The sequence below is a fragment of the Xanthomonas sp. LMG 12460 genome (assembly GCF_009192895.1).
Taxonomy (GTDB): domain Bacteria; phylum Pseudomonadota; class Gammaproteobacteria; order Xanthomonadales; family Xanthomonadaceae; genus Xanthomonas_A; species Xanthomonas_A sontii.
Genome location: NZ_NKUH01000024.1, coordinates 1 through 56982 on the forward strand (window position 1 = coordinate 1; position 56982 = coordinate 56982).

Here is a 56982-nt window from a genome sequence, read left to right on the forward strand (position 1 = left end):
CGGCAGTTGGGTAAAAAACGAAGGGGTGGGGGTGAGGGGAGGGAGCGCAAACCGCCCGACCCGATCTTGCGATAAGAGGCTTCGCCCGTACCCTCATCCGCCCCGGCGGGGCACCTTCCCCCGAAAAGGGGGCCATGGTCCCAACGGGAGAAGGGAGCAGTACACAGCCCCTCTCCCACCGGGAGAGGGGTTGGGGTGAGGGTACGGCGCGAAGCGACTCGCGATGCAGGGCAGCGCTGGCTTTCGTTGTACGCAGCGGCACCCGTACCCTCATCCGCCCCTTCGGGGCACCTTCTCCCGGTGGGAGAAGGGAGATGCGGTCTCGATGGCTGAAGCAGCGTCGCGCACGCTCAAGCCCCTCTCCCTCCGGGAGAGGGGTTGGGGTGAGGGTCCGGCACCAAGCGCGTGTTGTACAGACCAGCGCACAAACGGAAAAGGCAGCCTCGCGGCTGCCTTTTCCGTTTGTCATCCGATTCGGCTTATCCGGATCGAATTAGCCGCCAGACGCTCCTGGATCGGCACTCAGCCAGCGCACCGCTCTGCAGCGGCGCGCAGCACCAGGCTCATTCCTCCGCGAGCATCTGCGTGAGCTTCGCGCGCGCCGGCTTGGCCAGCTTCTTGTTCTCCAGCGCAAACCGGATGGTCGCCTCGACCAGGCCCAGGTGGGTCCCGCAGTCGAAACGAGTGCCCTCGAAACGGTAGGCGTCCACTTCCTCGCTCTTCAGCAGCGCGGCGATGGCGTCGGTCAGCTGGATCTCGCCGCCCGCACCGGTGCCGGTGCTTTCCAGCAGTTCGAAGATCTTCGAGCTGAGCACGTAGCGCCCGACCACCGCAAGATCGCTCGGCGCGTCTTCCGGCTTGGGCTTCTCGACGATCTGCGCGATGCGGCCCTTGCGGCCGTCGAAGGCCTCGGTGGCGACGATGCCGTAGCTGGCGGTGTTCTCGTGCGGCACGTCTTCCACCGCGATCACGCTGGCGCCGCTGCGTTCGTTGAGATCGGCCATCTGCTTCAGCGCACCGTCGCCGCGGTTCCAGATCAGGTCGTCCGGCAGCAGCACCGCGAACGGCTCGTCGCCGATGACCGACTTGGCGCACAGCACGGCGTGGCCCAGGCCCAGCGCTTCGGCCTGGGTCACGAAGACCGCGCGCACGCCGTCCGGCAGCACGTGACGGATCATTTCCAGCTGCTCGTGCTTGCCGGCACGCTCCAGCTTCTGCTCCAGTTCGTAGGCCTTGTCGAAATAATCCGCGACCGCGTGCTTGTAGCGGTTGGTGACGAAGATCAGGGTGTCGCACCCGGCTTCGATCGCCTCGTCCACGGCGTACTGGATCAGCGGCCGATCGATGATCGGCAGCATTTCCTTGGGAACGGTCTTGGTGGCGGGAAGGAAGCGGGTACCCAAACCTGCCACCGGGAATACTGCCTTGCGGATTCTCTTGCTCATCAGAGCCTTCTGGCCTCGCGTGCGGGGAATGGAACGATGGTAGCGGAGCCGTCGTGACCGTCTTGCTGACGCAAGGGCGCGAACTCCGGCATGGTCATGCGCAACACTTTCTCGATGGTGTCGCTGTCGTAATCGGCCACGGCGGCGCGCAACTGCTGCACGCCGCGCAGCACGTCCTCGCGCGAGAAGCTGCGCACGCCGGCCTCGAGGATCTTCGGATGCGAGGTGGGCCGGTAGTTCTCGTCGGCGTAGAACAGCGTCTCGTGCAGCTTCTCGCCCGGACGCAGGCCGGTATAGACGATGGCGATGTCGCGCCCGGGCTGCTTGCCCGCCAGGCGGATCATCTGCTCGGCAAGCAGGCGGATCGGCACCGGCTCGCCCATGTCCAGCGTATAGATGGCGCCATGCGACGCCGAGGCCGCCGCCTGCACGATCAGCTGGCTGGCTTCGGGAATGGTCATGAAGTAGCGCGTCACCTGCGGATCGGTGACCGTCACCGGGCCGCCCTGGCGGATCTGCTCCCGGAACAGCGGCACCACGCTGCCGGCCGAGTCCAGCACGTTGCCGAAGCGCACGGTGACGAAGCGCGTGCTCACCGCCTGGTCGTCCAGCGACTGGCACACCATTTCGGCGTAGCGCTTGGACGCGCCGAGCAGGTTGACCGGATTGACCGCCTTGTCGGTGGAAATAAACACGAAGGTCGAGACCTTGGCCGCGACACAGGCGCGCGCCACGTTCTCGGTGGCCAGCACGTTGTTGCGCACCGCCTCGCGGCACTGCCGCTCCAGCAGCGGCACCTGCTTGTAGGCGGCGGCATGGAACACCGCGTCCGGCTCGGCCACCTGCATGGCGTGGCGGATCACCGCCGGATCGCCGCAATCGCCGAGCACGCAGTCGATCTCCAGATCGGGGAAGGTCCGGTGCAGGTCGGCATGGATGGTGATCAGCGCCAGCTCGTTGATCTCCAGCAGCACGATCTTATGCGCACCGTGACGCGCGCACTGACGGCACAGTTCCGAGCCGATCGAGCCGCCGGCGCCGGTGACCAGCACGGTCCGCCCGGACAACCAACCCTTGATCAGCTTCCAGTCCGGGGTCACCGGCTTGCGCCCGAGCAGGTCCTCGATCGCGACCTCCTTGAGCTCGCCCGGCAGGTAATGGCCTTCGAGCACGTCGAGCAGGCGCGGCACGGTGCGGAACGGCAGGCCGGTGCTTTCGCAGATCGCCACCACCCGCTGCATGCCGGCCGCGTCCAACGACGGGATCGCGATCACCAGCAGCTTGGCCGCGGTTTCCTTGGCGATCGCGCCGGCTTCGTCGATGCGGCCGAGGATCGGCAGGCCCTGCAGCTTGGCGCCGTGCAGGTGACCGGCGTCGTCGACGAATCCCACGGGCTGGTAGGCACCGGAACGGCGCAGGTCGCGCACCAGGGCCTCGGCCGCACGGCCGGCACCGACGATCAGCACCCGCCGCGCGGTGTCGTCCGAGTGCGCGATTTGGTAGTCCTTCCAGGCGCGATACAGCAGCCGCGGCGCGCCCAGCAGCGCCGACAGCGCGAACGGATACACCATCAGCACCGACAGCGGGATCGCATCGAAGCGGCTGTAGGCCAGCCCCAGCACGATCGCCACCAGGCCATAGAAGCTGGCCTTGAAGATATTGAGCAGGTCGGGAACGCTGGCGAAGCGCCACAGGCCGCGGTACAGGCCCACCTTCCAGAACACCAGCCCCTGGGCCACCAGCACGATGGCGGTGTTGAGGTTCCACAGCGGCAACGGATGCTCGCCGGGGAGCATGGTGTAGCGCGCGGCATGCAGCAATTGCCAACAGACCCAGACGATGGCCAGATCGTGGACAACCACAGAGGCCTTGGGAAACAGCTCGGTAACTCGGTCGCGCGTGGAAAGCATCAGTGATCCGTGAGAGTTCGGCGCATCCGGTTGCGCAAGGCCAGCCAAAGCACACCTGCCGAACAGAACCAGGCGATCGTCAGACCGGCCTGCGTGCCCGCATCCAGGGGCCTGCCCAGCCGCGCAATTGTAATCGCGACAATGCTGAACAGACCGTAGGCGAGCGTGACGACAGTATGGCTACTGCCGGTGTGTACCCAACGCTGGTAAAAATGTTGCGCGTGCGGTTGCCACCAGCGTTCGCCGGCGAGCATGCGCGAGACGAGCGTGAAGCCTGCGTCGATGGCAAAGGCCGACAGCGGCAATGCCGGCAGCCAGGGCGCCTGTCCGCCGGCGACGAGGCACCAGGCGAACAGCGCGGCGATCAGGTAACCAAGCGCGCCGCTGCCGACATCGCCGAGGAAAATGCGCGCCCGGGGGTAGTTGAACGGCAAAAATCCCGCGCAGGCCACCAGCAGCACCCAGCATGGCCAGCGCAGCGGAGCCGGCAGCAGGCAGGCGAATCCCAGGGCGGCGAGCATCGCCTGGCTGCTGGCCAGACCATTGATGCCGTCCATGAAATTCCAGATATTGATTAGCGAAACCGTCGCCAACCACACCAGCGCGACCATCCACAGCGGCTGGCTCGCCTTGTAGACAAGTGCAGCCAGCAGGGTCGCGGCGACCGCATGCACCAGCAATCGCAGCGCCGCCGATAGCGACCGGTGGTCGTCCCACCAGCCGACGCCAGCGACCAGCACCAGGCCGGCGGCGACGGTGGCGATGCCCCCGCCGTGCTGCGGCCATTGCAGGGCCGCCCAGCCGCAGGCCAGCAGCACCGCCGCCACGATCGCCACGCCGCCGCCGCGCGGCGTGGCCACGGTGTGGCTGCGCCGCTCGCCGGGCGCGTCCATCAACTTGCGTTTGAGTGCGTACTGGCGCGACAGCCAGGTGCCGGCCGCGCTGAACACCCCGAGCGCCAAGAGCAGCGCGGCTCCTGCAATGGGCACTACACCACCGCGTAGTTGAGCAACGGCTTGACCGTGCCCCACTCCTTGCAGCTGGGGCATTGCCAGTGGTGGGTGCGCGCGCCGAAGCCGCAGCGGGTGCAGCGATAGCTGGGATTGCGCACCAGCAGCTGGTCGGTGATGTGCTTGAGATCCTGCAGGGTCGCGGTGGAATCGGCGCCCTCGGCCAGGGTCAGGTCGATCAGCGCGGACTCGCCGCGCACCGACGGCCGGTCCTTGAGCTGCCGGCCCAGGTAGGAACGCGCGGCGGAAATGCCTTCCTGCGACTCCATCAGGCGGGTCAGCGCCAGCACCGGAGCGATGCCGCGGTAGTGCTCGGTCATCTCCGACAGGAACGCGCGCGCGCCGCTGAGATCGTTGCCGCGGCGATAGCACTCCATCAGCGCCGGCATGATCTCCGGCAGGTAGTCCGGGTCGTGGCGCGCGGCGCGCTCGAAGGCGCGGATGGCGGCCTCGTCGTTGCCGTCGTCGACGTCGATGCGCCCTTCCAGGATGCCGGCACGCACCGACTTGGCATCGGCCTGGTAGGCGCGCGCGATCGCCTCCCGCGCCAGGTCGTTCTTGCCCGAGGCGCGGTAGCGGTCGGCCAGTTCGCATTCGAACTGGGCGATCAGCTTGCCCATCGGCTCGCCGGTCACCTCTTCGTAACGTGTGGCGTTGTCGATGGCCTTTTCCCAGTCGCGCTCGGCCTGGTAGATGCCGATCAGGTGCTTGAGCGCCTGCGGCGCACGCTGGTCGATCTGCGCCAGCTCGGTGAACACGGTTTCGGCGCGGTCCAGCAGCCCCGACTTCATGTAGTCCTCGCCCAGCGCCAGCAAGGCCTGCACGCGTTGCGCGTCGCTCAGGTCGCCGCGCTGGACCAGGCCCTGGTGCAGGCGGATGGCGCGGTCAACCTCACCGCGGCGGCGGAACAGGTGACCCAGCGCGACCTGAGTCTCGAAGGTTTCCTTGTCCAGTTCGGCGATGTGCAGGAACAGCTCGATCGCCTTGTCCGGCTGCTCGTTGAGCAGGTAGTTAAGGCCGCGGAAATAGGTGCTGGACAGCCGGCTGACCTGGGTATCGCCATGGCGCTGGCCGCCACGGCGGCCGATCACCCAGCCGCTCAATGCCGCCAGCGGCAGGAACAGGAAGAACCAGAACCACTCGGTCAGAAAGTCCATCGAAGATCAGCGTCCGTCCAAGGGCTGGTGGGCATGGGTAGAAACCGGCGCGACGGCCGGGGTCGCGGCGTTCGCGGCCTTGTTGGCGCGACGCAGCTTGGCATACAGGGGGATCACCAGGGCCGCCAGGACCAGCGAGGCGCCGATCAGCACGCCGGCGAACAGCGAGACGATGATGGCGATGCCGGAGGTGGTGGCGATGCTGGAGAACACGAAGTTGATCTGGATCGGCTGCGAATTGAGCGACCCGATGACCAGGCCGGCCAACAGCAACACCAGCAGGATCAGCAGTCGTGCGATCTTCATGAGCAACTCCAGCGTCGGGAGACACTAGATTAGCCGAACAGGCATGGATTCCGGCAAGCGCCGGACGCCGGGCTCAGGGCGTGTCGGATTCGACCGGGACGACGCCGCTCACGCGCTCGCGCAGCTCCTTGCCGGGCTTGAAATGCGGCACGTGCTTGCCGGGAAGCGCGACGGACTCGCCGGTCTTGGGATTGCGTCCCAGGCGCGGCGGCCGGTAATGCAGGGAAAAGCTGCCGAAGCCGCGGATCTCGATGCGATCGCCGCCGGACAGGGCGCCGCCCATCATTTCCAACAACGACTTCACCGCCAGATCGACGTCGTCCGACTTCAGATGCGCCTGCTTGCGCGCCAGGATTTCGATCAGCTCGGATTTGGTCATTTACGGATGCGTGCAGTGGGGTCGCAACCTGGCACGGCCCGGGAACACCGGGCCGTGCCAGTAACGCTGCGTGTGGCGGATTACTCGGACTTGTTGCCGTTCAGCTGCGCACGCAGCAGCGCGCCCAGCTGGGTGGTGCCGCCCGACGCGGACTGGTATTCCTCCAGCACTTCGCGCATTTCGGCATCGTCCTTGGCCTTGATCGACAGCTGCAGGGTGCGGCCCTTGCGGTCCATGCCCACGAACTTGGCTTCGATCTTGTCGCCGACCTTCAGGTGCTGGCTGGCGTCGTCGACGCGCTCGTTGGCGATGTCGCGCGCGGCGACGTAGCCTTCGATGCCGTCGGCCAGGTCGATGGTGGCGCCCTTGGCGTCCACTTCACGCACCACGCCCTCGACCTTCGAGCCCTTCGGGTTGGCGGCCATGTACTGGCCGAACGGATCCTGCTCCAGCTGCTTGACGCCCAGGCTGATGCGCTCGCGCTCCGGGTCCACCGCCAGCACCACGGCTTCCAGCGTGTCGCCCTTCTTGAAGTTGCGCACGATGTCTTCGCCGGTGGTGTTCCAGCTGATGTCGGACAGGTGCACCAGGCCGTCGATGCCGCCGTCCAGGCCGATGAAGATGCCGAAGTCGGTGATCGACTTGATCTGGCCGGACACCTTGTCGTTCTTCTTGTGGGTGGCGGCGAAGGTCTCCCACGGATTGGCGGCGACCTGCTTCATGCCCAGCGAGATGCGGCGACGCTCTTCGTCCACGTCCAGCACCATCACTTCGACTTCGTCGCCGACCTGCACGACCTTGGACGGGTTGACGTTCTTGTTGGTCCAGTCCATCTCGGACACGTGCACCAGGCCTTCCACGCCCGGCTCGATCTCGACGAACGCGCCGTAATCGGTGACGTTGGAGACCTTGCCGAACACGCGGCTGTTGGCCGGGTAACGGCGCGCGATGTTGTCCCACGGATCCTCGCCCAGCTGCTTCAGGCCGAGGCTGACGCGGTTACGCTCGCGATCGAACTTCAGCACGCGCACGTCCAGCTCGTCGCCGACGTTGACCACTTCGGACGGATGGCGCACGCGCTTCCAGGCCATGTCGGTGATGTGCAGCAGGCCGTCGATGCCGCCCAGGTCCACGAACGCGCCGTAGTCGGTCAGGTTCTTGACCACGCCCTTCAGGATCGCGCCTTCCTGCAGCTTGTCCATCAGCTGCTCGCGCTCTTCCGAGTGCTCGCTCTCGACCACCGCACGGCGCGAGACCACCACGTTGTTGCGCTTGCGGTCCAGCTTGATCAGCTTGAACTCCAGTTCCTTGCCTTCCAGGTAGGCCGGGTCGCGCACCGGGCGCACATCCACCAGCGAACCGGGCAGGAACGCGCGGACATCCTTGATGTCCACGGTGAAACCACCCTTGACCTTGCCGCTGATGCGGCCGGTGATGGTCTCGTTCTTCTCCAACGCTTCTTCCAGCTCGTCCCACACCATGGCGCGCTTGGCCTTCTCGCGCGACAGCACGGTCTCGCCGAAGCCGTTCTCGAGCGAGTCGAGCGCGACCTTGACCAGGTCGCCTTCGGCGACGTCGATTTCGCCAGCGTCGTTACGGAACTGCTCGATCGGCACGATGCCTTCGGACTTCAGGCCGGCGTTGATCACCACCACGTCGCCGCGGACTTCCACGACGGTACCGGTGACGATGGCGCCGGGCTTCAGCTTGGCCAGGTTGGCTTGGCTGGCTTCGAACAGTTCGGCAAAAGATTCGGTCATTTGAAATTACTCTAGTGGACACACGGACAGGGCGTTTTCTTCTGGAAAACAGCGACTGTCCACCTGTTAGTCGGCCCGAACAGCGGCCGGGTGTGGAATGGAAAAACCGCAGCGCGGAATTGCGCAGCGGAGCCTTTGACGCTATCGATGGAACATGGATGTTGCGGGTGTAACGAGGAACCGGTGGCGTGCACGACGCCACCAAACTGCTGCCCTGCCCTGCGTGCCGCTCAGACCGGCAGCAACTGCAGGACGCGGCCCACCACCTGATCGATGTCCATGCCGGTGGTATCGAGGAGGACGGCATCGTCTGCCGGCCTCAGCGGGGCCACCGCGCGTTGCGCATCGCGTGCGTCGCGGGCCATGATCTCGCGCAGCAGGTCGTCGAATATAACCGAAACCCCTTTTTCCTTCAACTGCTTATGCCGGCGCTGGGCGCGCTCCTCGGCGCTGGCGGTCAGGAACACCTTGTACGGGGCGTCCGGAAAAATCACCGTCCCCATGTCGCGACCGTCGGCGACCAGCCCCGGCGGGGTGCGGAAGGCGCGCTGGCGCTGTTTCAGCGCCGCGCGCACCTCGGGGATGGCAGCGATCGCCGAGGCCACCGCACCGGTGGTCTCCAGGCGCAGCTCGTCGGTGGCATCGGCGCCGTTGATCCGCACCCGCAGGCCGCCATCGGCGACCTCGTCGAAATCCACCCGGGTGTCGAACGTGCAGCGCACCAGGGCGGCGGCGTCGGAAATGTCCAGATTGGCCCAGCTGGCCGCCACCCCGACCGCCCGGTACAGCGCCCCCGAATCCAGGTAATGCCAGCCCAGGCGGGCGGCGACGATGCGGCTGACGGTGCCTTTGCCGGCCCCGGAAGGGCCATCGATGGTCAGGACGGGAGCGGGCTCGTTCATGCGGTTCCTCGGACGGGGGTCGGCGCATTGTAGCGCCGACGCCGGCCGGGCTGGCGCAAGCAGTTGAAACCATGAAGAAAACCAGGCTATAATCGCCGGCTTACTGATCCCGCGCCATGGTTTCGGCCGTGCCGCCCTCCTTCGAATCCACAAGTTTACGCCGAGGTGTGCCATGAAAGTCCTGTCCTCCCTGAAGTCGGCGAAGGCCCGTCACCGCGACTGCAAGGTGGTCCGCCGCCGCGGCAAGGTCTTCGTGATCTGCAAGTCCAACCCCCGTTTCAAGGCGCGTCAGCGCTGATCCGATCCGGCCTGCCCTGCCGCGCCGCGCGCAGCGGTGGCCGGTCGTCGACGAAAGCCGCCTTCGGGCGGTTTTTTGTTATCGAAGTTTGCTGTAATCGGCGCTCGTCCTCTGGGGAGTACACGTGATGAAGCATCGTCTGTCCGTCCTGCCGCTGCTGGCCGTGTTGGGTCTGGCCGGCGGCGCCCACGCCGAGACCCTGCTGGTCGACCGGGTCAGGGAAGAGCCCGCCGCGGCGCTGCCGACCCGCGGCCTGAGCATGGCCCAGGTGCAGGCGCGCTACGGCGCACCGCAGCAGAAGCTGGAGCCGCGTGGCGGCCAGAAGCGGCAATGGCCGACCATCAACCGCTGGGTCTATCCGGCCTTCACCGTGTACTTCGAGAAACAGAAGGTGGTGGACGTGGTCGCCAACAAGGCCGACGCCAACGAGATCGGCCCGAAACCCGCGATCCGCTGACGCCGACCCTGCGCCCGGTCGCGCGTGCGCCTGGCCGAGCACCCCAGCACTGCCGCGTCGCGGTCGCCTAGCCGCGGCGCGGCGCAAAGCTCCCGCGCCCCGCCGGTGCGGGATACGAACGACACACACCCTGGCGCGATGCCGGGCACAACCTGAGTAGTGGTCGCAATGTCTGATCGTCTTCGCCTTCCCGCCGAATGGGAGCCCCAGTCCGCCATCCTGATCGCCTGGCCGCATGCCGGCACCGACTGGGCCGAGCGCCTGGCCGAGGTCGAGGAAACCTACATCGCCCTGGTCGCGGCGATCGTGCGCTTCCAGCGGGTGCTGATCTGCGTGGCCGACGCCGACCTGCAGATCTACGCCGAGGCGCGGCTGCGCTCGGCGCGGGTGGACATGCAGCGGGTGCGCTTCGTCGAGGCCGAGTACGACGACACCTGGCTGCGCGATTCCGGCCCGATCACCCTGGCGCGCGCCGGCGGCGGCTTCCAGTTGCTGGACTTCCGCTTCACCGGCTGGGGCGGCAAGTTCCAGGCCAGCCGTGACGACCAGTTGGTGAGCGTGCTGGCCGAGCAGGGCCTGTTCGCCGACAGCGACGTGCGCCGCATCGACTTCGCCCTGGAAGGCGGCGCCATCGACTGCGACGGCGCCGGCACCCTGCTGACCACCTGGCAGTGCCTGCACGAGCGCCACCCGCAGCGCAGCCGCGAATCGCTCAGCCACGACCTGGCCGACTGGCTGGCGCAGCAGCGCGTGCTGTGGCTGGACCACGGCTACCTGGAAGGCGACGACACCGACGCGCACATCGACACCCTCGCCCGCTTCGCCGGGACCGACGCGATCGTCTACCAGGCCTGTGACGACGCCGGCGATTCGCACTACGCCGAGCTGCAGGCGATGGGCGCCGAACTGGCCGCATTGCGTACCGCCGAGGGCGCGCCCTATCGCCTGTTCCCGCTGCCGTGGGCGCAGCCGGTGATCGATCAGGGCCGGCGCCTGGCCGCGTCCTACGCCAATTTCCTGATCGTCAACGGCGCGGTGCTGATGCCGGCCTACGGCGACGCGGCCGATGCGCAGGCGCAGGCGGTGATGGCGCAGGCCTTCCCGCAGCACGAGATCGTGCCGATCCCCTGTCGCGCGCTGATCTGGCAGAACGGCAGCCTGCACTGCATCACCATGCAGCTGCCGGCCGGCCTGCTGGCGGACTGAACCGCCGCGCCTGCGCCGCACGCCGGCGCAGCACCGAGCACCCGCGCCGCCGCCACGCGTGGCGCGGGATTCATCTCCCCGGAACCTGCCGCGCGGCCATCCGCGCTACCATGCCGGTTTACCGCGAACCTTGATTCCGCAATGACCCGAACCACTCTTTCCGTCGCGCTGATCCAGGAGCGCAACCACGGCGACGCCGCGGCGAACCTGGCAGCGATCGAATCGCGTGTGGCCGAGGCCGCCGCGCAGGGCGCGCAGCTGGTGCTGCTGCAGGAACTGCACAACGGCGCGTACTTCTGCCAGCACGAATCGGTGGACGAATTCGACCTGGCCGAGCCGATTCCCGGCCCCAGCACCGAGCGCCTGGGCGCGCTGGCCAAGCGCCATGGCGTGGTCCTGGTCGGCTCGCTGTTCGAGCGCCGCGCCGCCGGGCTGTACCACAACACCGCGGTGGTGTTCGAAAAGGACGGCAGCCTGCTGGGCAAGTACCGCAAGATGCACATCCCCGACGATCCGGGCTTCTACGAGAAGTTCTACTTCACCCCGGGCGATCTGGGCTTCACCCCGATCCAGACCTCGGTCGGCCGCCTCGGCGTACTGGTGTGCTGGGACCAGTGGTATCCGGAAGCGGCGCGGCTGATGGCCCTGGCCGGCGCCGAACTGCTGCTGTACCCGACTGCGATCGGCTGGGACCCCAGCGACGAACAGGCCGAGCAGGAACGCCAGCGCGATGCCTGGATCCTCAGCCATCGCGGCCATGCCGTGGCCAATGGCGTGCCGGTGCTGAGCTGCAACCGGGTCGGCCACGAGCCGTCGCCGCTGGGCGCGTCGGGCATCCAGTTCTGGGGCAACAGCCACGTGCTCGGGCCGCAGGGCGAGTTCATCGCCGAGGCCGGTGGCGAGCCGACCGTGCTGGTCTGCGACGTGGACCTGCAGCGCAGCGAGCACGTGCGGCGGATCTGGCCGTTCCTGCGCGACCGCCGCATCGATGCCTACGGCGACCTGCTGAAGCGCTACATCGACTGACCCGCAGCGCCGTGCCGGGTCTTTGCTAGTGCAGCGCCGTTGAGTGCGGCGCGGCGCGACCCGGCCGCAGGCGCCCATGCCGATCGCGGCCGATGCCCTCACACCCCCATGCCCGCTGAGCCCCGGCGCAGCCGAGGCGCCCTCCGATGAGTGATGGAATGAACGAACTTTCCCAGGCCGACGGCGACGATGCGCTGTTCGACGGCCAGCCTTACCGCATCGTCGAACGCGATGGCATCCGCTACACCCTGCTCGGCACCGCGCACGTGTCCCTGGCCAGCGTCGCCGCGGTGGAACGGGCGATCGGCAGCGGCCGTTTCGACGCGGTGGCGGTGGAACTGGATCCGCAGCGCCTGCAGGCGCTGACCGATCCGGACGCGCTGACCAAGCTGGACCTGGTGCAGGTGATCCGCAAGGGCCGCGTGGCCCTGTTCGCCGCCAATCTGGCGCTGGCCGCCTACCAGCGGCGCCTGGCCGAGCAACTGGGCATCGAGCCCGGCGCCGAACTCAAGCGCGCAGTCCTGCTGGCGCGCGAACGGCAACTGCCGGTGTACCTGATCGATCGCGAAGTCGGCCTGACCTTCAAGCGCGCCTCCAGCCGGCTCGGCTTCTTCGGCAAGCTGAAGCTGGCCAGCGGCCTGCTCGGCGGCCTGTTCGCCTCCGACGAGGTCGGCGAGGCGGAGATCGAGAAGCTCAAGCAGGGCGACATGCTCGAAGCCAGCTTCGGCGATTTCGCCAGCGAGAGCCCGGCGCTGTACGACACCATCATCGCCGAGCGCGACCGCTACATGGCCACGCGCCTGCGCGAGGAACAGGCGCAACAGCGCGCGCTGCCGCTGGCCGGCAATGCCGAACCGCTGGATGGCGCCCCCGGTGCCGGCGTGCGCGACGTGCTGGCGGTGGTCGGCGCGGGCCACCTGGCCGGCCTGGCGCGGCACCTGCAGGGCGACCAGGACGACCCGGCGGCGCTGCGCAAGGCGCTGGAAGAGGTGCAGACCAAGAAGAAGGTGCCGTGGATCACCCTGACCCTGACCGCGCTGGTGCTGGGCGGCGTGGCCTGGGGCTACTGGCACGGCGGCTTCGCCCTGGGCACCGACCTGCTGCTGCAGTGGGTGCTGTTCACCGGCGGCCTGGCCGGCCTGGGCTGCATCCTGGCCGGCGGGCATCCGCTGAGCGTGATCGCCGGCGCCATCGCCGCGCCGCTGAAGCCGTTCCGCCCGGGCGTGCCGGCCGGGGCGTTCAGCGCCCTGGTCGAAGTGCACATGCGCAAGCCGGCCTATGGCGATTTCCTGGCGCTGCGCGACGATGCGCAGAACCTGCGCGGCTGGTACCGCAACCGCGTCTCGCGGGTGGTGCTGACCTTCCTGCTGACCAACCTGGGCAGCATGCTCGGCGTGTGGCTGGCCGGCTTCCGCATCTTCGGCAAGCTGGCGGGTTGAACACCCGCCGCGCGGCGGCGGCAACTGTCACCGCGCGGATTTCGCCTTCGTGGGAGGGACTTCAGTCCCGACGCCTCAGCAGTACGGCGTCGGGGCTGAAGCCCCTCCCACAGGTCGTCTGAAGCCTCCGGATCAGGACACCATCTGCGCAGCCATGCCGCGACGCCCACGCGCACGCCGCACCAGGTTGGCCACGCCGTTGCTCAGATCGTCCAGGATCGCGTAGATGGTCGGCAGGAACAGCAGGCTGACCACGGTCGAGAACGCCAGGCCGCCGGCGATGGCGCGCGCCATCGGGTAGTAGGCCGGGCCGTCGCCGAACATCTGCGTGGTGGTCAGCGAGATCGGCACCATCGCCAGGATCGCCGTGCCCATGGTCATCATGATCGGGCGAAGGCGCTCGCGCGAGCCTTCGATCAGCGCCTCGGTGCGGCCCAGGCCGCGCCGGCGCAGATTGTTGATGTGCTCGATCATCACGATGCCGTTGTTCACCACCACGCCCATCAGCACCAGGATGCCGATGAAGGCCATGATCCCGAAGCTGGTGCCGGTGATCCAGAACAGCCAGAACACGCCGAACACCGAGAACAGCACGCCGCTCATGATCGCCACGGGAAACAGCAGCGATTCGAACATCGCGGCCATGACCACGTAGATCATCACCAACGCGATCAGCAGGTTGAACAGCATCTGCTTGCTGGCCTGGTCGTCGTCCTGGCCGTCCGCGCCGTCGAAGCTGTAGCGGTAGCCGACCGGAAAGCTGACTGCGTTGAGGGTGTCCTCGATCGCCCGCTTGGCCTCCGGCGCGGTGACCTTGGCGCCGAGGTTGGCGGTGATGGTCAGCGTGGTCTGCCGGTTGGTGCGGGCGATCTGGGTCGCGGCGGCACGCGGCTGCGTCTCGACCAGGCTCAGCAAGGGCACGCTGCGCCCGTCCTGGGTGCGCACGTTGAAGCTGTCCAGGTCTTCCGGCGAGGTCTGCTCGGCACCGGCGAAGCGCACCCACACCGGCACCTCGTTGTCGCCGTGGCGGAACTCGCGCAGCGACGCGCCGCGCAGCGCCAAGCCAACGAAGCTGGCGACCTGCTCGGCGCTGAAGCCGAACGCGGCGGCGCGCTCGCGGTCCACCCGCACCGCCAGTTCGGCGCTGCGATCGCCGCTGTCCACGCGCACGTCGCGCAGCTCCTTGCGCCGCGCCAGCAGCGGCACCACGTCGTCGGCGAGCGCGCGCAGCGCCTCGGTGGAATCGCCGACCAATTGCACCTGCACGGTCTGCCCGCCGCCGTTGCCGCCATCGCCGCCGTTGCTGTTGCCGACGTGGAAATCCACCCGCGCCGAGCGCGGCAGTTCCTTGCGGATGCGTTCCATCAGTGCCGGCAGGTCGCGGACCTGCTTCAGATCGACGGTGAGCGTGGTGCTGCTGCCCTCCTCCTCGCTGAACCAGGAATACACCTGGGTCACGTGGTATTGCGCGCGGCGCGCGTCGATGAAGCGTTCCAGCCGGGTCACTTCCTCGGCCATCTGCTCGCGCGTGTAGGCGCCCTTCCACTGGTAGCCGATAAAGACCTGCTCGCCGCCGTCGCCGCCGAACATGTCCTTCTTGGTCTGCAGCATCGGGATCACGCTCAGCGCGCTGATCAGCACGATCGCGCACACGCTCCAGCCACGGTGCGCCAGCGACCAGGCCAGCACCCGCGCGTAGCGGCGCTGCAGGCGCGGGATCAGCCCGTGTGGGGAATGCAGCAGCGCCGGGGTGCGCATGCGCGCCGACAGCATCGGGATCAGGCTCACCGCCACCAGCCACGACGCCAGCAGCGACACCGAGATGGTGATGGCGATCTGCGACATGAAAATGCTGATGTTGTTGGTCTCGCCGAACAGGTTCGGCAGGAACACGATGCAGTGGCACAGGGTGCCGGCCGACAGCGCGATGGCGACGTTGCGGGTGCCGAGGATGGAGGCGCGCTGCGGCTGGTCGGGCATGCGCTCGCGCTCCTGGTAGATGCTCTCCACCACCACCACCGCGTTGTCCACCAGCATGCCCACCGCCAGCAGCAGGCCCATCATGGTCAGGATGTTGAGGGTGACCCCGGCGAAATACATGAAGCCCAGGGTGATGGCGAAGCAGATCGGGATCGCCAGGGTCACCATCAGGGTCGACGGCCAGTGCCGCAGGAAGAAGAACAACACCGTCACCGACAGCAGCAGGCCGACCGCGCCGGCTTCGGCCAGCTCCGCCAGCGACGAGGTCACCGCCTTGCCCTGGTTGTCGATGACCTTGATCTGCACGTCGCTCAGCGCCGGCTGCTTGCGGATCTGCTCGACCTCGGCCAGCACCGCGCGCGAGACCTCGACCAGATTCGCGCTGCGCTCCTTGAACACGTCCAGACCCACCGCCGGGCGCCCGTCCAGGCGCCGGCCGTAGCTCATCCGGGTCGGCTTCAGCCGCACCTCGGCGATGTCGCCCAGGCGCAGGCCCTTGGCGTCGATGACCAGGTCGCGCAGCTCCTGCAGGTCGCGCAGTTCGCCGACCGGCTGCACCCGCAGGCGCTGGCCGTTGTCGTCGATCTGCCCGGCCGACAGCGAGAAGTTGAGCTTGCCCAGACGCTCGCTGAGCTGGTTGAGGCTGAGGTTGTGCGCGCTGAGCCGGTCCGGGGCGATGGCGATCTCGACCTCGTTCGGTGGCGCGCCGGACACCGACACCTTGGCCACCCCGGGAATGCGCTCCAGGCGACGCTTGAACTCGCGATCGAGCATGTCGTACGCGCCGGTCAGGTCGGCTGCGCCGGCCAGGCGCACCTTCAGTACCGGCTGGTCGCTGCTGGACCACTTGAACACGTTGTAGCGCCGCAGGTCGGCCGGCAGGTCGGCGCGGATCGCGTCGATACGCTCGCGCGCATCGGAGGCGGCGATGGCGATGTCGCGGTCCCAGTCGGAGAACTCGATGAAGATGTTGGCGCCGTCGGCGGTGGCGGTCGAGCGCATGCGCTTGATCCCGGTCATCGTCGCCAGCGCTTCCTCGGTCGGCCGCACCAGGTTGCGCTCGACCTCGTCCGGGGTCGAGCCGGTGTACGGCAGCTGCACGAACAGGAACGGCGCGGAGATGTCCGGCAAGGCCTCCAGCGGCAGGCGGAAGGCGGCGATCAGCCCGACCACCACCAGCGAGACGAAGCACATGATGGTGGTGACCGGACGGCGGATGCTGAACTCGGCGACGCTCATGCCGGCGCGCCCTCGCCGTCCTGCAGGCGCTGCTCGCCGTTTTCACGTTGCCGCGCACGCCGCCCGCGTTCGGCGTAGTACGCGTCGGCGCGGCGGTCCAGGCGGTCGTAGACCACCGGGATCACCAGCAGGGTCAGCAACGTGGACACCAGCAGTCCGCCGATCACGGTGATCGCCATCGGCGCGCGCACCTCGGCGCCCTCGCCGCTGGCGATCGCCAGCGGCAGGAAACCGAACAGCGTGCACAGCGTGGTCATCACGATCGGCCGCAACCGCGAGCGTGCGCCTTCGATCAGCGCGGCGCGCTTGGCCACGCCCTCCTCGCGCAACTGGTTGACCTTGTCGATCAGGATGATCGCGTTCTTGGTCACCAGGCCCACCAGCAGGATCAGGCCGATGAACACCACCACCGACACCGGCTTGCCGGTCAGCAGCAGCGCCAGCACCGCGCCGACCAGTGCCAGCGGGATGGTGAACAGGATGACGAACGGATGCAGCAGCGACTCGAACTGCGAGGCCATCACCAGGTACACCAGGAACACCGCCAGGCCGAACGCGAACAGCAGCGAGCGCGCCGACTGCGCCAGTTCCTCGCCCTGCCCGCCGATGTGCATGCCGACGCCGGCGCCGAGCGGATCGCGCGCCACCATCTCACGCACCTCGCGCACCGCCGTGCCCAGGTCGATGTCGCGCAGATTGGCCGAGACGATCGCCACGCGGATCTGGTCGGCGCGGTGGATCTCGCTGGGACCGGTGGTGGCGACCACGTCGGCGACCGCGTCCAGCGTCACCGGCCGGCTGCTGCCCGGGTTGACGATCAGCCGGCGGATGCTGTCGACGCTGGCGCGGTCGCTCTGCTGCGCGCGCACCAGCACGTCGATCTTGCGGTCGCGGAAGCTGTAGCGGGTGGCGACGTCGCCGCGCACCTTCTTCACCACCACGTCGGCGATCTGCCGGGTGGTCAGTCCCAACGCACCGGCACGTTCCTGGTCGAAGCGGATCTGGATCTCCGGAAAGCCCTCCTCCACCGTGGATTTGACGTCGGCGAAGTGGCCGTTGCCGCGCAGCAGCGCCGCCAGCTTCTGCCCGGCGTGCTGGATGGTCTGCAGATCCTGGCCGCGCAGTTCGATCTCCAGCGGCGTGGAGAAACTGAACAGCTCCGGCCGGCTGAAACCGACCTGCACGCCCGGATGGTTGCGCATCGTCGCGCGCATGCGCTCGCTCTGCTGCGCCTCGAACTGCGCGCTGCCGCCGCCGGCCATGGCGATGGTCAGCTTGCCGATGTTCTCGCCGCTCTCGGTGGGGTTGGCGTCGAGCCGGGTGCCGCTGCCGCTGACCCCGTACAGCGCCTGCACGCCCGCGTCCTTGCCGTGCACCTCCTGCAGTTCGCGCACCAGCGCATCGGTCTGCCGCAGCGGCGTGCCGGCCGGCAGCTTCACCGTCATCTCGAAGCGGTCCTGCGCCAACTGCGGGATCAGGTCGGCGCCCAGCAGCGGCGCCACCGCCAGGGTCGCGGCGAAGGCCAGCGCCGCCAGCCCCAGCACCCAGCCCGGACGCGCCAACGCGCCCGGCAGCAGCCGCAGATAGCCGCGCTCGGCCAGCGCATACGGCGCCATCGCCACATCGCTGGCCTTGCGCATCACCGGCGCGACCACCGCCACCGCACCGCGCCACAGCCGCACGACCAACCAGGCCACGCCAAAGAACACCCCACGCACCGCCGCACCTGCGCCGCGCCGGCTCCAGGCCAGCGGCTTCAGCCAGCCGCGCCGCGGCTGCCAGTGCGGCGGCGCCGGTTCGACCGGGAACGCCAGCGGCGCACGGCCCTTCAGCGAGCTGAGCATCGGGATCAGGGTCATCGACACCACCAGCGAGATCGCGATGGCGATCGCCACGGTCAACGCCTGGTCGCGGAACAGTTGCCCGGCCACGCCCTCCACGAACACCAGCGGCAGGAACACCGCGATCGTGGTCAGGGTCGAGGCGACCACCGCCATGCCCACCTCGCGGGTGCCGACGATCGCCGCATCCAGCACGCTCAGACCGCGCTCGCGCGCCTTGGCGATGCTTTCCAGCACCACGATCGAGTCGTCCACCACCAGGCCAGTCGCCAACGCCAGGCCGCCCAGCGACATCACGTTGAGGCTCAGGCCGAGCCGGTCCATGAAGAAGAACGTGGTCACGATCGACACCGGCAGCGACAGCCCGATCACGAACGTGCTCCACCCATCGCGCAGGAACAGGAAGATGATCAGGATCGCCAGCAGGCCGCCGATCACCGCATCCTTCTTGACGTCGCCGATGGCGTGTTCGATGAAGCGCGACTGGTCCTCCAGCGTGGTCAGTTCGGCGTCGGCGGGAATCTGCGCCTGCAGTTGTTCCAGGCGCTTGCGCAGCGCCGCCGCGGTGGCCACGGTGTTGGCGTCGCCCTCCTTGTAGATGGCCAGTTCCACCGCCTCCTTGCCGCCCAGGCGGATGATCGCCTCGCGCTCCTTGTAGCCCTGCCGCACCTGCGCCACGTCCTTGAGCCGGATCGGCATGCCGCCAGCGACGGTGGTGGTGGTGCTGGAGGTCGCGCTCTGCGCCGCCGACGCCGCCGCAATCGCGGCTTCCGAGCCGGTGGAGGCGGCGATCGCATACATCTGCTGCAGGGCCGCGTCGGCCGCGTTGCCGCCGGCGCCCTGGGTGGTCAGCAACAGGTTGCGAATCTCGTCCAGGTCGGCGAACTGGTTGACCGTGCGCACCAGGTAGCGCTGCGTCCCCTGCTCCAGGCGTCCGCCGGAGAGATTGACGTTCTCGTCCTTGAGCCGCGCGATCACCGTGTCGATCGGCATGTTGAGCTGCGCCAGCCGCTGCTGGTCGATGTCGACCTGGATCTCGTCCTCCAGCCCACCGCCGACCTTGACCGCGGCCACGCCCGCCACCGGCTCCAGCTTCTTCTTCAGGTCCTCGTCGGCGTAGCGACGCAACTGGGTCAGCGCGCGCACCGCCTCGGCGTCGGTGTGCGCGGCGGTCTTGCTCGACAGCACCAGGCGCATGATCGGTTGGGTGGAGGGATTGAAGCGCAGCAGCACCGGCGCCTTGGCCTCCAGCGGCAGCGACAGCGCCTCCATCTTGTCGCGCACCTCCAGGCTGGCCTGGTCCATGTTGGTGCCCCAGGCGAACTCCAGCACCACGTCGCTCTGTCCGGTGCGCGAGACCGACTTGAGCTTGCGCAGGTTCTTGACCACGCCGACGGCTTCCTCCACCGGCTCGGTCACCAGCGTCTCGATCTCCGACGGCGCGGCGCCGGCGTACTCGGTGCGCACGGTCAGGGTCGGATAGCTCAGGTCCGGCAGCAGGTTGACCTTGAGCCCGTGCAGCGCGATCGCGCCGAACAGCAGCATGGTCAGCGTGATCATCGCGATGGTCACGCGGCGGCGGGTGGCGAATTCGACCAGGCCGCCACCGTGCGCGGCGGCGGGCGCAGGCGGTGCGTGCGCGTCGGAATCGGCGCCGTGCATCAGCGCGCTCCGGCGGTGGTGGCCGGGGCGGCTTCGGCCACCTCGCGCTGCGGCGCGATCACCTGCACGCGGCTGCCGTCGCGCAGCGCGACCTTGCCGGCGGTGACCACCTGGTCGCCGGCCTGCAGGCCCTGACGAATCTCCACCCACGGCCCTTCGGCATAGCCCAGGGTCACCGGCACCCGTGCGACCTTGCCGGCGACCACGCGGAACACCGCCGGCTCGCCGTCGTCGAGCAGCGCCAGCCGCGGCACCACCAGCGCATCGGCGCGCTGGTCGTAATCGATGCGGATGCGGCCGAACATGCCGGGCTGCAGCGCCTCCGCCCCTTCGTCGAAGGCGCAGACCACGCGGAAGGTACCGCTGCCGGCATCCACCACTGGCGCGATGCGGTCGACTCGGCCGCGGAACTGCTTGCCCGGCAGCGCGTCGGCCAGCAGGGTCACCGGCTGCCCGGTCTTGAGCGTGGCCAGTTCGCGCTCGGGCACGTTGAGCGTGGCCTCCAGCCGCGAATCGTCGACGATGCGGAAGATCGGCGTATTGATCTGCACGAAGTTGCCGGTCTTGATCGAGCGCGAGGCGATCACTCCGGAGATCGGCGCCACCACCGTGGCATAGGACAGTTCCAGCGCCGCCAACTGGTGTTGCGCGCGCACGTTGGCCAGGTCGTACTTGATCTGGTCGACGTCGGCGGCGCTGACCAGTTGCTGGCCCACCAGCTGCTGCGAGCGGCGGTAGTTGTTCTCCAGCTTGCGCAGTTGCGCCTCGCTCTGCGCCAGCGCCAGCCGCGCGCGGTCGGGGTCCAGCCGCACCAGCGGCTGCCCGGCGCGCACCTGCTGGCCTTCCTCGGCCAGCACCGCCAGGGCCACGCCGGAGGTCTTGGCCACCACCTGCGATTCGGCGCGCGCCTCCAGCGCCGCCGTGCCGCTGTAGCTGGCCGCCACCGCACGGCGGCTGGCCGCCGCCACCTCCACCGGCACCGCCTCCGGCGCCTTTTCGCTGTCGGCGGCCTTGGCCTTGGCCTCCGCCGCTGGCTTGCAGCCGCCGAGCAGCAGCGTGGTGGTGACCAACAGCGCGGCAGCGCAAGTGGCAGTGCGGCGCGTGAGCGGTCGCGTCATCGTCGTGTCCTTGGTGGATGGCGTGAATGGTGTTGTAGATAAGTAGATCACCAATCGACGTCGTGCCGAATGCCCCAAAGGTCACGGGTCGCCCACCGCCGCCAGTTTCGGAGCCGCGAAAGGTGAGGCTATACTCGGGCCGTTCCGTGTTCCCCCACGCCGGAACCCCAATCCGTCCTCCGGACCACGAAACCATGCGCACGCAGCCGCTAGCCGCTTGTTTTGCTCTGGCCGTACTCGTTTCTGTTGGGGCCGCCCCGGCGATGGCGCAGACCGCGCCGGCGCCCGCCGCTCCCGCCGCCGCAGCCGCGGCACCCGCGCCTGTTCAGGGCAACGCGGCCAACGGCCGGGTGCTCACCTACACCTGCCAGGGCTGCCACGGCGTCACCGGCTACAAGAACGCCTATCCCAGCTACCGCATCCCCAAGATCGGCGGGCAGTCGGCGCAGTACCTGACCCAGGCGCTGACCGAATACCGGCTCGGCAAGCGCAAGCATCCGACCATGCAGGCCCAGGCGGAAAGCTTCTCCGACCAGGAGATCGCCGACATCGCCGCTTTCCTGTCCACCCTCAAGTAGGCCTCCCATGCCGAACGCCGCGCACGCCTTGCGTCCCGCCCTCGTCCTGCTTGCCGCCCTGTGCCTGGGGGCCTGTTCGCAATCGCAGGTGGAATCCACCAGCAAATCCGCCGGCGACCCCGGCCACGCCAGCGGCGAGCACGGTTCCGGCTCCTCCGCCGGCCTGCCCGGCGGGCGCATCGACGCCGGCGACAAGCTGGCCCACGCCAAGGGCAAGGCCACCGGGCAGAGCTGCATCGACTGCCACGGCGCCAACGGCAACGCGCCGATCGACCCGACCTATCCCAAGCTCGGCGGCCAGTACGGCGACTACCTCGCGCACGCGCTGCAGGCCTACCGCGGCGGCACCCGCACGCATCCGCTGATGAGCCCGCAGGCAGCGCAGCTGAGCGACCAGGACATCGCCGACCTGGCCGCCTACTTCGGCTCGCGCAGCAGCCAGTTGCGCGATTTGCACGGCGTGAACTGAGCGCCTTACGCGCAGGGCACCACGCACGCCGTGTGACGCGCGTGGCCGCCTGCACCAGGCTACGCCGAGCAGCGGCGACGGGACTGCGCACAGCGCGCGCTCCGGATGCGACACCGTCGACGCGTGACCAGCTCGCCGCCACTTTCGCGTGGTGCGCGATCCGGTGTCGCTTCGACCCTATCCAACGACGTGAGGCACACACGCAAGAGCGGCTTCAGCCGCTCTTACGAAACAGCACGTCGTGCGCGACGGGTTGTTTGGTGCTGCCTTTCAGCCGCGATGAGCCCTCGCAGGCAACGCCGTGCTACCTGAAGCCATCCACTTGGACCAAACCGCACCCGGTCCGCGTGTGCCGCAGCTGGTGATGTGCGGCGCCCGCATGTGTGAGCGGGCGGGTACCCCGCCACTCAGCGACTGCCGTTGTCTTCCTGCAGCTCGCGTTTGAACGGCACGTTCGGCGGCGGCCGCGCGCCAGCCGGCTGCTCGTTGAGATTGGGGTCGGTGATGCTGCAGCCGCCGCCCACCTGCAGGATCGAGACCACACAGGAAATGCTGCTGGTGGTGCCCGGAATCGGGATCTTCACCGACTTGATGCCGCGCCGCACCCACTCTTCCAGCAGCGTCGCGTTCGGCAGCCAGTACTTGTCGAACGAAGTCGGCGTGTAGTCGTACGGCGGACGTTTGAGCCACTCGCCGGCCTTTTCGATGCGCTCGCGCGTCCAGGTGTCGGTCTCGGAGCCGGGTGCGCTGCGCGCCGGTGCCTGGTCCTTGCCGCGGCCATCGGCCAGGCGCACGCTGCCGTCGGCATTGAACAGGCCGCCGCCCTTGCTGGCGCCGGCACCGGCATCGCCGGGGCGGTTGCGTGCGGCCGCACCCCAGTCGTCGCCGCGCTGCGGCGTGGCCCAGCCGCCGTCACGTGCGACCGGCGCCGGACCGCTGCCCGGGCTCGCGGCCTGGCTGCCGGGCGGCGCGGTGCCGGCCGCGGGCGCAGTCGGCTTGGCAGTCGCACTGGCCGCAGCGCCGGCCGGCGCCGGCTGCGGGGTCTGCGCGCTCGCCGGCGTCGTGTCCGGGCTTGCGGCCGGGGCAGCCGCCGGTGCCGGCGTGGGTGCGCTCGCGGTGGCGGTGCTCGGCGTCGGCACTTCGATCTGCCGCACCTGCGGCACGTCCGCACTGCGCAACACCGGCGTGGGCGTCGGCGTGCGCAGCTGTGGTGCGGGAACCTGCACCTGCGGCAGCGGTGCCGGCACTTCCCGTTCGCGCACCTGTACCTGCGGTGCGACTGGGCGCGGCACCGCGATATCGCGCGGCCGCAGTTGCGCCACGCTCGGCACGTCGGTGACCACTTCGACCTCGCGCACCGGCACCTGTACGTCGGGCGGCACCACCGCGCGCGGTGTCGGCACCGGGACACGCACGCTCGGTGGCGGCAGCAGTACGAAGTCGCGCGTGGGCGTCGGCGTTTCGGTCACCTGCAGCGGCTGCTCCGCTGGCGGCGGCGGTGGCGCACTGGCCGTATTCGGCGCGGGCACCGGCGGAGCCGGCTCCGCGGCAGGTGCAGGCGCGGGCGCTACAGCGGCCGGCGGCGTCGGGCGCGCACGCGACACGGCGCGCTGTGCACGCGGCGGGGTCGGCGACGTCGCCTCCGTGGATGCGGCCGCCTCGGCCGGCGCCCCACCGCCGCTCTCGGCGGGCGTGCCGCGGCCGACGAATTCCACCTGCACGCGTCCAGCCTGGTCCGCATCGGTCAGCGGCGGTAGCCAGCGCACGAACGCCACCCACAGCAGGAAGATGGCGAACAGCAGATGCAGCAGCAGGCTGAGCAGCACGGCGATGCGCCGCCACCAGCGCTGGTCGTACGGCGCCGGATCCCAGTGCTGCCACCACAGCCGGCGGAACGCCTGCCACAGCGGCAAGGCCGGCAGGCGCAGGATCGCCGGCGGCTGCGCCGGCGGCATCGCAGCGATCAGTTCGGGGGCCGCGAACGGCCGCGGCAGCGCAGGCTGCGCCGCGATCCAGTGCGCCCATGCATACGGTAGGCCGGTGCGGCGATCGCGCAGCAGCTTGCGCGGCGTGCGCGCCAACAACACATCGAGGATGTCGGCGGCGCGCGTCACCGGCAGCGAAACGTCAGGCGGCCGAATCGCGCGGGATGTAGGGAGCGCTGCCGCTGTCGTGGTCGGTGGCGTCGCGCACCGCGGTCACCCCCGGCACGCGGCCCATCAGCGTCTTCTCGATGCCCTGCTTCAAGGTCACGTCGGCCATGCCGCAGCCGTGGCAGCCGCCGCCGAAGCGCAACAGCACCACGCCGTCGGCGGAGACTTCCTGCACCGCCACGCGGCCGCCGTGCTGGGCCAACTGCGGATTGACCTCGTTCTCCACCACCCAGCGCACCCGCTCCACCAGCGAGGCCGCCTCGCCCGGGGCTTCGCCCTTGATCTTCGGCGCCTTGATGGTGAGCTGCTGGCCGGTGCCCTGGGTGACGTAGTCGATTTCGGCGCCGTCGAGCCAGCCGACGCTGTCGGCCGCCACGTACAGGGTGAAACCGTCGCAATCGATCGCCCATTCGTCGCCGGCCAGGTCCGCCGGCTCGGCGAACTCCAGCCGCGCATCGGCGCGCGGGGTGCCGGCATCGACCGCGCTCAGGCGCACGCCCATGCCGGGCACGGCCTCGCGTTCGAGCAACTTGCGGAAATGGGCCTGTGCGTTGTCTGAGATCTGGATCATGCGGGTATTCTAGACCCTTCCACGCCCTGCGCTCATCGCGGGCGGTATCTTGACCGGCCCTGTCCGTTGCACCGCAGAGACCTTCCATGAACGACCTGATCCCGCTCGCCCAGGCCCATTGCTCGCCCTGCAAGGGCAGCGAATACAGACTGACCCAGGCGCGCCTGGCCGAACTGCTGCCGCAGGTGCCGGGCTGGGAAGTGGTCGAGAACGGCAATGCGATCAGCCGCACCTTCCGCTTCCCCGACTATTACCGCACCCTGGCCTTCGTCAACGCACTGGCCTGGATCGCGCACCGCGAAGACCACCACCCCGACCTGGGCGTGCACTACGACCGCGTGGTGGTGCGCTATTCCACCCACGACGTCGGTGGCCTCAGCGAGAACGACTTCATCTGCGCCGCCAAGGCGTCCGCCCTTCCGGAATGATCACGATGACCGCCACCGCCCGCCATCTGCTCCCCCTGGCCTGCCTGAGCGCCGTGCTGCTCAGCGCCTGCGGCCAATCCCAGCAATCCCAGCAACACACCGTGACCCAGCCGCCGACCGAGGTCGCCGCGGTGAAGACACCGCCGCCGGACTACCCGATCGACGTGGCCTGCGCCGGCATCGGCGGCACCGTGGTGCTGAAGGTGGTGGTCGGCGTGCAGGGCAAGCCCACCGAAGTCGACGTGGTCACCGGCAGCGGCCAGGCAAAGCTCGACGCCTCGGCGCAGGAAGCGGTGCGCGGCTGGACCTTCAATCCCGCTACCCGCAACGGCCAAGCGGTGCCGTGGACCATCCAGGTGCCGGTCAACTTCAATCCGCCGCAGCCGCGCCCGGACCGGTGCTTCGCGCTGGACGCGCAGGCGCACAAGGCCGGCTGAGCCACGGGCGCGCACCGCGCGCCTTCACGCGACGCCCGCACCACGCCGGGTCTGATCGACGCCTCTTCCTCGGAGCCGCCGGCGCATGCTGGAGATCCCGCTGCACAATGTCCTGGTCGCGCTCGCCGTGACCCTCGGCGCCGGCCTGGCCACCGGCCTGGGCAGCGTGCTGGTGTTGTTCAGCAAGGGGCCCAATCCGCGCCTGCTCGCCTTCGGCCTGGCGTTCTCCGCCGGCGCGATGGTGTACGTGTCGCTGACCGAAATCCTCGGCAAGTCGATCGCCGCCTTCAGCGATGCCTTCGATCCGCGCCTGGGCCAGGCCTATGCCACCCTGGCGTTCCTGGCCGGCATGGTGCTGATCGTGGCCATCGACCGGCTGGTGCCCAATCCGCACGAAAGCCTCAACAGCCGCGATCCGCTGTTCCGCGACGACAACCGCGCCTACGTCAAGCGCGTCGGCCTGCTCACCGCGGTGGCGATCACCGCGCACAACTTTCCGGAGGGTCTGGCCACCTTCTTCGCGACGCTGGAGAGTCCGGCGGTGGGCATGCCGCTGGCCTTCGCCATCGCCGTGCACAACATCCCCGAGGGCATCGCCATCGCGGTGCCGGTGCATTACGCCACCGGGCGCAAGTCCTATGCCTTCGCCGCCAGCCTGCTGTCCGGCCTGGCCGAGCCGATCGGCGCGCTGATCGGCTACGTCGCGCTGGCGCGCTTTTTGTCCGAGGCGGTGTTCGGCGCGGTGTTCGGGCTGATCGCCGGGGTGATGGTGTTCCTGGCCCTGGACGAATTGCTGCCGGCCGCCAAGCGCTACGCGCAGGGGCACGAGACGGTATACGGCCTGGTCGCAGGCATGGCCACGCTGGCGCTCAGCCTGGTGCTGTTCCGCCTGTCCGCACCGGTCTGATGGCAGCGGCCGACGCCGGCTGAACGCGCGCTCGCTGGCCTGCGCGAGCGCGCCGCGCAGAAAGGTCGCAGACACCCAAGGCGGCGCATGCTGCGGCCACCTTCGCCCCGCTCGATGAGGTGTCGCATGGATCTCCGTCCCCTGCCCCCGGCCAGGCTGGCCCTGTTCACCGCACTGAGCGTGGTGGCGCTGGGCGCCTGCCAGCGGCAGGACACGCCCACTCCTGCGGCCCAGGCCGATGCGCCCGCCCCGGCCGCGGCACCCGCACCTGCCCCCTATGTGGCCCCGACCGCCGACCAGCTCTATCAACTGGTCGCGCCGATCGCGCTGTTCCCGGACAAGCTGCTGGCGCAGACCCTGGCCGCCTCGGTGTACCCGGACCAGGTGGTGTCCGCGCAGGATTGGCTGCGCAACAACCGTACCCTGTCCGCCACCGACCGCCTGCAGGCGGCCGCGGCGCAACCCTGGGACCCCAGCGTCAAGGCGCTGACCGCCTTCCCCGACGTGGTCGACCAGTTGGCCGGCAACGGCGACTGGACCCGCGCGCTGGGCGACGCCTATGCCCACGATCCCAACCAGGTGCTGGACGCGGTGCAGGTGATGCGCCAGCGCGCGCAGGCGCAGGGCCACCTGCGCAGCACCCCGCAGCAACGCGTGCAGGTGGTGCAGCGCACCGTGGTGGAACCGGCCCCGGCCTACGCCGACGCGGTGCCGCCGCCGACCCGCACCATCGTCATCGAACCGGCGCAGCCGGACGTGGTCTACGTGCCGCGTTACGACCCCGACGTGGTCTACGGCGCACCGGTCAACGTCTACCGCGAGTACCGCTATCGCCCGCCGCGCCCCTACTACGACACCGGCGACCTGGTCACCGCCGGCATCATTTCCTTCGGCGTCGGCGTGCTGGTCGGCGACGCGCTCGAACACCACCACCACAGCGTGTTCGGCTGGCTGGAACCGGCGCCGCCGTGGCACAGCTGGGGCTGGAACAACTGGGGAGTGAACTGGAACGCGCCGCCGTCGGTGCCCAACTACGTGGTCTACCGCAACAGCGTGTACGCGCCGCGCACCACCATCATCAACAATCACTACGACAACCGCAGCTACGTGCACAACGACTACCGCGGTGCGCCGCCGCCGGTCGCGCCGATGGGCGGTCCGGGCGGGCAGCAGGCCTTCGCTGGCGCGCGTGCGCCGGCGGGCGCCGCGATGGCCGCCGCGGCGATGGCGGCGCGTGCGCCGGCAGCGGCGTTCGGACCCGCGCGGGCCCAACCCCCGGCGATGCCGCAGACCATGCCGCATTTCACCAGCCAGATGCTGCAGGCCGGCCGCCCGGTGGCAGCGATGCCACCGCCGGTGCAGCGCCTGCCGGCTCCGGGCACGCCAGCGGCCATGGCCGCCGCACGTGACCAGCGCCTGCTGCCCGGTTTCACCCAGCATGCCGCGGCTCCGCAACGCACCGTGGCGATGGCCCAGCCGAACGCGCCGCGCGCGGCTCCGGCGATGCCGGTCCCGCAGTTCCATGGCCGCACGGTACCGCAGGCGCTGACGCCCAGCCAGGCGCCGCGCGAGGCCATCGCCAATCGCGGCATGCCGGAAGCGCGCTTTGCGGAACCGCCGCGGCGCGGCGACCCGGGCATGCAGCCGTCCGGTTTCGCCCGCGAGATGGCACGCACGGAGCCGCCGCGCCAGGCACTGCCGAGCGAAGCCCCGCGCGCGCAGGCCTGGCATGCGCCGGCGCCCGAGCGCGAGGCGCGCGCGCCGCAGATGCCGCGCGAGGCGATGCGTGCGCCGATGCCGGAACCGCGCCAGGAGCAGCGTCAGGAACAACGCCAGGAGCAGCGCGTGGCCCGCTTCTCCCCGCCACCGCGCATGCCCGAGCCGCGGCCGGCCGAGTCGCATCCGGCACAACGCCCGGCACCCGCCCATCACGACGGACATCACGACCACGACCACCACGAAAGCTGAGCACGATCCGGGGGCGGCCACGATGCCGCTCCCGGGTTCAGGAGCCTCGCCTCAGCCGAGGCGGTTCAGCGCTTCGGCCAGTTCGTCGGCCAGCGGGGCATTCAATAGATAAGGCGTCTTGCCGTCGTCCAGGCTGAATTCCAGCGAGGCGGCATGCAGGAACAGGCGCTTGAGCCCGATCTGCTCGCGCAGGCGCTTGTTGACCGCCGGATCGCCGTACTTGTCGTCGCCGGCGACCGGATGCCCGAGGTGCTGGGCGTGCACGCGGATCTGATGGGTGCGACCGGTCTCGATCCGCACCTCGCAATAGGAATGCCCGCCACGCCGCTCCAGCACCCGGAAGTGGCTCAGCGACGGCTTGCCGGCCGCGTTCACCTGCACGTGGCGCTCGCCGCCCTGGCGCAGGCCGATGTGCAGCGGCGCGTCCACGCTCATGGTGCCGTCGGGCATGCGCCCGACCAGCAGGGTCAGGTAGCGCTTGCTGATGCCGCGGCCCTGGACCCGGTCGTCCTCGCGCATCAGCGCCTGCAATTCGGTCAGCGCCGAGCGCTTCTTGGCCACGATCAGCAGCCCGGAAGTGTCGCGGTCGAGCCGGTGCACCAGCTCCAGCGACTGATTGGGACGCAGCGCACGCAGCGTCTCGATGGCGCCGAAACTGATCCCGCTGCCACCGTGGCTGGCGACGCCGGATGGCTTGTTCAGCGCCAGCAGCCGCGCGTCCTCGTAGACGATCGCCGCCTCCAGCCGGGCCATGAACGCGTCCGGCGGCGCGCTCTTCTCGCCTTCCTCGGTCAGCCGCACCGGCGGGATGCGCACCTCGTCGCCGGCCTCGAGCTTGCGCTCGGCCTTGGTGCGGCCGCCGTTGACCCGCACCTGGCCGCTGCGCATCAGCTTGTAGATCAGGCTGCGCGGCGCGCCCTTGAGCTGGCCGAGCAGGAAATTGTCTACGCGCTGTCCGGCCCTGTCTTCCGGGACCTTGAGAATGCGCACCGCGCTGGTCGCGACATCGCGCGGCTTTGGAGGGATCGGGGGGGAAGTCATCAGGCAGTTTATTCTGTTACACTCGGGGGGCGAGATAAGGGTTTGATTTCGTTGGAAGTTAGTTGAGGGCCAGAAGCCCGGCTTACGACGATTCCGGCACAGTGCGCGACCACCGCCCCCGGGGCGGCCATGTTAGCGGCTCACCGGCCTACCCGGCCATCGCCGGATGCCGCAAGCGTCCGCGCTGAACATGCCCCGTGCGGCGCCCAGCCTGGCTGGAGTCGCCGCCGGTCCTGAACCACCTAAAAGCAAGAAGCGCTCCCGCGGCTCGCCGTGGTGTCGTAGCGCTGGAAACCCAAGACGCCCACCCCGCGCCTGCGCGATGGGCGACGAAGCGTGACCAGAAGCGAAACCCCATGGCGTTCCGCGCGGTAGCAGCGCGAGGAACGCAACAATGAAGCGAATGCTGATCAACGCCACGCAGGCAGAAGAACTGCGTGTGGCCATCGTGGACGGCCAGACCCTGTACGACATCGACATCGAGCAGCCGTCCAAGGAACAGAAGAAGTCCAACATCTACAAGGGCCGCATCACCCGGCTTGAACCCTCGCTGGAAGCGGCCTTCGTCGAATACGGCGGCGAGCGCCACGGCTTCCTGCCGCTGAAGGAAATCTCCCGCGATTACTTCCAGGCCGGCGTCGACCACAACAAGGCGACGATCCGCGAACTGCTGCGCGAGGGCCAGGAAGTCGTGGTCCAGGTGGACAAGGAAGAGCGCGGCAACAAGGGCGCGGCCCTGACCACGTTCATCTCCCTGGCCGGCCGCTACATGGTGCTGATGCCGAACTCGCCCAGCGCCGGCGGCGTCTCGCGCCGGATCGAGGGCGAGGACCGCGCCGCGCTGAAGGAAGCGCTGGACAAGCTGAACATCCCCGACGACATGGGCGTGATCATCCGCACCGCCGGCGTCGGCCGCGATGCCGAAGAACTGCAGTGGGACCTGGACTACCTGCTGCAGGTGTGGAAGTCGATCGCCGAGGCCGCCCTGGCCAAGCCGGCGCCGTTCCTGATCTACCAGGAATCGCGGCTGATCATCCGCGCCCTGCGCGACTACCTGCGCGCCGACATCGGCGAGATTCTGGTCGACACCGCCGAGATGTACGGCGACGCCCAGGAGTTCATGCAGCAGGTGATGCCGCAGAGCCTGCGCAAGCTCAAGCACTACACCGACGACATCCCGCTGTTCAACCGCTTCCAGATCGAGTCGCAGATCGAGGCCGCCTACGAGCGCAGCGTGCGCCTGCCGTCCGGCGGCTCGATCGTGGTCGACCAGACCGAGGCGCTGACCGCGGTGGACGTCAACTCCTCGCGCGCCACCAAGGGCAGCGACATCGAGGACACCGCGTTCCAGACCAACCTGGAGGCGGCCGAAGAGGTCGCGCGCCAGCTGCGCCTGCGCGACCTCGGCGGCCTGGTGGTGATCGACTTCATCGACATGGCCTCCAACAAGCACCAGCGCGAGGTCGAGAACCGCCTGCAGAACGCGCTCAAGTACGACCGCGCGCGGGTGCAGATCGGCCGCATCTCGCGCTTCGGCCTGCTGGAGATGAGCCGCCAGCGCCTGCGTCCGTCGCTGGGCGAATCCAGCCAGATCGTCTGCCCGCGTTGCGACGGCCACGGCCGCATGCGCAGCGTCGAGTCGCTGTCGCTGTCGATCATCCGCGTCGCCGAGGAGCACGCGATGAAGGAGAACACCGGGCAGGTGCTGGTGCAGGCCCCGGTGGAGATCGCCAACTACCTGCTCAACGAGAAGCGCCGCGCGCTCAGCGAGATCGAGAAGCGCCACGACGCGCCGATCGTGATCGTCGCCGACGAGCAACTGCACACCCCGCACTACGAAGTGACCCGCCTGCGCGAGAACGAGCTGGGCGAGGAAAGCACCAAGCCCAGCTACCAGCGCGGCACCCCGCGCAAGCTGCCGGTGCACGCGCTGACCAAGGCGCAGCTGAACATCCCGGCGCCCGCGGTGACCAATGTGAAGCACTCGCAGCCGGCCCCGGTGCGCGAAGTGGTCGAGGAACCGGTGGCCGCACCGGCACCGGCGCCCGTGGTTGCGCCGGCCCCGGTCGCACCGCCGGCCACCGGCGTGGTCGGCTGGCTGAAGCGCATCTTCGGCGCCGGCGACAGCCCGGCCCCGGCCCCGGCCCCGGCCGAGCCGGCCCAGCGCCAGCGCCCGCAGGACGGCAACCGCAACCGCAACGACCGTGGCGATCGTCACGACCGCAATGCGCGCCGCGACGGCAACCGCAACGGCGGCCAGGGCGGCAATGCCGCGCGTGGCAACGGCAACAACGGCAGCGGCAACGCGCGCCGCGACGAGCGCCGCGCCGGCAACGGCGCCGCCGCGCCGGCCGGGCAGCAGAACCAGCAGCCCAAGGCGCCGCGCAACGAGCAGGCCGCGCAGCAGGCCAAGCCACAGCAGCAGCCGCAGCAGCCCAAGCCGCCGAAGCAGCAGCAGCCGCAGAACCCGCCGCGCCAGCCGAAGCCGCAGCAAGAGCCGGCGCAGGCCGCCGTGCAGGGCGACAAGCCGCCGCGTCAGCCGCGTGCGGAGGAGGCCGTCGCCAAGCAGCAGGCCGCACCGGTCGCCACCGCACCGGCGACCCCGGTGCAGGACGCCACTACCCTGGCCGCCGCCGCGGTCGCCGGTGGCGCGATCGCCGCGTCGCAGGAACCGGCAGCAGCCGTCGACGCGGCAGCCGCCGCACCGGTGCAGCCGGCGCAGACCGCGGCAGCAGCGAGCATCGATGAACGCGAAAACGCCGCCGAAACCGCGCAGGCCGTGCCCGCCGGCGAAGGCGCCGAGGGCGAGGACGGTACCGGCGATGCCGGCGGCCGCCGCCGTCGTGGCCGTCGCGGTGGCCGCCGCCGTCGCCGTGGCAATGGCGAAGCCGGTGCTGCCGGCGATGCCGCCGGCCTGGACGATGCCGACCTGGATGCCGGCGACAGCGACGGCGAAAGCGCGTCGGCGCCGAGCCGCAGCCAGCCGGAGTTCGACTTCGACGACGACGGCACCACCGATGCCGCTCCGGCCAAGTCGCAGCCGCCCGTGCAGGAAAAGCGCGAGCCGCAGGAGAAGCGTGAGCCGCGTCGCGAGCGTCCGGCTGCTGTCGGTGCACCGGCACCGGCCGACGTCGCTGCCCAGGCCCCCGCGCCGATCACCGCCGACCCCGTGCCTGCGCCGGCCACCGCACCGATGCAGCCGGCCGCCCCCGTCGAGGCCGTGACCGCATCGCCTGCGCCGACCGCGCCGGCCGCTGCAGCCCAGGGCGTCAGCGATGCCGCCGTGGCCCACGCCGACACCGTGGTCGCGGCCGCACCGGTGGCGGCCGCAGTCGCCGAGACCAAGCCGGTCGCGCAGGAAACCGTCGCCACCGAGCCCGCCGCGGCACCGGCCGAACCCGCAACGCCGGCCGTCGCGCCGCAGCCGCAGGCGGTCACCACCGCCATCGAGCAACCGACTGCCACCGCCGCCAAGGCGCCGGTCGCCGAGCCGGACGCGGCGGATGCCACGGCCACCGTCGAGGATCCGGCGGGCGTGACCACGCCGGCGGCAACCACCGTCGCGCCGAGCGCAGCGCCGGCCGCCACGCCCACCGCTCCCGCGGAACCGCGTGCGGAAGACGCTGCCCCGGCCAAGCCAGCCTACGCGCCAGTGCAGACCACCCTGCTCGACGCCTTCGCCGAGGCGCCGGCAGCGGTTCCGCACAGTGGTCAGTCAGCGGCCGCAGCGTCGACCGAGGCCGCATCGGTCACGCCGGCACGCGACGACAGCGCAACGTCCGTCGCTGCTCCGGCGACGCCGGCGCAAGCGGAGATCGCGGCTGTGGACGAGGCGGCGCGGAAGGAACGTGCTGCTGCCGCGGCGCAGTCCGCAGCGCCTGCGCCGCATGGCGCGGACAAGGCGGACAGCGACGAGCACAAGGATCGCGGCTGATCCCCGCCCCTGCCGTTGCAGCATGAAAGAAGCGGCCTTCGGGCCGCTTTTTTTTGGTGGACGCCCGTGAAGCGTTTCCATCGCTACGACTCAAGACGATCGTCTGCACGCGTACTGTCTTTCGCGCGTCCTGTTCGGCGCAGCAGCAGTGGCTTCCCCTCCAAAGCCACGGCAACACTCGCTTTGCCGTGACTCGACGAGCTACACCATCACCTCGCAGGAGCGGATTCAGCCGCGACGGGGCTTTCCCGATGCGCCGAAGCCGCGCCTGCGAAAACACGCGATGCGTGGAGTACGTGCTGCGCGGAAGGCTACCGAAGTGTCTTGAAGACCCACCACCACATGCACGTCCGCGTCGTTGTGCGCTCGCTGCAGTCGTGAGTGATGTATCGGCGCAGAGCACGCAGTCCCTACTCCACCGCTTTCGCCAAACCCAGCCATTCCGACCGCGGCACGCGCCAGTGCCGGGGGCGTCGGCGATACCCACGGACGCAGGTTCGCAATCGAGCCACTGCGAGCAGGTCCGCATGTTGGCGCAAGCACAACGCAAAAGCGGCCCGAAGGCCGCTCTCGTGTCAGCTCGGCAGGAATCGCCGACTACAGCGGATGCGTCGGATCCAGCAAGCCGTATTGCGTGGCCAGGCGCGCCAGGGCGATGTTGTCCTGGATGCCGACCTTTTCGAACAGCCGCGCCTTGTGCGTGTTGACGGTCTTGGCGCTGAGGCTCAGGCGCTTGGCGATGTCTTCCTGGCGCAGGCCGCGGGTCAGCAGCAGGGCCACTTCCAGCTCGCGCGGCGACAGTGCATCGAATGGGGAACCGCCGCCTTCCAGATTGGCCAGCGCCAGGTTCTGCGCGATGTTGGCGCCGAGGTAGCGCTTGCCCATCGCCACGTCGCGGACCGCGCGCAGCAGCTCCTGGGCGTCGCCGGCCTTGCCGACATAGCCGGAGGCACCTGCCTCCAGCAGGCGCTTGGGCAGCGGACCGTCTTCCAGCACCGAGACGATGATGACCTTGGTGCCGTGGTCGCCCTTGACGATGCGCTCGGTGACTTCCAGCCCACTGACGCCGGGCATGTGCAGATCGCACAGGACGATGTCCGGCTTCAGCTGCCGGATCTGCGGGAGCGCATTTTCGCCACTGTCGGCCTCGCCGACGATCTCGATATCCGTTTGATTCGACAGGATCAGCTTCATGCCCGTACGGACAAGAGCGTGATCATCGACCAGAAAAACCCTGATGGCCATCTCGTATAACCCCAACGCAGCGGATACCGCACCATCCAGACTATCTGCGTGAATTATTCAGGGCAATACGAATTTGTAGACAAACGAAGACGCTTCACGGAGTGCTCATCTGCACTTCGCGAAACGTCATCGTGTCGTCATCAAAACCCTGCCGAGCTTACTCAAGGCTCGGCACGCAGGGTCGAGTGACCTGCCAGCGCTCTCCCCGTAAGGCACGCGACGGTCCCTGCGTCAGGCCGAGGCCAGTATGCTGGTGCGGCGGGAAAAGCGTTATCAGGACAATCCTGATCTCACGTCAGAATTATCTGACCCTCCCCCTTCCCGCTTCCGGACACCACCCCGCTGCGGATCCCGGACAGGCCCGGCGAAATTTTCCGACACTCGCGTCGGAAATGGCCGATGCGACCTCCACACCCGGCGCAGCCACGACATGCCTGGCCGCCTGCGACACACTGCCCGAGTGAACACGATCCGTCCCTACGTCATGCAGGACCGCGCCGCCTGCCTGGCGCTGTTCGACAGCAACGTCCCGCAGTTCTTCGATCGCAGCGAACGCGCCGGTTTCGACCGCTTCCTGCAGCACGACACCGGCGCCTGGCACTACCTGGTCGTCGTCCGCGCGGGCGCGGTCATGGCCTGCGGCGGCCACGCGCTGCGCGCCGACGGCCGCGTCGCCAGCTTCGGCTGGGGCATGGTCGACCGCCGCCTGCACCGCCAGGGCCTGGGCCGCGCACTGACCGAGGCCCGGCTCGACGCCTGCCGCAGTGCCGGCGTCGCGCGGATCGAACTGGACACCAGCCAGCACACCCAGGCGTTCTACGCGCGCTTCGGCTTCACGGTCGAGCGCGTGGTCGCGAACGGCTACGGCGCGGGGCTGGACCGTTGGGACATGGCGCTGGACCTGGACCGCACGCGCGGCTGAAACGGATCGCGCCTCAAGAAGTCGCCGTCAGGCGGCCAACGCGTAGCGGCGGCAGTGCTCCAGATAACCGGCTTCGTGATGCCCGGCGAGCGCGACCACGCTCTCCCACAGCCACGACGGCGTGTCGATGGCCTTGCGCCTGTCGGCATCCAACTGTTGCAGCCACGCGGCCCGCGTCCTGGGCTTCATCTGCCGCGCATGCGCCTTGCCGACGACGAAGGCGAGGTAGCGCGCCGAGCGCACCGCCTCGACGTGATTGAACTGGTCGACTTCCAGTTTCAGGTCGCGCGGCGAGAGTTCGCGAATGAACAGCGAGCGGCCCAGCATGTGCACCGGCATCATCCTGCTGCCCAGGTAGGGCGACAACGCCCGCGCGGCGGCGGTCACGCGTTCGGCGTTGTCCGCCGGCATCCGTGCACCGGGCGCTGCCGGCGCGATCGGGGCGACCGCCTCCTTCAGATCGACCAACGCATAGGACCAGTGGCCCTTGCCGGTCTTCAGGCCGACGATCGCCGCGTAGCGCAGCAGGCCGAGCGAACTGCAGCCCTTCATCCAGTACGCGGCATCGACCAGGCGCACCTCGCGATCCTTGGGCTTTCCCTTCAGCGACAGCACCATCTGCGCGACCGCCGGATCGGCAAACAACCGCTCCAGCGCCTCGCGCTCTTCCGGCGCCAATGCCCAGAACTTCTCGCCCAGCGGGATACGCGGCTCCACCGCCTGCAGGCGTTCCTTGGCCAGATGCCGCCAGCGCCGGCCGAAGGCCTCGCGGCGGATGCTGCGCACGGTCTCGGGTTCGGCACCGGGGTGATCGCGGGTCGGATCCTCAATGGCGGCGCCATAGCCGTCGATCATCGCCTCCATCATCCGTGCCGTGGTGACGCCGGGCAGGTCCGAGCCGCGTGCCGCGGTGGCCAACGACAGGCCCAGGCGGATCAGATCGTGCGCAGGATTGCCGATCACGCCCTGGTCGAGGTCGCGGATCTGGATCTCGACGCGCCCCTCGCCGTCGGCGACCGGGCCCAGGTTGCCGAGATGGCAGTCGCCGCAGATCCAGATCGCCGGTCCCATCGGCACGCGCCGCGCCGCCGGCGACGCTGCCAGCCATTCGTAGAACTTGAGCGTGTTGCCGCGGACATAGGCGTGGGCGGAGCGGGCCATCTTCAACGTGCGTTTGCGTTCGAGGATGACGGGGCGTTCGGCGAGGCTGGGCATCGAAGGTCGGACCTGGAGCGGATGGCGTGGGGGTCACGCGCGGCGGCGCAGACGCTAGCAGAGCCGAACGGAATGGTCCGTGCACGGCAGGCACCTGGACAACATACGCAGTGATCGCGGGGATCGCGCGGCCACGCACCGCATGCAGGCGCGGTGGCGGCGTGCGATTGCATAGGGTTTGCTGCTTCTTCTGCCGCCGACGCGCGTGCCTGCGGCGGTCGGATCCAGCCTCTCCGCCGCCTCCTGCGTGACCAGGCACGCGCCAACGGCAGCGCCCGGCGTCGACGTCATCTTAATTACGTCCCCGGCTATGCTCCGCGCACCTCACATAACTTAGGGAGAAGTTCATGCGTCTGACCATGCCGGCAACGGTTGCTGTATGTGTGCTGCTCGCCGCCTGCAGCAAGGGCGGCGACAAGAACGGCGAAAACGTCGCGATGTCCAACGCCTCGGTCGCCGACGTGGCCAAGGTGCAGGCGGCCAAGCTGCAGCCCGGCCAATGGGAGATGCGGATCGAGCAAGTGAGCAGCGAGACCAGCGGCGGCTCCGGCAACATGCCGCAGATGCCGAAGGTGCCGCCGAGCACCGCCAAGGTCTGCCTTACCGCCGAGCAGATCAACGATCCCACCAGCCTCTTCGGCAGCGCCTCGCCGATGCAGAAGAACTGCGTGTACGACTCCTTCAGCATGAAGGATGGAAAGATCGACGCGAAGATGCATTGCACGATGGGCGACATCAAGGTCGCCGGCACCAGCACCGGCACCTTCAGCGCCACCGAGATGGCCTCCGAATCGCATTCCGAGATCACCGGCCTGCCGGGCGGCATGTCGATGAAGACGCACATGAAGATGGACGGCAAGCGCCTGGGCGAGTGCCAGCCGGGCGATATCAAGGCCGGCGATACCAAGGCGCCGGCTGCCGGCTGAGCGCGCCTGTCCTGATGCCGACGCCCAGCGTCGCTTTTGGAAGCATCCCAGTCCTGTTCCAAGCGCCGCGACGGTGACCCGTCGCGGCGTTTTTCATGCGCGGGCGTCCGCGCTTGCCGCGGCGCGATCCACCCTCCGACCAGTTGCCTGCGCAGCGAGGCACTGGCCTGTTCATACCTGGTTGCAGGCCGATCGGCCGAATGTACGCCTCCAGCGACAGCCGCGTCGCTCCTTGCGTCCTTGCCGTGCCGCCCCACAACGAACAGGAGACACCCATGCGCAACACCCTTCTGGCCACGATCATCGCGCTGGCCGCAGTACCCGCCCTGGCGAGCGCACGCACGCCGGCGCCGGACTGTCACGCGATGATGCTTGCCACGGTGAAGGACGACATGCAGAACACCTGGAACAAGGGCCAGACCTTGCCGGTGGACATCGCGCGCGACACGCCGTCGGGCGGCGCGTTCTGCACGCATGGCGGCAGTTGCCTGCCGCGCAAGGTGGCCGGCAAGGAGGCGGTTCGCCTCACCGATTGCAAGATCGGGCCGTCGATCGGCGACGGCGACTACCGACTGGTCGCATCGCCGCATTCGCACAAACACTGAATCTTCGACTTGCGCCACGAGCGCCGACCATGAAACTTCCATTGCGACTGGCGGCGCTGTGCTGCCTTGCGTTCGCCTGCGTGTCCGCGGCGAACGCGCAACCCACGATCCGTGTCGCGGTCTATCGCGGCGCAGCCGGCTGCGACGATTGCTCAGAAACCGCCAAGGAAGCGATCGAGGCACTGAGTCCGCAGTACAAGGTCGACATCATCGGCCCGAAGGAGGCGCAAGACGTCACGCCCGCCACCCTGCGCGGCTATGCGATCTATGTGCAACCGGGCGGCGGGCAGGACATTCCGGCCGCGCTGCAGGCGATGGGCGAGCGCCGGATCGCCGCCATCCGCGACTTCGTCGCGCAGGGCGGCGGCTATCTGGACCTGTGCATGGGCGCCTATCTTGCCGATGACACCAACATGGGCCTGATCGGCGACGATCTCGATGGCGAGGTCGGCCGACCCGGCTTCCCCGTCACCACCATCGATGAGGAGGCCGTCGCGGTTCGCTGGAAGGGCCGCCCCGACAGCGTGTTCTTCCAGGACGGCCCCTACTTCCCGAAGAGCACCCAGGGTGGCTTCCGCGCGCTCGCCACCTACGCCAATGGCGATGTGGCCGCGGCGCGCTACGGCTTCGGCCGCGGCACCGTCGTGCTCAGCGGTCCGCATCCCGAGGCGGACCGGAGCTGGTTCGAACAGGCCGAGATCCCGCTGGACAGGATGCCCAGGACGCCGGTCCTGCAGGCGCTGTTCGACGAGTTCGCCCTGCCGGCGTCGCAGCCCTGAGTCCATCGGTGCCGACCGCCGTCGGCTGACGCGTCACCGCCCGATGCGGATGGCTCGGGCGGCGCGGGCTACTTCAACGCCCGCCAGCTCCGACCGGCACGGAAGGCCCGCTCGAGCGTCGCCGCGAGCAGGCAGATCTTCAGCGTCTGCGGCAGGAGGCCGTCGCCCGGGTCGCTAGGCGTGCCCAGCACCACCGACAGCTGATTGGCGATCGTCTGCCACACCACCTGCGGGTGCGGGCCGATCAACCGGGTCAGTCCCATCCAGGCCCAGGCCGAGGCCCAGTCCAGGGCGCGATACAGCACGATCAAGGTGACCAGGGCCGCCAGCCCGGTGGCGCCGGCCAACTGCACGCTGTTGGCCGCAGCGCGATAACGCGAAACGGTGCCCGCCCAGAAATGGCCGATGAAGTCGCGCAACCACGTTGGCAGCTTCCGCCACAGCCCCAGCGTGCCGTCGACCTTGCTCGACCACTTGCCGGGCGCATTCCATTCGGCGTTGTGCACGTCGTAGCGGTAGATCAGCGCGGCCAACGCCAGCCAGACCACCGGCAACAAGGCCGAGAAGAAGATCACCACCAGCGTGTCCGCCACGCCCGGCGGCGCCTGCTCCACCGCGCCCGGCAACGCGGCATGCGCGACACCGATGGGATGGCTGATGCCCTGCCACAGTTGCTGGCCGAGATCGGCGATGCGCAGATGCGCCAGCCAGCGGAACACCCCGCCCTTCCATTCGGTGAGCACGTACATGCCGACGAAGGTCCAGCCGGCCTCGCACAGCACGATCAGCACGTTCCACGCCGGATGCGCGCTGCGCTGCTTCTGTTTTTTCGCGCCGCGCCGGATCAGCCACAGCAACGCCACCGACGCCGCCAGCCACCAGCCGCCCGACACCTCGAACAGCGACCCGCGGTAGGTCGGGTCGAACGGATTGAACTGCCCCAAGCCCTCGCGTCCGTAGGCGCGGATGGTCTCGCCGAGAAACCCCCAGGCGGCGTAATAGGCGAAGAACGGCACCAGCGCCTGCGAGACGATCGCCGACAGGCGACGCCAGCGCGCCCTGCCCTCGTCCTGCGCTGTCGTCGCGTCGGCCTGGTCGGCCAGCGCCGCACTGGCGATCCCCGGCAAGGCCGGGCGCAGCGTTTCGAACAGCAGCACGAAGATCACCAGCTTGACCAGTACCACCAGCGTCAGCGACAACAGACCGGCGAGCCGATTCTGGTAGCCGATCCACACCGCGGCCTGCAGCAGCAGTTCGTTGAGCAACACGCCGGCCAACGCCACGGCCAGCAGTTGCGGCAGGTAGCGGCACCACAGCCGCAGCGTGTCGCCGATCAGTCCCAGCGGCCCGCCGCGCAGCGCCAACTCAGTCATGGCCTTGCCCCCGCGCGAAACGGAGGTAATGTGGGCGACCGCCGCGCGTGCTCATGGTGAGGTGCAGCTGCGCAGCCACCGCACGCGGCACCAGGTAGTAGCCGTCGATCGCCAACGGCACGCCCGGCTTGGCCGCGGACACCGCCAGTCCATCGCAGGCCACGCCGGGCGACTCGCCAGGCTTGGCCAGGGCACGCTGCAACAGGTCCGGCACGGTATCGATCGCGGACCAGGATCGGCCAGTGCTGTCGATCAGTTTGAGCGTGCAATCGTTCCACTGCGCACCGGCGGCGCCCGGCAGCAGCGCCAGACGCGTGCGCACGAAGGTGCGATCGGCGGGCAGCCCCGCCTCGAACGGCAGCACGTCGACCGACGCGAGGCGAACGGCGGCACCGTCGTAGTCCACGGTCTGCGCCATCGCCACATCCACCGGCCGCCATTCGCGCGCATGCAGCAGTTCCCGCAGGTCGCGCCAGCCGGTCGCGGCCATCGTGCACGGCACCAGCACCACCAATGCCGCCAGTGCGAGCCAGCGCATGCGCCGCTCGGAAACGGCCGGGGTCACGTCGCGGTCAGAGGCGTGCATGCAACGCATCCAGATCGAGCACATCGGTGACCGCCGTTGCGGGCGGGAGCGGCGGATAGCGCACCTGCGCCTCGGCAGTCAACTGCGGGTCGCGGTCCTCCGACAGCAGCAGCGTGCCGCCGGCCCTGGCGAGCGCGGTCGGCAGTTCGAACACCAGCACGTCCTTGCGCTCCAAGCCGGGCTGCAGGGTCTTGATCGACGACAGCACCGCATCGCCCATCTCCGCGCGGCCGCTGGCGCGGTAGCGGCGGCCATCAGGCGTTGCCCAGACCCGGCCGTACACGCGCGCGGTCGCGCGCGCGACCTTCGACCGCACCGGCACCACCAGCCACACGCCGCCGCTGTCGCGCTGCTGCAGCGCGCCCGCCGCCTTGAAGCGGATCGTATGCGCGAGCTGCGGCGTGCCGGCATTCACGGCCAGATTGTCGGTCTGCACCCAACTGCCCGGCGCTCCGGACACCGCGATCGGACCGGTGATGCGTTCGTAGCGCGGCATCGTCCAGCGCATCCCGGCAAGCAGCACGAAGCCGAGCAGCAGGACCGCGATGGCGGCCAGCCGCTTCACGGTTCACCCGCCTGTGCGCCGGCACGCGCTGCGCCAAGCGGCAACTCCACGACGCCGACCGGATGCGGATCGGTCCATATCGGCTGCGCGTAGAGATTGTCGAAGGCCCTGAAGGTCCTGGCGGTGATGTCGAAGCGCACGCGCCCAGCCACCTGTTCCGTCGCCTGATAGGTCCAGACCAGGGCAATCTGTTCCGGCAGGCCCGGTTGCAACTCGGTAGTCGCCGCGCGATCGCGCACGAGATAGGCGGTCGGGCGTACATCTGCGCCGCGCGGCGGCGCCTTCAACGCCACCGCCTGCACCAGCGATCCGCTGGTCTGCGTGGTGCGATTGGTGGCCTGCAGATACAACACGATCGCCTTGCGACCGTCGCGCGACACCACCTCGCCATCCGGTAACCGGTCGCTGGTCTCCACGTGGTCGAAGCGCAGCGACCACTCGCCAGCGGCCACGTCCTTCCCAGACTGCAGCGCGGGCGGCACCGGCACGTCCTTGGCCTCGAACAACCCGATGCCCCACCCCACCACGATCGCGGCGATGCCACCGATCCCGGCCAGCATCCGTGTCCGCCACTGTCCTAGAGATGCTTTGCTCACCAAACCGGGTGACCCTTTTGGAAGCTCGGCCGGACGGTAGCACCGGGTTGCGAAGACGTGCAACCCGCAACTGAATGAAGAGAAACATTATACCGTCCGCACTGTGGATCCTACTTCCAGACCACCTTGCAAATGCTCCAAGCGAGAGACAAGGCGCTTATCGCGGATCCCACGACGCGGGTGCCTATTCTGAGCGCTTGAAATCGGGGCTAACGTCATCTCGCCCGAGGGCCGATGGGTGCGCTTTCATCAGCCACTCGGCCACCAGAAGATTCGGTAGCCAGCATAACCAGGCAATCGCCCGATAGGCCACGACAAATTCGATGCCCAAGACAAACGTCGAGAAAGGCAGGTAAAGACGCAGCGTTACCGCAGACAGGGTCAAGGCGAACGAGCGCATCATCCAGCGCCGATGCTCAGCCAGCCGACCTGTCAGAACCTTACGCAGCGCGATGGCCGTTGTCGCCATCCACGCGATTCCAAGCGCACCGAATCCCGCGCCAGCGACAGGCCCGGTGGATATCCCGGCAGCAAGAAACACGGCGGAGAGGCCTCCGACCATGCAACCCGCGACATACACGCGTCCGGTCGCCCGATGCCACCCTGGGTGACGCAGACGAAGCCGGCGAACGAACTGGAGGGGCCCACAGAGCAGCGCCGTCGCGGCGCTGGTCGCGTGCACGATCAACCAGGGATGCACGTGCCGGTTGGCTGCGACCCCAGGTGGCACCGGACCTCGGTCGAACAGATAGCGATAGGACAGCAGGGCGACCGTGCCGCTCAATACAGCGAGCACGCCCCATGCATAGCCCGACCGTCTGGATTTCGCTGTCGTGCTTGCCTGCGACCGATACGCCGAATGCATCATGCTGCCCCCTGGAGTGACAAATGCGGCCATGGGCCGGACTTCAAGCCGCGGCATGTCCGCCGCGCCCTTCAAGTGCAACACTATCGGTGCCGGGCAGCCGAGCCCATGTTCGATCGTCGAAACATCTGTCGCTATCGTCCAGACATGACCGACCCGCTTTCCGACATCCTCACCCTCGTTCAGCTCGACTCGTATGGATTTCGCGGGTTGGACGCTGGAAGCGACTGGGGACTGCGTTTCCCACCAGCCGACGGCATCCGATGCTTTGCCATCGATTCGGGGGAATGCAGGATCGTGCTGCAGGACGCCCGCTCTCATATCGCCTTGGAACCGGGTGATGTGATTCTTGTGCAAGGAGGAGCCGCCATGCAGCTGTATGCGGGCGCCCCCGTGACGTGGCAGGACGCCATCTCGTTCCTGACACAGGTGCCGCCTGGCCACGTCGCTGAACTCAATGGCGGCGGGGTGTGTCGAGGCATCGGGGGTTTCTTTTCGTTGCGCGGCCAACATGCTGCGGCCATCCTTTCAGCGGTACCGCCGGTGGTCCACATCCGGTCTCAAGATCACAAGGCGGCGCTTCAAGCCAGCGTACGGCGCCTCATCGTCGAACTGCGCGAACCTCGGCCAGGCAGCGATCTGCTCGCTGGACACCTTGCGCAGGCGCTCTTGATCGAGGCCTTGCGCGCCCATCTCGAGACAGGCCAGCAGCAGATGGGATGGCTGGCCGCGCTCGGCGTGCCCGCACTGCATCGTGCCCTGACGGCCATGCACGCGAACGTCAGCCATCGGTGGACGGTCGCAGAATTGGCCGCCGCCGCACGGATGTCGCGCTCCAGCTTCGCCGCACATTTCGAGCGCGTCACCGGCGAGACGCCGATGGATTATCTGACCCGGTGGCGCATGGCCCTGGCGTCTCATCGTCTGCTGACGTCGACGCTGTCGGTCGGTGCGATCGGGATGTCTGTCGGTTACTCGTCTGAAAGCGCGTTCGCGGTTGCATTCAAACGCAACTTCGATGCATCGCCCAGCCAGTATCGCGCGCAATCAATAGCGGCCAAGTTCTGACGCTGTGGGTGTCTTAAGGACGCAAACACTGCTTAGGTCCCACCGCCCTAGATCAACGCAGGCGTCCCACCCTTGGACTCCGCAAACGCCATCACGCCTTGACCGCCAGTGTGGCGGAGAGAGTGGGATCGGATCACCTTCGACCCAACCCCTTCAAACCGTTGCAGAAAGCCTGCTGGGCAGGTTTCCTTTCAATGTTTCCTCGATCATAGCCGCTTGCTCAGCCCGATTGCCAGGACTCGCACATGCCCAGCACATAACGGCCTCCCGGCCGACACGGCTGGCGGGACGGACACCTATAACAGGCCGACAACACCCAACCTTCTTGGCCCCCGCGCGCCGCTTGGATTCCTAGGCATTGAAACTCAACTTCCAGATCTGTGAACCAGCGCAGATTCCGTCTCTTGCCAATCTGGGACGAAGTGCTTCGATGTGAAGACCCTTACTCGGAGCTTCAGAGATCCAATGCCCGCCAACGTAGAACTTCGCATCGCCAGCCGCCTTCTTCCTGCCCTGATGGCTCAGAGCGAAACCCGAGATGTCGCCCAGCGCGAAGTTGATATCCAACATGCCCTCGATGTGGCGGCCGCGCTGATACGCCGATTTGCCGCGTCCCCTGCCGGGCAAGCGCATCAGACCTATATGCCCAGCCCTGGAATGCGACCCGCGCCACGGGCTGCGACCGTGAGTCGGGATCAGGTGCCGCCGACGTTTCCATCGCAAGAGGAATGGCGCAAGGCACGCGGGCTGGACCCGGCTCCCTCCCCTCGAAAGCCCTCTGGACCGGCGATCCACTGAAAGACAAAGCCCCGCAGATGCGGGGCTCGTTCATTCAATGGAGGGTTGGCGGCCGCGGCTTCAAAACGGGCACAGGGCCGTCCGCAGCAGCCGGCGGAATGGCCTGGCGCTCAAGAACGAACTGTGACGGCGAAGGCAAGCCCTCCAGCTCGACCGCCTTGCGGAGGATGTCCGCATCCACCTCTGCCAGCGCCTCAGCCGACCCGCGCAAACGCGCCTTCTCTAGCTCCGTTGTCCGCTGCTCAAGGGCCGCCAGACGGCGCTCACGCCGCTGGGTCCATTCGGGCCGCGAATAGCCGTTGGTTCCCATGGGGTAGTCGGTGTTGAAGCGCTCCCATTCGTGCTGAGCTAGGTGATGTAGGCGTTCAGCCCTGCCCAGCGACACCAATCGCAAGGCACGCCCCAGGATCGCCGCTCGCAATGCCCGGACCTGAAGAACCGCTTTGGTGATCCACTGCCGCAAGGGGACCGTCTCCCCAGTCTTTGCCAGTTCGGCGTGGGCCCACTGAAGCCCGGCGTGGATGCGCTGGGTCGACAGGTCCGCCCTAGCTCGCGCGATGTCCTGAAGGTCGCGCAGGGCCTGAGCCAAGCGCTCGGCGAGGCTGACGGGGCGCTGGCCTTCGGTTACTTCGTGGTGGCGGCCCAGGACCTGAGGGAGCCGCATCCCGGACACGCCTCGAATCTCCAATCCACGAGCCAAGCCTTGCATGGAGGGCGGTCGGCCACCTAGGTCATGACCGACCGACGCCGACATGGGGACGGCCCTGCCCTCGCGCCCCGCCTGGATAGTGAGATGGTCCAGATGTTCGGCGTTGCCGACCTCAATGGCGTCGTTCTCTGCCACCAGCCGGCTGTCCATGCCCTTTCGGGACAGCGCGGTGGCCGCCTTGCCCAAGTGCTTGGTGGGTTCTCGAGACAATGCCATCGCCTGGAGCTCGTCACCCCGGTCCGACGCCGCCCGAGCCTGCTCTGCCAAGCTGCGGTGGTCGATCGTGACCGTCAGGCCAGCTGCTTCAAGGTGTGCGTTGGTCGTTTCCGCGACCATCTCCCGGACCCACTGGACTTGGACCTTTCCGGATGGACCGCCGTCCAACTCCCTGGTCTTCTCCCCAAATCCTTCTGGCCCAATGCGCCGAGTGCTGGCAAGCAGATGCACGTGGTGGTTGAGCCCATCCGCTGTTCCGGGGCAATGGATGCTCGCCTGGACGGCAAACTGGTATCGGTCGACCAATGCCTCGGCAATGGCGAATGCAAGATGGGCCCGCTGTTCGTCCGATAGCTCGTGGGGCAACGACAGTTCGAACTCCCGCGCCACTGTGGCGTCCTTCCGGCGCTCGGCGGCCTCCGCGACGGCCCAGAGCTCGCCGGGCACCAGAGCCCAATCCGGGGCATCTGGAGGCGCGAGGCAGAAGGTTTCGACAACGCCGCTTCTGCGGCGGTAGTCGTGCTGTTGGCCAGTAGCGAAATCGGACAGCAGCAGACCGCCCCGATAAGCGGCTGCGGCGACTGCGGACTGGCCTTTGCCTCGGCTGAAGGTTTTGACTGATGTGTGGAAGATGGCCATAAAGACTCCTGTGAAAACAGGTTCTTTATGGACCAGCTTTTGCCGTTGGCAAGCCTCGCAGAGGCTTGGGGTCCCAGGGGCGAAGCCCTTGGCGCACGCAATGTGAAACATTGCCTAAGTGCGCTCTTGCCTTTCATCCTCCATACTGTCCACCAATCTAAGAAATCGGAAAGCTAAGGATGAGCGACAAACCGACTGATGACAAAGAAGCAGAAGATGACAAAAAAGCGGCAGCCATTGAAGTGATTACGCGCGCCGCTGAAGCAGGCGACCCGTTCGACTCAAAGGATCCTGATCGCAAAATGGAACCGGATCTTCGATCACTCCCATCCATACGTTCCATTCAAGATGCCGCAAATGAACTTGGGGAACCAGATCCGACCAGCGGAATCCAACAAGGAAAAAATGGGGATTACAACATCACCACAGATAGCGCAAGGGAAACCGGCAAGGCGTGTCGAGAAATACTTACTCGCCGCGAAAACAAGAATACAAGGCGCAAGATAGGATCTGCCTTAGCCGGGATGTCACAAACGCCGAAGATTTCCCCGAAGAAGAAGATGTTCGTTACAAACCTCCCAGGGATCTCCGACTAACGAGCTTAAGGACTGCGACTCCAACTCAACGCCAACTGACTAGGCTGGCGCTGCCGGGCTCCCTAGACGTTCAAAAGCCTTTTTATAGGGCCACGCCGCGCTTGGCGGCGAACTGCATCGCAGGGGTCAGCATGGAGAGGTCGAACTCATCCATGTGACCTTTAAGGTATTGCGCCGTTGCTTCGCGGACACACGGATCCGGCTGCACTGCCTTGAATCGAGCGCGGCTATCGAAGGCGTAGCCATCAAAGTCGGCTTCGTAAAAACGGCAGTGGCGAGAGCCGTTCGACGCCAGAAGATCGAATACGACATTGCCAAATACTTGGCGTCGCCGCAGCTCTTCAGCCACGTCTTCCAAGTTCTCCTGCGGCAAGCTCTGCCCTGTCGCCATGACGACGACCGAGAAGGCTTCCGATGAAGAACTTATGACGACAAACTTTCGCATACCTTGCCTTTTGAACGGCTGATTCGTTGATGGCCACTCTCTACAAGCGAAAACACCTCATTCACAATGGCGACCGCCTCTTCACGCGTCTTTAGCATTCGCGTGGTGTCCACGTTGCCGTCCATGTGGAAGAGACGGTGCCGAAGGTTATGCCACAGCTGGTAACCTTCGACAAGAGTCTGCTGAACTTCTAGTGAGCAGGTCGCCTGATAGGTAGACAGGACTCTCGGCGTGGGTGCTTCCAAATCAAAATAATCACCTAGCTTTTCCCTAACATTTAGCGCGATACCGCCCTCTTCGCCCAGAAGCTGGAAGCAGTAGCCCTCAAGTCCTCGCAACGCGGGGTAGGCGACCGCAGAATAATCTTCCAGGGCAATGCCCACCTGCGTGAGCGCCAGCGAGGATGAAAACTGGATACGGACGGCGTCACGAAGGTAATCGTGAACGATAGGAATCTTAACCTCGAGGTTCTGCTTGATCTGCTCGACCGACAAAGGGACAGAGTAAATGTCCTTTTGGTGAGCAAGGATCTTGTCCACAGGAAGCATGGTTTGCACTGCATCCAATGCCCACCCGGCGACCTTTCCATGCACGCCTTGCATGTGGAACGTGCCATTCTTGTAGTGCTTGAAAGTCAGTCGCTCGCCATTTGTGCCAACCACACGAATCAGCCTGTAGTTGGCTGTCGTCTCGTCGCCGTTGATTTCCACGCCCTGCTCAAGCAGGTAATCCAAAACAAAGGCAACCTTCTCATCCTCGAAACGAGGGAGACTCGCATTGAGAGGGGAAGGAGAACCATACCCGCACCGATCCTTGATGGCATCCCCAAGAACCTCAAAGGTCGCCGCATCAAACCCCGACGAGTTGCCGATGGTGAACTTTCCGCCGTTATTGGCGAAGATCTGGACCAAGAAACGCTTCCCATTTAGCTCTCCGCTATGGTGAGTCAGTCGCCCTTCCTTCACGACCCGCTCGGCCAAATCAGTCGCGCCAGCATCCACCAGAGCGGATTGCACTTTCGCGCAATCGAGAAAAATGTCCTTGAACCGCTTCTCCGCCACTGCCGCCCCCTGATCGTCCTTAACACTAAATGATAACAGATCTGTGAGGCATGGATAGGAACACAAGCCGCCGTCCGGCGTTGACCTGGATGATCCGACATGAACTAGCTAACAAAACAGAATCGTCATTTATATTTCATTCATGTTCAAAAAATGAACTGTTAGCTTACTTCAGTTAAACAGTACGGTAATGACTCCGAAAATGGGCCGACCTGACCCGCACAAGCCATTGATTTTAAAGTAAACGTCAGCGCGGTTTAGGGCGGTACGATTGGCTAGCCCGACGTGCAAAATGTCACCTCTCAGGCGATGCCTAAGGCCGTGAATAAAAAGCCGATTTTTCGTTGACGATTTTTAGGCCCGCAGTATCTGTACTTCCATCCTCCAGATGGAAGCAACGCAGTGACCTCCCCCACCTCGAAACACCTCAACTCCTACCTCGCAGACCCAACGGGCTCCCTCAAACTGACAGACGTGCGCATTGGCCGCGTCCGCATCGGCGAAATGATCGTGACTGGCCGAGAAGCAGCCATCCATGCTCAAGAGATCATCAACGACGCCTGCGAGCGAACCCGTCGAGCGCTCCTTGGAAAGAATGGCACGCGCCACCCTGAGCCTCTCCCCGTGGCCGCCCCCGCTCGATTGCTCTCCATTGAGATCCGGGACTACCTGGCTGACCGCGAGCGCATGGGCCTGACACGCAACACCATCGAAGCCACAGCGCGGTCACTGAAGATGCTCCTGATGGCCTGCGGGGATATTCCGGTGTCCAGGGTCGACCACGTGCATATCTACCGACTCTGGGAGCTGATGCGCTGGGCTCCGCCACTTCTACAGTCAGATCCTCAGTATCGGAACTACACGTATGAGCAAGCGGTGGCCCAGGGGAAGGCGCTCTGCGTCCAGCCGCCTGCACCGGCCACCGTAGAGAAGCACCGACGGTTCCTGGTCACCTTCTTTGGGCGGCTGGACAAGGCGAAAGCCATTGCGGGCTCTCCCATGCACTTCTTCCCAGAGGCGAAGAAGGATCTGGTCATTGACCCCGACAAGGCCGAGCGCTTGTTTGACGAAGAAGATTTGCGTCGCATCTTTGCCCCCAACACATTCATCCCCTGGGCCATGAAAGCGCCCCACCGGTGGTGGGTGCCGATGATTGGACTCTACACGGGAGCGCGTATCAATGAAGTCGCTCAGCTGAAGCTCGCAGACATTGTCCAGGAGAGCGGCGTTTGGTGCATCAAGATTCAGAAGACGGTAGACGCGGACCTGAGCCACAGAGACAGGAACCGGAGCCGACAAAGCCTAAAAGGAAAAGCAGCCGTCCGAACGCTCCCCATTCCCCAACCGCTGCTCGATGCTGGTTTCCTGGCGTTCGTGGAGGACATCCGAGCTTGTGGCCATCCTCGCCTCTTCCCCCACTTGTCTGCCGGCGTGCGACGCGACAATGGCGACACCAACGCCCGTTACAGCCAAGGCGTCCTCAACCAGTTCAGCCGATACATGAAGGATCTCGGCTTTCCTAAAGGCGTCGGGTTCCACGCTTTCCGGCATACCCTTGCCACGGAGCTGCATCACATGGGGGTGGCCGATGAGGACATTGCCCTGGTCACCGGCCACTCCATCAGCAAGCGGGTCCCTGTGCTGCACGAGGCCTATTTCCACAAGAAGCCAGCGCAGGCACGAACGAAGCAGATCGCAGTCCTGGAGCGGTATCGCCCTGATGTGGCGCTTCCGGTCTACCAAGCGGGGCAGTTCAAGGGGGCGTTGTCCGATCCTCGTAAGTTCTACCCCTGATTATCCTTCGACCCCTTGCCCGCCACTGGACTAGGTGACCTGTGGCGGGTGACGGACGCACCACATAGCTAATCCCAGCATTTCGCGTCACATCTCAAACAGATAGATCCGGCTGTTCGAACGCCATGCCCAATACTAGATCTCGCCCCCAATCACCAGCTTGCTCACATCGTCCTCGCTGTCTTTCCAGTCAATCGCCAAGTTGATCGAAAACTTCTTCTCGAGAGCTCTCGGGATATTCCTAGCAGACCATCGAATCAGCAGACAGCCCCTAGGCTCGCCTTCACCTTGAGGAAGGAAAAGGATGATGGGTAGATTCACCGCACGCGCCTGATGCCGAAAGTCTACACAGCTCCCTTCCGCAGACTTGCATAGAATCGCATCTTCAGCGTAGTCCCAGTAGAAACGCTCTGGGTCACGCGGGACAGGGTGAGGGTTGAAATGTCGGTGAAGGTCCGCGACTTCAGGAAGGGAGGGTCGGCTGAACCGCTCAAAACCAGAATAGCGTTCTAATATTGGCGGTTGTGGCGGTGTGAACCGAATGCCTGGAGGAAACCACTTTTCCTTCAGCTTGTCATTGACAAGCATCATCGGCCCCTCCACGAGGACCTCCAGCGTCAGCCCTTCGGCGGGAGCACCGCCCACGTTATTTACAGATAGGGTCAGCTCAAACAATCCCTGGTCAAGATTGAGTCTGGCAGGAAGCTTCTCAATCCGTTCGCGGACACTCTTACACCACTCCCGGCGGGCTTGCTGATAAGCCAACAAATCACTCTGCCTCGTTACCGTGACCTGGCCCGGCACGCCGGCGCTTTCCTCAGGAAAGCGACTCTCGATGATTTCTGCTGCAGTGTCGATGAAATCGTCGCATAAAGGACGGTATTGACGGATCGAACCGGATATCCGGTCGACCTGCTTTTCATCCCGAAACAGTTGAACTTCGACTTGGGGGAAGCGGTTGCTCCAAACCTTCAACTCGTCCTTGAGCTTGGCTATTTCTTTATCACGCTCATCATTCTCAGGAGCAAGAAGCCATGATTCGGGGATCTTCTTGAAGGGCAGTCCAACAGACTTGGCCATTCTTCTTGGAAGTCGGTCATGGGTCAGGAACACGACGCTTCCGCACTCTTGATGCAACGCGAACGCTTGCTCCACGATCCTTCCATCCGCCGATGAGAGGTCCAAGCTTGCGGGCTTGGCACGCTCAGGATCGAAGAAAGGAGCGAGCAGCCAAACGACCCGAGGACCACTCTCCCTAACCACAAGCTCATCGACCTCGCCATCGATTAGGGGATCGAGCTTTTCGAAGACACCGCGCGCCCGCCTGGCTGCCCGGTTGTTGCCGTTCGACTTGTGGTGATCAAGCTCGCCCATCACTTCGTCCAAGAGGAAGAGCTCGACTTTTGCCGCGTTTGTCAATTCGTCCCATGGCAAAAGTTCTGCCGCCTTCACTTGGAGGAAGAAGTTGGTGTCTAAGGCGAATCGTTGAATAGAGTCCATGGCCCATTCTGCCCTCCCCTCACCCCGCATTCCACTCACCAGCGGTCTCCTGCCGATAGCAAAACCGGCCTCCTCAAGGCAGGGCCCATTGGCTTTCAGACAACCGAAGAGCAAGACCGAGCCAAGGCCTCGATGGCTGCTCTTAGAGCGCCACCCTCAACGCCCGGCCTCCGCTTTAGCCACCATGTCCTTCAGGCGCTGGAGGGCTTCCTTCTGCTTGGCGAGCGGCAGCCTGGACACCAACAAAATCACTTCGGCCAGCGTATCTGAGGTTGCATGGAAGTAAGCGACCGGAAGACCTAGCGCTTTAGCTAATGCCTGAGAGGTCGCCGGGTCAGGGTCATGTTGACCCGTTTCGTAGCGACTCACTCGGGTCGCCCCCGAGACGGAGTCCACCATTCCAATCCGCTCCGCCAGCTGGGCCTGCGTCCAACGCTTGGCGAGCCTGGCGCTTCGCAGGCGCTTGCCATAGACCGTCGTAGGCGTTTTGGGCTGCATCCGGATTCTTGCACCAAAGCTGAACTCCTCCCAAGTCTGACTGTTGGAACCCGATTGCACATCTGCGATTATCGTAAATGCCGCCGGCGTGGCGGTCTACAGGGGCACCTAATGAAGGACACCACAAGGATGGCCGCCGCTCTGGCGGCCGCGCTGTTGCTGCGTGGCCAGAGCGTATCGGCCCAGGAAGCCAGTCAGTCCACCCAGCAGGCGGAACAGCCCGGCTTCTTCAGGCAGCTGAGGAGGAGCTTGAAGGATGCTGGCGGCCAGATGATTGGAGTGAAGCCCACCGGGGCTGCCGCTGGCCAAGCCACTAACAACCAGCCGATCTACACCCCGGTCAGCGGTGCAGGGAAGCTGCCCGGGCTCTTCAAATCCGATAACCACCAGCTCGCCCAGCAGGGCCGATTGGAGTGGCCTCGGGTCTCTTTGACCTACGTTGACTGGGGCACAACGCTGCCGTGTTGGACGGTCGAGGCGAAGATCTGGACCAGCGCCAATGCTTCGACCACGGAGACCTTCCGGAGCTGCTCTAACGCCGCACTGACTGAAGTCGACGACCTGGGCGACATGGCTGAGCTCAACACGGCGGCGCTCTGGAAAGGCCGCGACAGCCTCACCGGCGTTCGGGTGCCGTCCAACAAGGCCAATACCGGGGCCAGCCGGTCTACCGGTCCTAACCCGCCCGCCCAACCGTTTGTCGTCAACGTCAGCCGCCCTGGCGTTTCGGACAAGGCGGTCGACGTGGCCCTGAGGGTGGCGTGGGTTTCTGGATTCATCCAGACCGCTGACCTGCACCCGGGCGCGTCGGGGATGCTGACCCCGTTCAAGGACAGCCGGATGTGGATTGCGGGGTTCAATCCGGAAGGCAATCGAGACCGGTAAGCCCTCTCTTTCTCTACCCGTCCGGGGCGGCCTACCGCCGCCCCATCATCACCCTCAAGGATTGACCCATGAACGCAAGGTTTCCCCTGGCCGGCTTGGCCATTGCACTTACCCTCACTGCTTGCGGTGGCCCGCCGTCTACTAACGATGCCGAAAGGGCACTCGCCACCCTTCTGGAGGAAAGCGGGGCTGGACGGGTTGGGGACATCCGCGACTTCGAACTGACCGGATGCGTCGAGGCCCAAGACGTGGAGGGCTACCGTTGCGACACCAAGGGGAAAGTCTCCATCGATATCGGCGGCCGACAGGTGCCCATTCCGGTCAGCAAGAACCTTAGGTATGCGAAGGAGTCAGGGAGCTGGAGGGCCTACGCCAAATGAGCGCTCCGCCCCCTCTGCTTGACCAGCCGGTGCCCGCCCGGCGCAAGTTGCTGACGCCCCGCGACAGGTTTTTCAGGTGGTATGTGCTGTCTCTGCTCTTTCTGGGACCTTTTGGGTTCATTGTCGGGCCGCTTATGGCCCGGCGAGGAACACGGAAGGTAGGACGCCTCTACCCGGCCGAAGCTCGAGTCGCTCAGGCCAGGGATAAGGGGTTCGCCTGGTGGCAGTGGTGGGCCATGACCGTGTTGACCCTGATGGGCGCGCTTGGGGCCTTTGCTGTCCTGAGCGGATTGCCGATGTTCCTCTTTGTCATGTATGCGAAGCTGACGCATTAGAAGAAATACATGCCTGGGATAAGAATGGCCGCCATTGGCGGCCTTTCTTTCGGCGAACGTCGCAGCGCCTGATTCGTCCGACGCAATGGAGCCCGACCGCAAGGCCTTGACTTCCTATAGCTCCGCGCTAGCTTTCAGACAACTCCCCCATTGATTGCCGACGTGACTAGAACCTCACTACTTAACGAAGAAAAGGAAACAGAGAGGAAAATCTGGGAAAAGGTATACCTAGCGTCTCTAGATCGCGTTTCACCACACGAGGCTTCTGCGGAAGCCGACTTGGCCGTCAGACTATGGGCAAAGAAATGGCGCGTCACGACCACGTCAGACCGAAAAATATCACAGCTTCCAGATCAAGCGCTCGACGCAGATTAAATCAAGGCACGGGCACGCTTACGCCGCGGCGGCTCACGCCAACTGTCTGCTTACGCCGTGGAGACATGCGCGGTGAGCTCGATATCATTACTTCCGCAAGATGCCTAGTCGACCCAACGACCCGGTAGAAGCTTCCCGTATCTGACATAACCACGGCAAATATCCCCTCTTCCTCCTCATCCTCTCCTATCAAGTAGTTTACGTAGAACTGCAACTCGTTAATGGTGAGGCCTACTTTTCGACCGCGCAAGCGACCATCCTCCGAGAAGCAAGTATTGACTTCGGAATCTAGAGCGTCATCCAAGCTGACAACTTCTGACGTTAGACGATTTCTCCCCTCCCCCCAGGTGAATCCAAAATAGCTCCTTGGCCATGGCTTTAAATACTGCCAAGGCGGATTTTCGTCTTTGGCACCAAATAGCGCAGCACACGCCACGACGTAAGGCTCGACAACGATTTCACCGACCAATCCTCTGTCGTCGTCTAGCCACTCGTCCCAATAAACGAAATGGTGGCCAGCAAGCGACAACTTGAAGAAACTTAAAAGAGCAGATCGCTCCTTCTGGTCGTCCTCTTCCTGGTCGTCCTCTTCGCCCCATGAAGACAACTCCTCCAACCGATTCCAATACCTTGCCAGCGACCTATAAGCCAGCTTCGGCCTTTTATCATCAGATCCGACCCACTCATCCCTAATGCCTAAGCGCCTAGCTTTTACCTCAAAAACAAAATAACGCTCACCAGAAGAATAAACTACATCTCCAATCGCCGATTCAGCATTACCATCAAGCTTAACAAAGCCAGGCGGGAAGGCCGCCGCTGGAGATTTCCATCGGGCACACCTCAACCATTGCGCGTCACGGAGTGCCGTAACGACTGTATCTTCCCATAATCTGGTCATTTAACTTCACCTGATGGACATCAGAGTCAAACAAAAGGACGATCGAACGCTAAAGCAACAAGGTGCACGTAGACTTCTGAGATCCAACACACCCTAACAATCCCGACAGAAATAGTTAACAGAAGCAATCCCGAGCGAGTGCGCTCCGATACCATCTCGCTTTTCGCGCACGGTAAACACACGACTGTAAGTTGAGTGGTGCTCGTCATCGAGCTCATGCCCAACAATCTGTGCCCGGAGCTCTGAAACCACACCAGCCCCCTGCAACTCTTGGATGAACGTCTTCCTGAGTGAGTGGAACCCGCGCTTGGCTGGCTCCCAGTTCTTCCCCACCTCAGCCAAGTGTCGACTAAACGCCTTGGTGATCCAGTTGCCCTGCCCGTTCACGGCGGTTGCTTTCGCTGCCGGGAAGAGCCTCGTTTCACCGGCCTTGCGCTTGCCACTAACCCACTCAAGGAAGCCCATCTTGAGGAGCTCGGGGTGGAGCGGCACCGTCCTAAGGCTGACCTCGGTTTTCACTTTCTGGTGCTCGCCATCGTCAGAGACTCGGATACAAGGGATGCCATCCTCTTCGAATACGTCCCTGAGGAGGAGTTGGCCGACCTCTGACGCCCGAGCTCCGGTGAAGAGGCCAAGCAGCGAGGCCCAGCGGGCCGACTCTGACAGCTTTGCCAGCGCCTCAGGCGCAAACAGGGCATGGATCTGTGCCCTGTCATAGGCTTTGAACCCCAGCTTCTTGCGGGCCCGCTTCTCACGCTGGGAATAGCTCACATGCCCGCTGGCCGGGTTGTCACCACGGGGGTAGTGCCCCGAGGCCATTGCCCATTCGAAAAAGCCACCTTTGCCACCGATGTAGCTCTGCTTGTTCGTGAGCGTTGGCGTGGATGCGCCCTTCTCACGCATGTCTTGATACCACCGCGCCAAATCTGAGCGAGTGATGGCATGAACCTTTGCCTTCGGACCCAGGAAGCTCACCAACGACTCAACCGCCGTCTTCTTGATGGTGTAAGTTTTTGGCAGTGTCGAGCCCTTGAGGGTCGCCAGGAACGCGTCCCGAGCCTTGCCCAAGGTCATCGTTTCAAGTGCTGGCACTGAGGCTTGTCGCACAGGGCTCACCGGATGCGAGGCTCCGAATGTGGCGTAGGCGGCCACTGGGAGCCGCGGCTGGGCGGTTGCCCCACCCTTTGCTTCCAGCTCCATCAGCTGCCGATAGAGCTTCAGGTCCTTCGGGCTGTCGATCTCCCAGTGCTCGATAACCGTCCCATCCGGTTGATGGGTCCGATTGAGCGTCAGCTCTTGGAGGTTCTCGGCGCTCGTCAGGCGAGCGATAAGCAGGTCAGCGTCCGTCTTACTGAGCTTGGCCACGCGTTGATCCTTCAACTGTGCGAAGAGCCGAGCATACCCCGCCCCAAGCACGACTGCACGGACGTGCGCCTGAGCGAGGTCTTTGGTCTTCAGAGTCCGCTTGATGAGCCGGCAATCGAGCA

General features: G+C 66.6%; 50 protein-coding genes (1 of these 50 only partly in view). 22 read left to right on the forward strand and 28 right to left on the reverse strand.

What is annotated here, in order from left to right; all coding sequences use genetic code 11:
* Positions 1-563: 563 nt before the first annotated feature.
* The 8 genes from galU to cmk form a co-directional block, all read right to left on the reverse strand.
* Positions 564-1445: a UTP--glucose-1-phosphate uridylyltransferase GalU gene (gene galU / locus CEK66_RS05775; protein WP_026144715.1), complete on the reverse strand. Its 882-nt coding sequence runs from the start codon at positions 1443-1445 to the stop codon at positions 564-566.
* On the reverse strand, positions 1445-3355 hold the full coding sequence (locus tag CEK66_RS05780) for a nucleoside-diphosphate sugar epimerase/dehydratase (RefSeq protein ID WP_152236247.1): 1911 nt from the start codon (positions 3353-3355) through the stop codon (positions 1445-1447). Before CEK66_RS05780 ends, galU begins: the two co-directional genes overlap by 1 nt.
* Positions 3355-4344 carry a glycosyltransferase family 4 protein gene (locus CEK66_RS05785; RefSeq protein ID WP_152236248.1) on the reverse strand — a complete coding sequence of 330 codons (990 nt, stop codon included), beginning with the start codon at positions 4342-4344 and terminating at the stop codon, positions 3355-3357. The genes CEK66_RS05780 and CEK66_RS05785 overlap by 1 nt, the downstream gene beginning before the upstream one ends.
* Positions 4344-5522: a lipopolysaccharide assembly protein LapB gene (gene lapB / locus CEK66_RS05790; RefSeq protein WP_017910701.1), complete on the reverse strand. Its 1179-nt coding sequence runs from the start codon at positions 5520-5522 to the stop codon at positions 4344-4346. Before lapB ends, CEK66_RS05785 begins: the two co-directional genes overlap by 1 nt.
* A gap of 6 nt (positions 5523-5528) precedes the next feature.
* Complete coding sequence (locus CEK66_RS05795) at positions 5529-5828, reverse strand: LapA family protein (RefSeq protein ID WP_043092107.1); 300 nt, start codon at positions 5826-5828, stop codon at positions 5529-5531.
* 73 nt (positions 5829-5901) lie between these two features.
* Positions 5902-6207, reverse strand: coding sequence for an integration host factor subunit beta (locus CEK66_RS05800; protein WP_010342890.1), 306 nt, complete (start codon positions 6205-6207; stop codon positions 5902-5904).
* An 80-nt stretch (positions 6208-6287) separates the two neighbouring features.
* The gene (gene rpsA, locus CEK66_RS05805; protein ID WP_010342889.1) at positions 6288-7967 is read right to left on the reverse strand and encodes a 30S ribosomal protein S1; all 1680 of its coding nucleotides are present in this window, start codon (positions 7965-7967) and stop codon (positions 6288-6290) included.
* A gap of 230 nt (positions 7968-8197) precedes the next feature.
* Positions 8198-8869: a (d)CMP kinase gene (cmk, locus tag CEK66_RS05810; RefSeq protein ID WP_017910699.1), complete on the reverse strand. Its 672-nt coding sequence runs from the start codon at positions 8867-8869 to the stop codon at positions 8198-8200.
* Positions 8870-9041: 172 nt separating this feature from the next.
* Between cmk and ykgO the strand changes: the two genes are divergently transcribed.
* From ykgO to CEK66_RS05835, 5 genes are all read left to right on the forward strand, one after another.
* Entirely contained in the window at positions 9042-9167 is a 126-nt protein-coding gene (gene ykgO, locus CEK66_RS05815; RefSeq protein ID WP_010342887.1) for a type B 50S ribosomal protein L36, read from the forward strand.
* 127 nt (positions 9168-9294) lie between these two features.
* The gene (locus tag CEK66_RS05820) at positions 9295-9624 is read left to right on the forward strand and encodes a hypothetical protein (protein WP_152236249.1); all 330 of its coding nucleotides are present in this window, start codon (positions 9295-9297) and stop codon (positions 9622-9624) included.
* Between the two features lie 168 nt (positions 9625-9792).
* Positions 9793-10830 carry an agmatine deiminase family protein gene (locus CEK66_RS05825; protein WP_152236250.1) on the forward strand — a complete coding sequence of 346 codons (1038 nt, stop codon included), beginning with the start codon at positions 9793-9795 and terminating at the stop codon, positions 10828-10830.
* Positions 10831-10971: 141 nt separating this feature from the next.
* A complete protein-coding gene (locus CEK66_RS05830) occupies positions 10972-11856 on the forward strand; it encodes a carbon-nitrogen hydrolase (RefSeq protein ID WP_152236251.1) in 885 nt (294 codons plus the stop codon).
* Between the two features lie 158 nt (positions 11857-12014).
* Positions 12015-13295 (forward strand): TraB/GumN family protein, encoded by a 1281-nt coding sequence (locus tag CEK66_RS05835; protein WP_193312580.1) that lies wholly within the window; start codon positions 12015-12017, stop codon positions 13293-13295.
* Between the two features lie 132 nt (positions 13296-13427).
* Here the strand turns inward: CEK66_RS05835 and CEK66_RS05840 are convergent, their stop codons facing one another.
* The 3 genes from CEK66_RS05840 to CEK66_RS05850 are packed head-to-tail and all read right to left on the reverse strand — an operon-like array spanning position 13428 to position 21135.
* The gene (locus CEK66_RS05840; protein WP_152236253.1) at positions 13428-16514 is read right to left on the reverse strand and encodes an efflux RND transporter permease subunit; all 3087 of its coding nucleotides are present in this window, start codon (positions 16512-16514) and stop codon (positions 13428-13430) included.
* Positions 16511-20017, reverse strand: coding sequence for an efflux RND transporter permease subunit (locus CEK66_RS05845; RefSeq protein WP_152236254.1), 3507 nt, complete (start codon positions 20015-20017; stop codon positions 16511-16513). The genes CEK66_RS05840 and CEK66_RS05845 overlap by 4 nt, the downstream gene beginning before the upstream one ends.
* Positions 20017-21135 (reverse strand): efflux RND transporter periplasmic adaptor subunit, encoded by a 1119-nt coding sequence (locus CEK66_RS05850; RefSeq protein WP_152236255.1) that lies wholly within the window; start codon positions 21133-21135, stop codon positions 20017-20019. The genes CEK66_RS05845 and CEK66_RS05850 overlap by 1 nt, the downstream gene beginning before the upstream one ends.
* A 194-nt stretch (positions 21136-21329) precedes the next feature.
* Here CEK66_RS05850 and CEK66_RS05855 point away from each other — a divergent pair, with 194 nt between their 5' ends.
* On the forward strand, positions 21330-21713 hold the full coding sequence (locus CEK66_RS05855) for a cytochrome c (protein WP_026143839.1): 384 nt from the start codon (positions 21330-21332) through the stop codon (positions 21711-21713).
* A gap of 7 nt (positions 21714-21720) precedes the next feature.
* Positions 21721-22182 (forward strand): cytochrome c, encoded by a 462-nt coding sequence (locus CEK66_RS05860; RefSeq protein WP_152236256.1) that lies wholly within the window; start codon positions 21721-21723, stop codon positions 22180-22182.
* 407 nt (positions 22183-22589) lie between these two features.
* Here the strand turns inward: CEK66_RS05860 and CEK66_RS05865 are convergent, their stop codons facing one another.
* Both CEK66_RS05865 and CEK66_RS05870 read right to left on the reverse strand, forming a co-directional pair.
* The gene (locus CEK66_RS05865; protein ID WP_152236257.1) at positions 22590-24296 is read right to left on the reverse strand and encodes a transmembrane repetitive protein; all 1707 of its coding nucleotides are present in this window, start codon (positions 24294-24296) and stop codon (positions 22590-22592) included.
* A 13-nt stretch (positions 24297-24309) separates the two neighbouring features.
* A complete protein-coding gene (locus CEK66_RS05870; RefSeq protein ID WP_017915596.1) occupies positions 24310-24906 on the reverse strand; it encodes an NfuA family Fe-S biogenesis protein in 597 nt (198 codons plus the stop codon).
* Positions 24907-24992: 86 nt separating this feature from the next.
* Between CEK66_RS05870 and CEK66_RS05875 the strand changes: the two genes are divergently transcribed.
* The 4 genes from CEK66_RS05875 to CEK66_RS05890 all read left to right on the forward strand — a co-directional run bounded on the left by CEK66_RS05875 (position 24993) and on the right by CEK66_RS05890 (position 28646).
* Positions 24993-25334, forward strand: coding sequence for a 4a-hydroxytetrahydrobiopterin dehydratase (locus CEK66_RS05875; protein WP_017910810.1), 342 nt, complete (start codon positions 24993-24995; stop codon positions 25332-25334).
* A gap of 5 nt (positions 25335-25339) precedes the next feature.
* On the forward strand, positions 25340-25771 hold the full coding sequence (locus CEK66_RS05880) for an energy transducer TonB (RefSeq protein ID WP_152236258.1): 432 nt from the start codon (positions 25340-25342) through the stop codon (positions 25769-25771).
* An 85-nt stretch (positions 25772-25856) separates the two neighbouring features.
* Positions 25857-26678: a zinc transporter ZupT gene (gene zupT, locus CEK66_RS05885; protein WP_152236259.1), complete on the forward strand. Its 822-nt coding sequence runs from the start codon at positions 25857-25859 to the stop codon at positions 26676-26678.
* A gap of 126 nt (positions 26679-26804) precedes the next feature.
* A complete protein-coding gene (locus tag CEK66_RS05890; RefSeq protein WP_152236260.1) occupies positions 26805-28646 on the forward strand; it encodes a DUF3300 domain-containing protein in 1842 nt (613 codons plus the stop codon).
* Positions 28647-28697: 51 nt separating this feature from the next.
* Here CEK66_RS05890 and CEK66_RS05895 read toward each other — a convergent pair whose 3' ends face one another.
* The gene (locus CEK66_RS05895) at positions 28698-29687 is read right to left on the reverse strand and encodes an RluA family pseudouridine synthase (protein WP_043090516.1); all 990 of its coding nucleotides are present in this window, start codon (positions 29685-29687) and stop codon (positions 28698-28700) included.
* Positions 29688-30081: 394 nt separating this feature from the next.
* On the opposite strand from CEK66_RS05895, the gene CEK66_RS05900 reads away from it, so the two are divergent.
* Positions 30082-33621 carry an Rne/Rng family ribonuclease gene (locus CEK66_RS05900; protein WP_152236261.1) on the forward strand — a complete coding sequence of 1180 codons (3540 nt, stop codon included), beginning with the start codon at positions 30082-30084 and terminating at the stop codon, positions 33619-33621.
* 597 nt (positions 33622-34218) lie between these two features.
* Here CEK66_RS05900 and CEK66_RS05905 read toward each other — a convergent pair.
* On the reverse strand, positions 34219-34866 hold the full coding sequence (locus CEK66_RS05905; protein ID WP_026143418.1) for a response regulator: 648 nt from the start codon (positions 34864-34866) through the stop codon (positions 34219-34221).
* Positions 34867-35326: 460 nt separating this feature from the next.
* On the opposite strand from CEK66_RS05905, the gene CEK66_RS05910 reads away from it, so the two are divergent.
* Positions 35327-35788, forward strand: a complete 462-nt coding sequence (locus CEK66_RS05910) for a GNAT family N-acetyltransferase (RefSeq protein ID WP_152236262.1) — start codon at positions 35327-35329, stop codon at positions 35786-35788.
* A gap of 27 nt (positions 35789-35815) precedes the next feature.
* Here the strand turns inward: CEK66_RS05910 and CEK66_RS05915 are convergent, their stop codons facing one another.
* Positions 35816-37003 (reverse strand): DUF2252 family protein, encoded by a 1188-nt coding sequence (locus CEK66_RS05915; RefSeq protein ID WP_152236263.1) that lies wholly within the window; start codon positions 37001-37003, stop codon positions 35816-35818.
* A 347-nt stretch (positions 37004-37350) separates the two neighbouring features.
* On the opposite strand from CEK66_RS05915, the gene CEK66_RS05920 reads away from it, so the two are divergent.
* The 3 genes from CEK66_RS05920 (at position 37351) to CEK66_RS05930 (ending at position 39313) form a co-directional block, all read left to right on the forward strand.
* On the forward strand, positions 37351-37929 hold the full coding sequence (locus CEK66_RS05920; protein ID WP_226978503.1) for a DUF3617 domain-containing protein: 579 nt from the start codon (positions 37351-37353) through the stop codon (positions 37927-37929).
* A gap of 200 nt (positions 37930-38129) precedes the next feature.
* Complete coding sequence (locus CEK66_RS05925) at positions 38130-38534, forward strand: hypothetical protein (RefSeq protein ID WP_226978504.1); 405 nt, start codon at positions 38130-38132, stop codon at positions 38532-38534.
* A 41-nt stretch (positions 38535-38575) separates the two neighbouring features.
* Positions 38576-39313: a BPL-N domain-containing protein gene (locus tag CEK66_RS05930; protein ID WP_226978505.1), complete on the forward strand. Its 738-nt coding sequence runs from the start codon at positions 38576-38578 to the stop codon at positions 39311-39313.
* A 68-nt stretch (positions 39314-39381) separates the two neighbouring features.
* Here the strand turns inward: CEK66_RS05930 and CEK66_RS05935 are convergent, their stop codons facing one another.
* The 5 genes from CEK66_RS05935 to CEK66_RS05955 form a co-directional block, all read right to left on the reverse strand.
* The gene (locus CEK66_RS05935; RefSeq protein WP_152236264.1) at positions 39382-40686 is read right to left on the reverse strand and encodes a hypothetical protein; all 1305 of its coding nucleotides are present in this window, start codon (positions 40684-40686) and stop codon (positions 39382-39384) included.
* Positions 40679-41272, reverse strand: a complete 594-nt coding sequence (locus CEK66_RS05940; RefSeq protein WP_226978506.1) for a hypothetical protein — start codon at positions 41270-41272, stop codon at positions 40679-40681. Before CEK66_RS05940 ends, CEK66_RS05935 begins: the two co-directional genes overlap by 8 nt.
* Positions 41259-41837, reverse strand: a complete 579-nt coding sequence (locus tag CEK66_RS05945; protein ID WP_152236265.1) for a hypothetical protein — start codon at positions 41835-41837, stop codon at positions 41259-41261. The genes CEK66_RS05940 and CEK66_RS05945 overlap by 14 nt, the downstream gene beginning before the upstream one ends.
* On the reverse strand, positions 41834-42397 hold the full coding sequence (locus tag CEK66_RS05950) for a hypothetical protein (RefSeq protein ID WP_152236266.1): 564 nt from the start codon (positions 42395-42397) through the stop codon (positions 41834-41836). The genes CEK66_RS05945 and CEK66_RS05950 overlap by 4 nt, the downstream gene beginning before the upstream one ends.
* Before the next feature lie 220 nt (positions 42398-42617).
* A complete protein-coding gene (locus tag CEK66_RS05955) occupies positions 42618-43331 on the reverse strand; it encodes a DUF2306 domain-containing protein (protein ID WP_198527637.1) in 714 nt (237 codons plus the stop codon).
* A gap of 75 nt (positions 43332-43406) precedes the next feature.
* On the opposite strand from CEK66_RS05955, the gene CEK66_RS05960 reads away from it, so the two are divergent.
* Entirely contained in the window at positions 43407-44366 is a 960-nt protein-coding gene (locus CEK66_RS05960; RefSeq protein ID WP_226978507.1) for an AraC family transcriptional regulator, read from the forward strand.
* A gap of 832 nt (positions 44367-45198) precedes the next feature.
* Here the strand turns inward: CEK66_RS05960 and CEK66_RS05970 are convergent.
* Positions 45199-46728 (reverse strand): MobA/MobL family protein, encoded by a 1530-nt coding sequence (locus CEK66_RS05970; protein WP_152236267.1) that lies wholly within the window; start codon positions 46726-46728, stop codon positions 45199-45201.
* A gap of 179 nt (positions 46729-46907) precedes the next feature.
* Between CEK66_RS05970 and CEK66_RS05975 the strand changes: the two genes are divergently transcribed.
* Positions 46908-47324: a hypothetical protein gene (locus tag CEK66_RS05975; RefSeq protein WP_152236268.1), complete on the forward strand. Its 417-nt coding sequence runs from the start codon at positions 46908-46910 to the stop codon at positions 47322-47324.
* Positions 47325-47406: 82 nt separating this feature from the next.
* Here the strand turns inward: CEK66_RS05975 and CEK66_RS05980 are convergent, their stop codons facing one another.
* Together CEK66_RS05980 and CEK66_RS05985 are read right to left on the reverse strand one after the other, a co-directional pair.
* The gene (locus tag CEK66_RS05980) at positions 47407-47769 is read right to left on the reverse strand and encodes a type II toxin-antitoxin system RnlB family antitoxin (RefSeq protein ID WP_152236269.1); all 363 of its coding nucleotides are present in this window, start codon (positions 47767-47769) and stop codon (positions 47407-47409) included.
* Complete coding sequence (locus CEK66_RS05985) at positions 47748-48896, reverse strand: RNase LS family HEPN domain-containing protein (RefSeq protein ID WP_226978508.1); 1149 nt, start codon at positions 48894-48896, stop codon at positions 47748-47750. Before CEK66_RS05985 ends, CEK66_RS05980 begins: the two co-directional genes overlap by 22 nt.
* A gap of 336 nt (positions 48897-49232) precedes the next feature.
* Here CEK66_RS05985 and CEK66_RS05990 point away from each other — a divergent pair, with 336 nt between their 5' ends.
* The gene (locus tag CEK66_RS05990) at positions 49233-50624 is read left to right on the forward strand and encodes a site-specific integrase (RefSeq protein WP_152236270.1); all 1392 of its coding nucleotides are present in this window, start codon (positions 49233-49235) and stop codon (positions 50622-50624) included.
* A gap of 135 nt (positions 50625-50759) precedes the next feature.
* On the opposite strand, the gene CEK66_RS05995 is transcribed toward CEK66_RS05990, so the two are convergent.
* A complete protein-coding gene (locus CEK66_RS05995) occupies positions 50760-52124 on the reverse strand; it encodes a PIN domain-containing protein (RefSeq protein ID WP_193312581.1) in 1365 nt (454 codons plus the stop codon).
* Between the two features lie 156 nt (positions 52125-52280).
* The gene (locus CEK66_RS06000) at positions 52281-52622 is read right to left on the reverse strand and encodes a helix-turn-helix transcriptional regulator (RefSeq protein ID WP_152236303.1); all 342 of its coding nucleotides are present in this window, start codon (positions 52620-52622) and stop codon (positions 52281-52283) included.
* A 111-nt stretch (positions 52623-52733) separates the two neighbouring features.
* On the opposite strand from CEK66_RS06000, the gene CEK66_RS06005 reads away from it, so the two are divergent.
* The 3 genes from CEK66_RS06005 (at position 52734) to CEK66_RS06015 (ending at position 54222) form a co-directional block, all read left to right on the forward strand.
* Positions 52734-53507 carry a hypothetical protein gene (locus CEK66_RS06005; RefSeq protein ID WP_152236272.1) on the forward strand — a complete coding sequence of 258 codons (774 nt, stop codon included), beginning with the start codon at positions 52734-52736 and terminating at the stop codon, positions 53505-53507.
* Positions 53508-53575: 68 nt separating this feature from the next.
* On the forward strand, positions 53576-53887 hold the full coding sequence (locus CEK66_RS06010) for a hypothetical protein (protein WP_088429177.1): 312 nt from the start codon (positions 53576-53578) through the stop codon (positions 53885-53887).
* Positions 53884-54222: a hypothetical protein gene (locus CEK66_RS06015; RefSeq protein WP_152236273.1), complete on the forward strand. Its 339-nt coding sequence runs from the start codon at positions 53884-53886 to the stop codon at positions 54220-54222. Before CEK66_RS06010 ends, CEK66_RS06015 begins: the two co-directional genes overlap by 4 nt.
* Before the next feature lie 376 nt (positions 54223-54598).
* Here CEK66_RS06015 and CEK66_RS06020 read toward each other — a convergent pair whose 3' ends face one another.
* Positions 54599-55495 (reverse strand): hypothetical protein, encoded by an 897-nt coding sequence (locus CEK66_RS06020; protein WP_152236274.1) that lies wholly within the window; start codon positions 55493-55495, stop codon positions 54599-54601.
* Between the two features lie 93 nt (positions 55496-55588).
* Positions 55589-56982, reverse strand: the 3' portion of a protein-coding gene (locus CEK66_RS06025) for a site-specific integrase (protein ID WP_193312582.1). The gene runs 82 nt beyond the window's last position; 1394 of the gene's 1476 nt are visible here — the last part of the coding sequence; its start codon lies off the right edge, out of view; the stop codon is at positions 55589-55591.

Bases quoted from the DNA above. Each gene is read 5' to 3' on its own strand.
- CEK66_RS05970 (WP_152236267.1), bottom strand. From the start codon at position 46,728: ATGGCCATCTTCCACACATCAGTCAAAACCTTCAGCCGAGGCAAAGGC.
- galU (WP_026144715.1), bottom strand. From the start codon at position 1,445: ATGAGCAAGAGAATCCGCAAGGCAGTATTCCCGGTGGCAGGTTTGGGT.
- rpsA (WP_010342889.1), bottom strand. From the start codon at position 7,967: ATGACCGAATCTTTTGCCGAACTGTTCGAAGCCAGCCAAGCCAACCTG.
- CEK66_RS05835 (WP_193312580.1), top strand. From the start codon at position 12,015: ATGAACGAACTTTCCCAGGCCGACGGCGACGATGCGCTGTTCGACGGC.
- CEK66_RS05940 (WP_226978506.1), bottom strand. From the start codon at position 41,272: ATGCACGCCTCTGACCGCGACGTGACCCCGGCCGTTTCCGAGCGGCGC.
- CEK66_RS05780 (WP_152236247.1), bottom strand. From the start codon at position 3,355: ATGCTTTCCACGCGCGACCGAGTTACCGAGCTGTTTCCCAAGGCCTCT.
- CEK66_RS05795 (WP_043092107.1), bottom strand. From the start codon at position 5,828: ATGAAGATCGCACGACTGCTGATCCTGCTGGTGTTGCTGTTGGCCGGC.
- CEK66_RS05900 (WP_152236261.1), top strand. From the start codon at position 30,082: ATGAAGCGAATGCTGATCAACGCCACGCAGGCAGAAGAACTGCGTGTG.
- CEK66_RS05845 (WP_152236254.1), bottom strand. From the start codon at position 20,017: ATGCACGGCGCCGATTCCGACGCGCACGCACCGCCTGCGCCCGCCGCC.
- CEK66_RS06020 (WP_152236274.1), bottom strand. From the start codon at position 55,495: ATGACCAGATTATGGGAAGATACAGTCGTTACGGCACTCCGTGACGCG.
- zupT (WP_152236259.1), top strand. From the start codon at position 25,857: ATGCTGGAGATCCCGCTGCACAATGTCCTGGTCGCGCTCGCCGTGACC.
- CEK66_RS05955 (WP_198527637.1), bottom strand. From the start codon at position 43,331: ATGGCCGCATTTGTCACTCCAGGGGGCAGCATGATGCATTCGGCGTAT.
- CEK66_RS05980 (WP_152236269.1), bottom strand. From the start codon at position 47,769: ATGCGAAAGTTTGTCGTCATAAGTTCTTCATCGGAAGCCTTCTCGGTC.
- CEK66_RS05995 (WP_193312581.1), bottom strand. From the start codon at position 52,124: ATGGACTCTATTCAACGATTCGCCTTAGACACCAACTTCTTCCTCCAA.
- CEK66_RS05880 (WP_152236258.1), top strand. From the start codon at position 25,340: ATGACCGCCACCGCCCGCCATCTGCTCCCCCTGGCCTGCCTGAGCGCC.
- CEK66_RS06010 (WP_088429177.1), top strand. From the start codon at position 53,576: ATGAACGCAAGGTTTCCCCTGGCCGGCTTGGCCATTGCACTTACCCTC.
- CEK66_RS05840 (WP_152236253.1), bottom strand. From the start codon at position 16,514: ATGAGCGTCGCCGAGTTCAGCATCCGCCGTCCGGTCACCACCATCATG.
- CEK66_RS05830 (WP_152236251.1), top strand. From the start codon at position 10,972: ATGACCCGAACCACTCTTTCCGTCGCGCTGATCCAGGAGCGCAACCAC.
- CEK66_RS05960 (WP_226978507.1), top strand. From the start codon at position 43,407: ATGTTCGATCGTCGAAACATCTGTCGCTATCGTCCAGACATGACCGAC.
- CEK66_RS05895 (WP_043090516.1), bottom strand. From the start codon at position 29,687: ATGACTTCCCCCCCGATCCCTCCAAAGCCGCGCGATGTCGCGACCAGC.
- CEK66_RS05800 (WP_010342890.1), bottom strand. From the start codon at position 6,207: ATGACCAAATCCGAGCTGATCGAAATCCTGGCGCGCAAGCAGGCGCAT.
- CEK66_RS05915 (WP_152236263.1), bottom strand. From the start codon at position 37,003: ATGCCCAGCCTCGCCGAACGCCCCGTCATCCTCGAACGCAAACGCACG.
- CEK66_RS05905 (WP_026143418.1), bottom strand. From the start codon at position 34,866: ATGGCCATCAGGGTTTTTCTGGTCGATGATCACGCTCTTGTCCGTACG.
- CEK66_RS06005 (WP_152236272.1), top strand. From the start codon at position 52,734: ATGAAGGACACCACAAGGATGGCCGCCGCTCTGGCGGCCGCGCTGTTG.
- CEK66_RS05820 (WP_152236249.1), top strand. From the start codon at position 9,295: ATGAAGCATCGTCTGTCCGTCCTGCCGCTGCTGGCCGTGTTGGGTCTG.
- lapB (WP_017910701.1), bottom strand. From the start codon at position 5,522: ATGGACTTTCTGACCGAGTGGTTCTGGTTCTTCCTGTTCCTGCCGCTG.
- CEK66_RS05875 (WP_017910810.1), top strand. From the start codon at position 24,993: ATGAACGACCTGATCCCGCTCGCCCAGGCCCATTGCTCGCCCTGCAAG.
- cmk (WP_017910699.1), bottom strand. From the start codon at position 8,869: ATGAACGAGCCCGCTCCCGTCCTGACCATCGATGGCCCTTCCGGGGCC.
- CEK66_RS05935 (WP_152236264.1), bottom strand. From the start codon at position 40,686: ATGACTGAGTTGGCGCTGCGCGGCGGGCCGCTGGGACTGATCGGCGAC.
- CEK66_RS05870 (WP_017915596.1), bottom strand. From the start codon at position 24,906: ATGATCCAGATCTCAGACAACGCACAGGCCCATTTCCGCAAGTTGCTC.
- CEK66_RS05925 (WP_226978504.1), top strand. From the start codon at position 38,130: ATGTACGCCTCCAGCGACAGCCGCGTCGCTCCTTGCGTCCTTGCCGTG.
- CEK66_RS05920 (WP_226978503.1), top strand. From the start codon at position 37,351: ATGCGTCTGACCATGCCGGCAACGGTTGCTGTATGTGTGCTGCTCGCC.
- CEK66_RS05890 (WP_152236260.1), top strand. From the start codon at position 26,805: ATGGATCTCCGTCCCCTGCCCCCGGCCAGGCTGGCCCTGTTCACCGCA.
- CEK66_RS05825 (WP_152236250.1), top strand. From the start codon at position 9,793: ATGTCTGATCGTCTTCGCCTTCCCGCCGAATGGGAGCCCCAGTCCGCC.
- CEK66_RS06000 (WP_152236303.1), bottom strand. From the start codon at position 52,622: ATGCAGCCCAAAACGCCTACGACGGTCTATGGCAAGCGCCTGCGAAGC.
- CEK66_RS05975 (WP_152236268.1), top strand. From the start codon at position 46,908: ATGAGCGACAAACCGACTGATGACAAAGAAGCAGAAGATGACAAAAAA.
- ykgO (WP_010342887.1), top strand. From the start codon at position 9,042: ATGAAAGTCCTGTCCTCCCTGAAGTCGGCGAAGGCCCGTCACCGCGAC.
- CEK66_RS05850 (WP_152236255.1), bottom strand. From the start codon at position 21,135: ATGACGCGACCGCTCACGCGCCGCACTGCCACTTGCGCTGCCGCGCTG.
- CEK66_RS05860 (WP_152236256.1), top strand. From the start codon at position 21,721: ATGCCGAACGCCGCGCACGCCTTGCGTCCCGCCCTCGTCCTGCTTGCC.
- CEK66_RS05855 (WP_026143839.1), top strand. From the start codon at position 21,330: ATGCGCACGCAGCCGCTAGCCGCTTGTTTTGCTCTGGCCGTACTCGTT.
- CEK66_RS05950 (WP_152236266.1), bottom strand. From the start codon at position 42,397: ATGCTGGCCGGGATCGGTGGCATCGCCGCGATCGTGGTGGGGTGGGGC.
- CEK66_RS06015 (WP_152236273.1), top strand. From the start codon at position 53,884: ATGAGCGCTCCGCCCCCTCTGCTTGACCAGCCGGTGCCCGCCCGGCGC.